Here is a 57671-nt window from a genome sequence, read left to right as displayed (position 1 = left end):
ACCACAGACGAAAAAAGGAAAGATTCGTTTAACGATGGAAAATAAATTGAAAAAAAGTAAAGTACCCTCGTTAATAGTACATTTCCCTGATTTATACGGACCAAATGCAGAGAATACAATACTCTATGAAACATTAAAAAATGTTGTACAAGGTAAAAAAGCTAATTTTGTAGGGAATATGCAAGTGAAAAGGGAATTCCTTTATACAGTTGATGGCGCAAAGGCTATGGTTGAGCTTGCATTACGAGACGACACCTATAATCAGAATTGGAACGTGCCAGCTGTTCATCCAATCGCAGGAGAGGAACTAGTAGAAATTTTACGTGAAATTACTGGCTATCAAAAAGGCGTTCGTACAGTTTCTCAAGGCATGATCCGACTATTTGGAATAGTTAGTCCTTCTATGAAAGAAATAGTTGAAATGTTGTATTTAACAGAAGAACCAGTCATTTTAAGTGGGGAGAAATATGAAAAGGAAATAGGTGCTTTACCACGTACTTCATATAAAGTAGGGCTTGAAGAAACGATTGCATGGATGAAAAAAAGAGCATAGGACTATTAAGCGTAAAAAATCCGCATAAACTTCTGTTGGTAAAATCTTACCTACAGAAAGTATAGCGGATTTTTGTGATTAGTTTTTCTTATAGCTGAAATTTTTGTATAATATTTCGAAGTTGCTGCGCCATCTCAGCTAAATTATTTGAAGAAGCAGTAATCTCTTCAATACTAGCTGATTGCTCTTCGGAAGCGGCAGCCACATTTTGAATGTTTCCAGATGATTGAACGGCTACAACACCAACTTCCTCTACAGAAATTGCAATGCTATTAACGCCATCATTAATACTTGAAATGATGTTATTAACAGAATCCATTTCTTGAGTAAGTGAAGTAATATGCGAATATATTTCTTTAAAGGCTTCACCGGATTCATTAAAAGTAGTTGAGCTTTCTGCAAGGTTACTACTACTAATTTCCATAGATTTCACAGCTTGCACAGATTCTTCTTTAATCGTTTCAATACGTGTCCGAATACTGTTAGTTGCTGCTAATGATTGGTCAGCAAGTTTACGTACTTCTTCGGCTACAACCGCAAAGCCTTTTCCATGCTCACCGGCACGTGCTGCTTCTATAGATGCATTTAAAGCGAGTAAATTTGTTTGATCTGTAATTTCATTAATTAAGGTTACAATGTCGCCAATCTCATTTGAGTAAGTGTTTAAACGTTTCACAACCTCTGATGTCTCTTGAATAGCATTAGATGTGACAACCATCTTTTCTGTAGCACTTTGAATCGTCGTATTACTTTTTTCTGAAATAGAAGATGCACTAAATGCTTTTGTAGTGACATCATTAACGCTTGATACAACTTCAGACATCTTTGTGGAGATTGTCGTAATATTACTTTCTACCTCTTCAATAGAGGAAGTCTGTTTATCTGACCCAGCAGCTACTTCTTGCATGGAAGATGTTATTTGTTGTATAGAGGCACTTGTTTGCTCAGAACTTGCCGATAACTCTTCAGACATCGCAGCTACTTGCTCAGCATTTTCAGCAATTTGCTGAATAAGTGAGCGTAAGTCTTCTGTCATATTTTCAATGCCCTCAGAAAGCTGTGCAATTTCATTGGAACCCTTTATTTGAAGGGATTCAACAGCTAAGTCTCCTTGTGCCACCTTACCAACATAGTTCGTCATATTTTTAATTGGTTTTATGATGCTTTTACTAATGAAGTAAGCCACAATAATACCGAATATCAAAAACATCACGGTCATAATGATACAAGTCCAAAGAGTCTTAGTTTGCAGTTTAGAAATGAAGGAGGCGTCCATATCTAAACCAAAAAGAATATCAGTATCTTTAAATGGTATAAAAATCGATTTATGAATACCGTATTCATCTTTATAAATATCACTAATTTGAGCGCTTCCAGTATTTAACGCTTCATTCATGTCATTACTAAAAACATAATCCTCTTGATAGTCATCTTTCTTACTTAATGCCACAATATGTTCTTTGCCATTTGCACGCGATATAACAAAAGCATTTTGAATATCATACTCTTCAATTGTTTCATTTAATTCATTTAATATTTCTTCATATTTTTTCTTATCACCGTTATCTGCAGCTTTGACATCTTCTTTGTTTAGATCATCAAAAATTGTTTGAGATACAACCTCTAATGAAGACTCAAATTGTTTAATAACAAAATTATCGATAATCTGATAAGAAAAAATAAATAATACGATACTAAATATTACCGAAATAATAGCAATGGGAATAGTAAAACTTGCAATATATTTATAGAGTAAAGAACTTTTAAATTTTTTGGCTATATTCAACTTTAGCAGCCTCCAATACTTTCACCTTTTGTTGTAAGAAATGAATCATATCACTAATATGTTCAGTCTCTGTATAAGGAGAGATTGAAAAGAATTTTGCAGCAGCGACTGGAAGTTGTTGTTTAGTATCGCTAGTGCTGACAGTACAAACACGTGTCGTATCACCGAAAAATACTTCGTCGCGACCTTCTCCTATAATTTCGAATAAAGAAGCGTTAAGACCATTAATATATTCAATCTGGTCTTGTGTATAGCTACCTGATTGTTCAGATTCCCAATTCAAGCCTTCAGGATACAAACGGAATGCTGTAACTGGTCCAATATTAGACTCATTGACTACTTGTAACATTGGTGTTTTCTCAGCTAACTGCGCACGGAACGCTAAATTTACACGCACATAATTTGCTAATATTTGTTGGTAGCCTTCTTTACCAAACGCTTGTAATGCAGCATAAATAGCAATTGAACTACCCATACGAGAGCACTCTAATGTATAACCTGTATGATAAGAACCATAGCCGCGATTACCTACATAAGGTGTGTCGAAGTCATCGATATCTAATAACTGTAAATGCTTGCCTTCTTTTATTAAGAATAAGCTTGTTAAATACGGTGTTTGACCAAGCTTTTGGAAATCGAAGCAAAGACTATCTGCAATAGGGAGGTATTGCATACGTTCTCTAATTTGTTGTAATGCTTGTAAAACATTAGGCTCTAACTGAAGTGAATTTGCCTTGAAGTCGTAATCATTGAAAAAGGCATAAAAACCACCTAAAGCTGAATCGGCATGAATATGTATAGATTTTAAGGAATACTTTTCTTCAAGGTCAGTGGTAACTTTTTTGATTGCTTGTACATCATCAATGGCAAACTGATCGGTAGCGCCTGTTGTAGCAACTACATACACGGGAATGCCACCATTTTCGATAACTTCAGTCATACGTACTCGTAGGTCATCAGTATCCATAGAATGGTCTTTTCCAGCTTTCACACGAATTAAATGCTTGCTACCAATGCCGACTGCTTCAATAGATTTTAATAAGCTGTAATGAGCATTTTCTGAAGCGAAGCAATATAAATTATTCGGTACGCCATCTTCTTTAGCGTTAGGGAATTGTTTAGCGATAGCAAGACGAAGTCCACTGAAGACAGCTCCTTGTCCACCCCAAGTTGTGTAACCAAAGCTTTGTGTATAGTCGTAGCCAACTAACTTCGACATCATTGCGACTACTTTTACTTCACATTCAGCAGCAGCAGGTCCGTATACATCCCATAGATTGTTGCCGTTAAGCAGAGCATTTGTGAATTGTCCTAATATTCCGGGAATGCTAGCCATTGGTAAAACGTTCGTTACAAAGTTGCGTGTATGGTAAGGATGCCCTTGCATCAATTGTGTTAATTCATTCACAACTTGTTCAAGTCCTACACCCGAAGTTGGTACATCATTTTCTTGCATTAACTCTTTATAGAAATTGTCAGAGCGCTCTTTCATTGGTCCGAGAGTTGTTGTTTTTGTGTTTTTTAACGCATCCAATGATGAAACAATTTTCTCCAATAGGGCTAAAAAACTCTCTCTTTGTTCGATATTTCCATCTTCACTTTGGAATAATTGTTGGATTTTTTTCATATACATCTTCCTTTTTAGTTCATTTTTCCTTTATATTTTATTCCTAAAAAATAGGTAGTTTTACCAAAATTATAATAACATATTATAGTAAAAAATGAATTTATATTTTATAGGATAATTAATTTCAGTTAGTTCTAAATAATCTGATTTGTATTAAAGCTAAATATAGGAAGAAATATTGTCATAGATTATATTCGAAAATGTTGATTTCTAAAGGATGTTTATAACTTTTTTTATGAATTGTTGAAAAGAGAATGATGAAGGAGTGTAATGTGGTAGTGAATTTTTAAATATTAATTATTATGAAAATAATAATTTTATTGAACGTGAATATTTTAATGCTTTATGACTATTAGGAATAAAAACTTCTAGTGCTGCAATTTAATTCTATATCATTTTATATAAGATGCAGCAGATAAAAGAGCCTGGTTGAATAATATCTAGATATAAATCAGGTGCTAATTTCCATGCAATCATTCATACGCCTTACAATACTGATAATTTTTACAATGATAATCCATACTACCGTAGAGGTGAAAAAATGTATAAATTGCTATCGCATAATGATTTAGATGGGGTAGGCTGTGGGGTTTTAGCCAAGCTTGCCTTTCAAGACCAAGTAAAAGTAAAGTACAATTCAATTTCATCGCTAGATCGTGAAATTGAGTATTTTTTAGACAATAACCAACAGGATACATTTTTGTTTATTACCGATTTATCTCCAAACGAGGAAAATGAAAAGAGATTAAATGATTATTATTCCGCGACTGGCAATGTTCAACTGATTGATCATCATAAAACAGCTTATCATTTGAACGATTATGAATGGGGTAAAGTAATAATAGAAGGTGAAGATGGCTATTTAACATCAGCAACGTCTTTATTTTATCAGTATCTTGTTGCCCATGGATATTTAGAACAAACGAATGCCATTACAGATTTTGTAGAGTTAGTGAGACAGTATGATACATGGGAATGGGAAAAGAATGATAATCAGCAAGCTCGCCGGCTGAATGCTCTCTTTTTTTTAGTATCCATTGAGGAATTTGAAGAAAAAATGCTTCACCGTTTAAAAACAAGCGAACATTTTGATTTTGATGAATTTGAAAAGAAAATTTTGAGTATGGAAGAAGAGAAAGTAGAACGGTATATCCGTCGAAAAAAAAGAGAGCTAGTGCAAACATCGATAGGCGAATACTTTACAGGTGTGGTTTATGCAGAATCGTATCATTCAGAGCTGGGTAATGAATTAGGAAAAGAAAATGTACACCTTGATTTTATAGCAATATTAAATATGGGTGGCAAAAAAATATCTTTTCGTACAATTCATGATCATATAGATGTTTCGGCAATTGCAGCACAATTCGGAGGGGGAGGGCATCAAAAGGCAGCTGGGTGCTCTTTAACAGATGAAGCTTATGAGCAGTATGTGGCTCAAACATTTCATATAGATCCAATACCAGAGGATGCGAAACGAAATCGCTATAATTTAAGGTTTTCTTCTTTTGGGACAATGTATAAAAACCTTAAGGAAGAATTTTTCCTCCTATATTCAATAAGTGATTTAGATTGGGTAATTGAAAAAAACAAACTGCCATTAGACCAAATCTTTACAAGTTTTTATGAAGCGGAATGGTTTTTAAAAAGAAATTATCAAGCATGGTTGGTTAAAGATGAGTTGTTTGTAGATTATTTAATGGAAGAGGCCAAAAAGGTTCGACACCAAGAGTAAGGGATATAGATCTACGGCAAAACGGGTGGTTGATCTCCGTTCCGACTGGGCGCTTTCCTGGGGGCGTCCAGTCTCCACTACAATCAACCGCTTAACATAGCATATATCTTCAGGCATGTCGCTAGTGATAAAACGAAACTTCAACAAGATGTGTTTTGTGCGAAGGCTCGAGCGACAACAACAACATAAGCGAAGAAAGTGGGTTGAAGTTTGCACTCTGGAAAGCCAGACCTTAGAAACATATATATTCTCACTTCTGTGTTGAAACAATCACCAATATTTTCTTGATCATTTTGTTCTTCGAGTTTTTTAACAATAGTAAAGGAATAGACATTATTCCTTTACATACATAGCGAAATCAGCCAAACCTAGACATCGTTAGAGGTTATATAATGTTCAACTGAAAACTACAATAAATAAAAAGCAATTATCTTCATTCATTACGCCAAGGCGAAATGGATGTAGACATACTTTCTTAAAATGAGGTGTACATGATGTCCAATGATATGCTTCTTAGTGAAAGTCAGCCTAAGGTAAATCGAGGACGGAAAATATGGTTTATTGTAGTATTGCTTTTAATAGTAGCTACTTGTGTACATGTTTTTTATTTTTTATTTAATAAGGATTTGAATTTTGATGCCTACAAAACAGTTGTCGGTAAAACGACTGAAACTAGTCTTGGTCGTTTAACGTTAAATGAAATAATAATTGATGATAACCAAATATTATTGAATGCTACCTTTAAGCCAGTAAAGGACTTGAATTTCGACTATCAAATTTTTTTCTTCCCACAAGTTTTTGTGAATGGAAAAGAGTTCACGGTTAGAAATGGAGGGCAGTCCATTCAACAATTCGATAAAACCTATACAATTTATAGTAGTGTGAAGTTAAGTGAGCTTCCAGAGGAACAAACGTTAAATTTAGATATTCGTTATAACGATTGGAACGGGGAAAAAAAGATTGATGAGCCGTGGGAATTTCAAGTAGAAGCTTCACAAGAGCAATTACAAGAAGATAGAAAGATTTTCCCGGTTGAGAAAAAAGTGAAGCTGTTGGATGGTCAGGAAATAACAATAGAAAAAGTTGTATCTACACCAATATCAACAACGATTTACTTTTCTTCTGAAAATAGCCTGTTAAATGAAGCATTACATTTTAAAATACAATCAGCAACAGGGGAATCTTGGCCTTTTAATTTAGCGTATCCTTTAAATGAAGAGTATACGAAGTGGGGTGTCCGACTCGATGCATTATATTTAACAGGAAAGAGCTATGAACTAATTCCGATTGCCGCAAATGGCAGTGAGCTTGGCTCTGCCATTAAAATTGGAGATTCGTAAAAAATCCCGTTCGATTTTTTGAAAAACTTTACAATATCTTAAACCAAATGGAAACTTCTCTCCTGTAATATGAAAATATATGATAAGGAAAGTAGTTGGAGATATTGAGAAAGTTTTGGGAGATCTTTTTCATTTCGCTTAAATTAGGTTGTACATCTTTTGGAGGTCCTACTGCACATTTAGGGTATTTTCAAAATGAATATGTTCAAAAGCGTAAATGGTTATCTGATGATGACTACAGTCAGCTTGTTGCACTCAGTCAATTTTTACCTGGGCCAGCATCGAGTCAGGTAGGAATGGGCATCGGTTTATTAAGAGGCGGTATATTCGGGAGCATTGTGGCATTTCTTGGTTTTACAATGCCATCAGTTTTGCTGCTGATGGCATTTGCGTATTATTCTTCATACACAGGGCTAGATATGGGCTGGACGCATGGCTTGAAATTGGTAGCTGTTGCAATTGTAGCGCAAGCTATTTTGGATATGTCAAAAAAATTAATCCCTAGCATTCGCCATTTTATAATCGCTTCCTTGGCTTTTGTCATAGTTCTTTTTTGGGTCCATCCACTTGCTCAAGTAACGACTATTATCGTTGCTTCTCTTATAGGCTATCGATTTTTTAAGAAGATCCATCAAAGAGATGACCCAAAAGAAATGGTTAGGCCTATTTCAAAAACGACAGGGGGCTATTTTTTAACGCTGTTTGTTATACTTCTTATCGGTTTACCAATGGCCAGTCCACTTATTCAAAATGAATGGTTTACGATCATTGAAAAGTTTTATCTATCTGGTGCATTAGTGTTTGGCGGAGGCCATGTGGTATTGCCTTTACTAGAGACACAATTTGTCCAAAGTGGATTAATGAGTTCGTCAGATTTTTTAGCAGGGTATGGAATGACGCAGGCAGTCCCAGGTCCGTTATTTACATTTGCTTCCTACATAGGTATGGTCATAGCTGGAGTACCTGGGGCCATGATCGCTACGTTCGCCATTTTTTTACCGGCATTTTTGCTACTAGTAGGGGCAATGCCATTTTGGCTAGCTCTTAATCGTTTTGCTGGATTAAGAGGGGCGATGGCTGGTGCAAATGCAGCAGTTGTTGGATTATTAGCTGCAGCTTTTATACAACCGATTGTCATACAGAGCATTCAAAATGGTCTAGACATAGTAAATGCGGTCTTTTTTTTATGGTACTTGATGCGTTGGAAGATGCCTCCTTATTTACTTGTAATAATAGGTGTTATAGTGGGCATTGTTTTTTATTAAAATCAATCATTGAGTCTCTAATCAAATATCATAACGGGTACTGAGAACTAGTGATTGCAAAGCGTCGTATTCGCTGATGCAAAACTAGTTTCTTTTAATTTTGCATGCAAAAATTATCTGCATAACAGAAAAGCTTACTAGAGCAATATTTAACTAAAACTTACATGACATTAAACATAATGATGCAAAAATTATCTGCGTTTTTTTATCTGCTAACTTGAAAAGCTACACTTGATATAAAACTGATTAATAGCTTATGAAAGCTCTTTTTTAGACAATAATCTTATTATTTTTAATTGATTTTGAAAAGTTGGCATGTAATTTGCACAACTAAAGAATAAAGGGAAAAGGAGGGATGCTTAAACTAGGAATCTTTTTATCTACCGTAGTAAAAATTTGTGTTTATAAAAAGGTGAAGGAAGAGTGGGATTGAACGGGAGAAATAGAAAACGGTAAGGTCGAGGGTTTCGACATAATTTTCTGAATAATCTGTTTCCAGAAGAGAGTTAATCGACTAATTTAGTTTCATTGCACTTTGTGTGAAGTAGTGTGAACAACATTATCATAATAAAAGGGGAGAAATCATATGGCTAACATTTTAACCGTTACTGGAGAAATTGAGCAAATGGTATCGCAAGTTATTGAGTGGAGAAGATATTTACATGAAAATCCTGAATTGTCTTATCAGGAATATGCGACATCTGATTTCGTTTATAATCAATTGAACTCTTTTGAGAATTTAGAGGTTTCTAGACCAACGAAAACAAGTGTCTTAGCTATTTTAAAAGGTAATCTACCTGGAAATTGTTTGGCTTTAAGAGCAGATATGGATGCACTACCTATTCAAGAAGAAACGAATTTGCCATTCACTTCTAAAGTGCCGGATGTAATGCATGCTTGTGGACATGATGGACATACAGCAATGCTACTGGGCGCTGCAAAAATTTTGTCTACTTTGAAAAATAGTATAAAAGGAGAGATTCGCTTTATATTTCAGCATGCCGAGGAAGTATTTCCGGGCGGAGCAAAGGAAATGGTGTCGGTAGGTGTGTTAGAAGGTGTCGATCAAATTATAGGATTACATTTATTCTCAATGCTCCCTACAGGAAAAATAGGTATCTGTTCAGGTCCTTTTACCGCAAATTCTGATACGTTTGAGCTTGAGATTATTGGAAAGGGCGGGCATTCTTCTCAGCCACAGGATTCTGTAAATCCTATTTTAATTGGCGCACAAATAACCAATCTATTGCATCAAATTGTTCCTCAAAAGGTAGATGCGAAAGAACGTGCTGTCTTAGCAGTAACAGAGTTTAATGCGGGAAGCGCTAAAAATATCATTCCTGATCGCTTATTGCTAGGTGGTAGTGTACGAACATACTCGCAGGAAGTTAGAGAGTTAATTGCAGAACAAATAGAACTTCAAGTAAAACATTTAACCGCAGTACATAGTGCTGATTATAAATTCAAATATAATTATGGTTATTCTTCTGTCGTAAACGATGAGCAGTTGACTTTATTGGTGGAAGATATTATTGAAAAAAATATGGGGCCAGATTATATTTTACACATTGATCCGTTCATGGGAGGAGAAGATTTTTCGGCATTTTTAACGCAAGTTCCCGGTGTATTTATAGGAGTCGGTGCAGCTGTGGAGGACGAATCATTAATTTATCCGCATCATCATCCTAAATTTGCTATTAATGAAGAATCTTTAGCAGTTGGCTTGAAAGTGCTAATTAATACAGCTCTAACAATAAATGCTTAAGGGAGGATAAAATGTTTCAAGAACCTATAATTGCAGCAATGATTATTCTAGGGTTAGTCGCACTGGGAGAAATCCTTTCAATTATTAGCAAGGCGAGAGTACCGATGCTTTTTGTAGCAATGATGGGATATTTGGTCTTACTATGGTTGGGAATTTTTCCGAAGGATTTAATTGCTAACTCTACATTTTTAACTGTAGGATCTCTATTAGGTACAGCACTAATCTTAGTCCATATGGGAACTTTAATACCACTAAAAATGATTCGCTTGCAATGGAAGGCTGTTGCTATTGCAATAATGGGTATGCTTTTTGCCTCACTCTTTATCTTAACGATTGTTACCTTCTTTTTTGACTATCAAACAGCAGTTGCTGGAACAGGCCCTTTAAATGGCGGAATTATTGCTGTTTTGATTACTTCGGAAGGATTAAAAGAGTTAGGCTTAGTTAGTTTACTTACAATTCCTGCATTAATAATGGCTTTCCAATCATTTATAGGAATCCCACTAGCCAATCTTTTGTTACGGAAACATGCAATGAAAATCCGTAAGCAAATCCATAGTGGTTCATTTGTAGCATCTGATATTGTCTCGTTCCAAAATGATGAAGAAGAGAAATTAATCATTCCTAAAAAATATCAGACATCGTTAGTACTATTGTTCATGTTATTTATCGGAGGGTCGCTTGCAGTTGCCTTATCCAAAGTGACAGGAATCCCTTATAGTTTATGGGGGTTAGCAATTGGTATGATTGGTCGATTAGTGAAATTTTATCCTGAGCGAGTGATGGAAAAATCAAATAGTTTTACAGTTGGTATGGCTGGGATTATTTTTATTGTTTTAGGAATGATGAATGATATTACGTTCAATATGTTTGTCGAAAATTTGCCTGCGGTTATAACAATTCTTAGTATAGGAATACTAGGAATTATTTTAGGTGGTTTTATAGGATCAAAACTATTTAAGTGGGATTTTTATTTAGGAATACCGGTAGCGTTGACGGCAACATTTGGTTTTCCAGGAGATTACATTGTCTGTGAGGAAGTAAGTCGAAGTATTGGTGAAACAGAAGAAGAACAGAAAAAAATCTTCAATGAAATTTTGACGCCAATGCTTGTTGGAGGATTTACAACTGTAACCTTGGGAAGTGTTGTTATTGCAAGTATATTAATTAAAACAATATAAAGAGAGTAGTAGTCGATAATTTTTCAAATGAACTTTACACTGCATAGATTTTAATGAAGGAATGAGACATAAAATCATAACTAGGCTGCCCAATTTTATGATCAAGCATATAATTTGGACAGCCTTTTTGTTACGAATAGAGTTATCGGTCAATTATTAAATGAGATCTTCTTTACGAATAGCTAGCTTCTTCATATGATACTGCAGAGATTGACGGGAAATATTTAATTGCTTTGCTGCAGCTGAAATATTCCCTCCACACTGTTTTAAAACCTCTCGAATATATTGTTCTTCGTTAGTATGCATGAGTGTTTTGAAGGGCCTTTTATTTGAAGTAGTAGGCTTCATCGATAGTTTATTTTTTAGATAACGCGGTAGCATATCTTCTGTAATACTACTTTCTGAATTTGCATGTATTACAAGATTCTCAATTAAGTGTTCTAGCTCACGGACATTCCCTGGCCAATCGTAATCTACAAGTATTTTGTAGAGCTCGGGTTTTATCGTTAAGTCTGATTTCATATATTTAAGAACATTTTTATGTAAAAAGTGTTGGATAAAAAAAAGAACATCCTCTGGTCTTTCCCGTAATGGAGGGATGTAAACACTTGAATGAGCAATACGATAAAATAAGTCAAGACGCATTCGGTCATTCGCTGTTAGTAGTTCGGGATCCTCATTAGATGCACTAATGACTGTACAATTGATTGGAATTAGGGTATTACTACCGACGCGTCTAACGGCTCTTTCTTGTAAGACACGCATTAATTTAGATTGAAGTCCCATTGGGAGTGAATTAATCTCATCTAGGAAAAGTGTTCCATCTTTTGCATATTCAAAAAGACCTTCTTGAGTAGTAGCACCAGTGAAAGCACCTTTTACAGAGCCGAATAATGTACTCTCTAATAGTGTTGGTGGAATAGCTGCGCAGTTAATCGCTACAAAGGGCTTCGCTACTCGAGGACTTAAATTATGCATACTCTGTGCAAATAATTCTTTACCTGTACCTGTTTCGCCAACGATTAGTGTATCGGTATTGTAAATCGAGATATTTTTGGCCTCAATAATGGTTTGCTGGAGTTCCTGACTGTTGCCTTTAATATCTTGGAATGTATAAATAGTGCCATTGTTCCGTTTCACAACTTCTGGCACTTCCATTGTTTGGTGCCTCGAATCTAGAGTTTGGCGCAATTGATTTCGTAAGCTGGTTTCTGTGTGTGTGATCGAAAATACACCGATTGTTTGGTTATCTTTTTGAATAGGGAAGGAACTATAGCCTACAAATTTAGGTTCATTTTCAGAATAAGCATGAGCACGGTACTTAGTATAAATTGGTTTTGCTGTCTTTAAAATATGATTATGTTCTGATAGCCGGCGATCTTGATAATTATAAGCATCCCAAAGTTTCCTTCCAAGCATATCCTCTTTTTTATGCTCCTCCATTTTAGCAAGTGCCTCATTGTAATATATAATGTCACCCTCTTTATTACTTACGATAATACCTTCATCTAAATGTTCAATAATTTCTTCTAATACAAAGACTTTATTTTGTAATGAATGCTGAAAATCTACGAAGTTCTCAACTAATATGAAATAAAATTGTTCTGTTAAATAGAAGGGTTCTATTGTAAATGATAGATGTTGCTCTTGAATTTGTAACCGTTGCGGTTGGTGAAATAACATTAAATCAATGTCCATTATTGTATCTAAGGGCACATCAACTTTTAAATTTAATGAGATACCATCGTTGAAATGCCACCATATAACTTGGAAAGTACTATCTAATGCAATGATATTTGCGCCAAATATTTTTGAAAAACGTTTTAATTCTTCTCTCATACAAAAACCTTCTTTCTCGCGTTATTTTGCATGCAAAAATTATCTGCGTTTTCATACATCCTACCATATATATTTTCTGAATAGAAACAAAATACAGAAAAAAGAAATGATGCAAAATGTATCTGCGCTTATTTAAAGTAGTATGGGAGCGTTTAGATCTAGATGTTTTAAAAATCTACTCTATAAATAGCATTGTTATCGCTTTTTAAAAGGGTAATTTTAAAGTTGGCACGTTATTTGCTTTATTTAAGTGTGTAAGGAAAAAAGGAGGAGTTTTAAATGACAAAACCAGAAATTTTATATTCAGTAAAGGCTCAGCGTGGAAACACATTACGATGCAAAGGCTGGCGCCAAGAAGTTATTTTAAGAATGTTAGAAAATAATATGGAAAATGCTGAAAAACCTGAAGAATTGGTGATTTACGGGGGTATTGGAAAGGCAGCTCGAAACTGGGAGTCTTATCATGCAATTGTGGATTCCCTGAAAAATTTAGAGGATGACGAAACACTAGTAGTGCAATCAGGTATGCCAGTGGCAGTCTTTAAAACGCATAAATACGCACCTACTGTTGTAATGGCTACTACAAATATTATGAAAGCAGATTGGCCAACATTTTACGATTTACAAGAGAAGAATTTAACTATGTATGCTAATTATACAGCTGCACCTTGGGAATATATTGGCACTCAAGGGGTTATTCAAGGAACATTTGAAACGTTATCCGCAATAGCTAGACTCCATTATAGTGATTCACTTGTAGGGAAAATCCTATTAACAGCTGGTGCAGGGGGGATGGGGGGCAACCAAACACGAGCAATGACAATGCATGGTGGTGTTGCAATTTTGTGTGATTCCAATATTGAAATCATTAATCGTCGTATCGAAAAGGGTTTTATCGATGTAGTTGTTAATTCATTAGAAGAGGCGATTGAACTTGCAAAGAAAAAAGCAGCAGCTGGAGAAGCATTAGGGATTGCTGTAGTAGGAAATGCAGCGGATATTTTTGAGCAAGCATTAAAAATTGATTTCTTACCAGATATAGCAACGTCTATGACCCCTGCACATGATCCAATCGCATACCTCCCGGCAGGTTACACTGTAGAAGAGGCTGAGGCATTGCGAGATCGGGATCGCCTCGAGTATTTAAAAGAAGCAAGAACAACAATGATTCGTGAGTTAAAAGCATTAATTGCTTTCTTAGATCGAGGCGTTCATTCGTTTGAATATGGGACAAGTATTCGTAAAGAATGTATCGATGCAGGATTTGATGAAAAAGAGGCTAAACGATTACCGGGGTTTGTAGCTGAGTATATACGTCCGTTATTCTGTGAAGGGCGAGGACCATTCCGTTGGATTTGTATGTCAGGGGATCCAGAAGATTTACGCAAAATAGATGATATGATTTTAGATAAATTTAATGACGATTTACTTGTCACACGTTGGATTAAGCTAGCGAAGCAGCATATTCCAATAGAAGCTCTACCAGCGCGTATTTGCTATATGGGCTTTGGACAACGTAAAAAATTTGCTTTAGAAGTAAATGATATGATTCGTCGAGGAGAGTTAAGTGGTCCTGTAGCGTTTTCTCGCGATAATTTGGATTCCGGTTCGATTGTGAATCCAACGTTTGAATCAGAAAATATGAAGGATGGAGGCGATTTAATTTCTGATTGGCCGGTGTTAAATGGCTTACTCAATGCAGTAGGCATGTGTGATTTAATTGCACTTCAAGCCAACTATTCAATGGGTGAAGCCGTTCATACAGGTGTAACGATGATTGCGGATGGTACGGATGAATCTGATATGCGTTTGGAAGTAGCGATGACAGTGGATTCAGGAATTGGTGTTGTACGTCATGCTCAGGCGGGTTATGAGACTGCAAAAGATGTAGCGAATGGTAAAGGAAAATTAACTGATGAAAGTATTAAAATCCCATTATGGTGGGAGCCAACTGCAACCTTTGGACCAAAAGATTTAGTCAAAGAACAAGTGTGAAGTAGTGAATCAACAGAGGCCGATGCAATATGTAAAAATGTATCTGGCCTCATTTTATATAAGAAAAGGGTGACAACACATGAAAAAAGCTGAATCAACGCCATTGGATTTTGACAATATGCTAGAAAAAGTACCTCCTATTTATTCGAAATCAGCGGTCTATAAATTTTTTGGCTTTAGCTTATTTGGTATATTTATGTTCTTTATCTCCATAACGTTAAATGGAAAAAAGACAATTCCACTTGATCACTTAGTGACGTTTATCCGTACACAGTTTTCATCAGTGATTGTCTACTACATTTTGATTATCGTTATTGCTGGGGCAATTTATCCTATTTATCAAAAAACATGGAATAAATCGGTAGTAGATATGGTGATTTCGGCGTTAAAAATAATTGGTGCTATTGCTTCTGTCCTTGTTGTTTTTAATATTGGGCCTAGCTGGTTATTGGCTGAAGATATGGGACCCTATTGGTATAATTCACTTCTTACTCCAATTGGCGTTTTAGTCCCTATTGGCGCCATATTTTTAGCAATGCTTGTCGGTTATGGCTTACTAGAATTTGTAGGGATTTTAGTGCAGCCTATTATGCGCCCAATTTGGAAAACACCAGGTAGATCTGCCATTGATGCTGTGGCATCCTTTGTCGGTAGTTATTCAATTGGGTTATTAATTACAAACCGGATCTATAAGGAAGGGAAGTATACCACAAAAGAAGCGGTTATTATTGCTACAGGGTTTTCCACCGTTTCTGTGACTTTTATGATTGTTGTAGCAAAAACTTTAAACCTAATGGATATTTGGAATCTTTATTTTTGGATTACTTTCATAGTGACTTTTTTAGTTACAGCGATTAGTGTCCGTATTTGGCCAATTCGTCATATTAGTAATGAATACTACAACAAAGTGGATGGTGATAAGGAGAAAATCGTAAAAGAAAAACGTATACAGCACGCATGGGGAGAAGCGATGCAGACTGCTGAAAAAGCTCCGAACCTCTGGCAAAGCATTAAGGATAATGTGAAAGATGGCTTAGTGATGGCAATGGGTATTTTGCCGACGATTATGTCGGTAGGTCTTATTGGTTTATGGCTTGTCAATCATACACCCATTTTTGATTATGCAGCTTATTTGTTTGTGCCTGTAACATATTTACTGCAAATTGCTGAGCCATTAATCGTTGCAAAGGCAGCAGTTGTTAATTTAATGGATATGTTTTTACCATCACTCGTAGTCGTTGAGAGCGCTATCGAAACACGTTTTATTGTAGGTACTTTATCTATTTCTGCTATTCTCTTTTTCTCTGCGCTTATTCCATGCATTTTGTCAACGGAAATTCCGATTTCGTTAGGTAAAATGATAGGAATATGGTTTGTACGTAGCGTTTTAACCTTAATTATCGTTACACCAATCGCCTATTTATTACTGTAAAGGAGTGATCGAGTGCTAAAAAGACCGGACTATATTATTAAAAATGCAGCGCAAATATTACCTTGTACGGGAGATAAGATGCAAGATTTCCAAATATTGACTAATACGGCAATTGTTATTGAGGATGAACGAATTATTGATATTTGTTCTTATAAAGAATTAAAGCAACGTTATGAAATAGATGATAGAAATAGTATTGATGCAGCAGGTAAGGTTGTTGCCCCAGGCTATGTTGATGCGCATACACATTTAGTTTTTTATGGCAGTAGGGTTGAAGAATATGCTGCTAAATTGTCTGGAAACATTGAGGATAATCTGAAAAAGCTATCAATGACAATAGGGCCTAATCATACAATTGAGCTTACAAGAGATACTGCTGAAGATGTGCTTTTTGAGCAATCCAAAAAACGTTTGATGACAATGCTTAAACATGGCACAACTACAGTTGAAAGTAAAAGTGGTTATGGGTTAACACCTGAAAGTGAATTGAAAATTTTACGCATAGGTCGTCAATTACACAAAAATACACCACTTGATGTTGTGAATACATTTTTAGGGGCACATGGTATTCCGGATCACTTAACGAAGGAACAATATGTCAACGAAATTATTGACGTTATGATTCCACAGGTAGCACAAAATAACTTAGCTGAATTCTGTGATGTTTGGTGTGATGAAGGCTATTTCACTGAGCAAGAATCCGAGCGTATCTTACAAGCGGGAGTAGCGTACGGATTACTACCTAAAATTCATGCGGATGCCTATTCTTATATTGGTGGTTCAGATTTAGCAGCCCGAATGAAGATGGTTTCGATTGATCATTTGAACTATACACCAGAATCAGTAATGTCACAATTAGCGGAAGCGGGGGTTATTGGTGTATTGATGCCGGCTTTAGATTTTGCTGTTGCACATAAGCGGCCTTTTGCTGCTCGCAAAATGCTAGATAGCGGTATGCAAATAGCTTTAGCGACTGATATGTGCCCGGCATGTTATACAAGTTCTATGTCCTTTGTCATTAATTTAGCTTGTCGACTTTATCAATTTACGGTAGAGGAAGCGATTAAAGCTGCAACAAAAGTAGCGGCTAGGGCATTGAATTTAACAGATCGCGGAACATTAGAAATTGGCAAAGTTGCAGATATTCAAATATGGGATGTACCAAACTATAAGCATGTTGCCTATGAGCTTGGGACGAATATTGTGGATACGGTCATAAAACGTGGTCGAGTAGTAATAAGTGAAGGAACATGGGTAAGAGAAAACATAGTAATTTAGAAGGGAGAGATACAAATGAATGTTGAATTAACGTCAAAGGCCGCCACTCACATAAATGAGGAAAGATTAGTGAAATTATTTTTAGAAATGGCAAAAATTAATGGTCCTAGTAAGAAGGAAAAACTTGTAGCATCTTTTCTGAAGGAAGAGTTACCAAAGCTAGGTTTCAGTTTACAATTTGACGAGGCGCATAAAAGTTTTAATGGAGAAATAGGAAATTTGATTGCTTGGCATAAAGGAATAGATGATACGATTCCGCCTCTATTCTTTTCTACACATATGGATACAGTATTACCAACAGAGCATCTACAGCCAATTATTAAAGATGGTGTTATTTACTCAGATGGCACAACCATTTTAGGGGCTGATGATCGCGCAGCACTTGCAGCTTATATCGAAGCGATGCGTGCCATTATAGAAAGTGGCATACCACATGGCCCAATAGAACTCATATTAACGGTAAATGAGCAAGCAGGCTTAGTCGGTGCAAAACATATGGATTATAAAAAAATAAAAAGTCGAAACGGCTATATTTTTGATAGTAGTGGTGATGTAGGGCAAATCATTTTACAAGGTCCTTATAGTAGTAGAATTTGGTTTACTGTCAATGGGAATGCGGCACATATTGCGCTAAATGCAGATGCTGGAAAAAGTGCTTTTCTGATTGCTTCACAAGGATTGTTAAATATGAAGTTAGGAGAGATTGATAGTGAAACACTTGCGAATATAGGCGTTGTCTACGGTGGAGAGCTAACATCGATTATTCCAGGTTCTGTAACACTTGGCGGAGAAGTAAGAAGTTTCTCTAAAGAGAAATTAGATGCTCAGCTAAAACATATGAAAGAGGTCATGGAAGCGGTAGCGGAGAAAAATCAAGGAACTGTGGAAGTGAAAATTGACAAGAAATATCTAGGATTTAATATTTCAGAGGAGAATGTTCTTGTCAAAACCGTAAAGGAAGCAGCGGAAAACATTCGAGTGACGTCCTATTTAACGAAAACGCTAGGTGGAGCGGATACAAATGTATTAAATGAAAATGGACTGATGTGCATTACGCTCGGGAACGGTTTTCAGAATATTCACTCTTTTAGAGAGAGTATAAGTATCGACAACTTAGTTAACACGGGTAGGTTAACTGCTGCGCTAATAGAACAATGGTATGAACGGCATAGATGCTAATCATATAAAGTAGAGAACTTCGAAAAATATGTAGGAATCTAACAGATAAAGGCTTCGAGTATAACACTAAGAAATGCCTATTAAATATAAAATGGGGGTTATATATTGTTAGATAATCCGGTATTTATCTCTGTGCTTGTTTTGTCTGTTTTAAGTTTATGTAGAATTCATGTCCTTTTCGCTTTAATAATTGCTGCAATGATAGCAGGGCTTGTAGCGGGTTTAACGCCCGCTGAAACGGTATCCATCTTTATTGGTGGCATGGGCGGGCAGGCAGAAACCGCTTTAAGTTATATATTGTTAGGGATATTTGCAGCTTTGATTGCACAGTCAGGTTTAGCTAATATTCTCATAAAAAAACTCCTATCATTTAAAAAGCCAAATAAATATATTTTAATTTTCGCCTTGGCAATAATCGCGTGTTTATCTGGCACACTTATTCCAGTGCATATTGCGTTCATTCCAATATTAGTACCGCCACTATTATTTTTCTTTAATAAATTGAAAATAGATCGTCGTGCCTTGGCATCTGCATTAACATTTGGCTTGAAAATGCCCTACTTATGGATTCCAATTGGGTACGGATTAATATTCCAAGGAATTATCGCGCAAGAGATGACAGCAAATGGTATGGCAATAGTACAGAGTCAAATACCAAAAGCTATGGCAATTCCAGCTATTGGTATGTTTGTAGGATTAGCCATTGCTGTATTCATTTCTTACAAAAAGCCAAGAGAGTATCAACAACTTGAAGAGGATATCTATAATTATGAGAAAACAATGACAAAGAATACAGAGATAAAATTGAATCGTAAAGGTGGGATAGCTCTTCTAGCAATATTTGCAGCACTAGTTATCCAATTATCTTTAAGTTCACTTGTCTTAGGCGCATTATCAGGAATTATTATTATGTTTGTTGGTCGAGTTGTCTTCCTTAAAGACAGTGAAGAAGTTGTAGAGAATGGTGTAAAGCTAATGGGGACTATCGCATTTATTATGTTAATCGCCTCGGGCTATGCAACAATTTTAAAAGAAACAAATGCGATTGCAGAGCTTGTAGAAGCTATGACGGGGATGACAGGACAAAGTAAGCTAATTACCGCTACTTTATTGTTGTTCATTGGCTTACTTGTCACAATGGGGATTGGTACATCATTAGGGACAATACCGATTCTAGCTGTTGTGTTTGTACCGTTATGTACAGCGGTTGGATTTAGTCCGCTCGCTACAGCAGCGCTTATTGGAACTGCTGGTGCTCTTGGCGATGCAGGTTCGCCTGCTTCAGATAGTACACTAGGCCCTACATCAGGTTTGAATGCTGATGGACAACACAGCCACATTTGGGATACGTGTGTACCAACATTTATTCATTATAATATTCCTTTATTTATATTTGGCATTATAGCAGCAATGGTTTTATAGGAACCAATCATTAGTAGGAAGCAAAGGGTGAGATTTGATATTTTATGTATTGAATAAGATAAGAACAGGGTATCGTAAATAAGAAAAAGTATGCTTGAAGGTGCCTTCTAGCATACTTTTTTGCTGCCACTTTGTTTTCGCGCAAAAAACATCTGTTGGCTCCATGAACACCACCAGAAAGCTTTGCTCGAAGCATCTGTTGGAACAGAAATCAACCACATGCTAAAGTGATGAGCCATAATATAGGAAAACCGTTTTTTGTTTTCGTGTGAAAAATTTTTGGAGTGTTGGTGGTTAAAGGTTGATAACGGATTCGCTAACTATTGTTCATATAATAATTCAATAGATTGTTGGGCGTTATTGTCATTGCTTTAAAAACATGCCTATCATGATTCCATGTATTTTACTTTTCATTAACACACCACGAAAGAATGAATTTTCTGAAAGATTAACAGAACTGAATCGTTTTTATTTAGTTTTTTTATTAGTTGGATTCATAGCGTTCCCTGCCTCGATTGTTTATAATGAGGAAATGGAAAAAGACTTATGAGAAAGAAGGGATAGTTATGGCACGAGGTGTTTACATTCATATTCCTTTTTGTCATCAAATTTGTAACTATTGTGATTTCAATAAATTTTATTTTAAAAATCAACCAGTAGATGAGTATATAGAAATGCTTGGCAAGGAGATGGAGCTTGCGACAAAAAAATATCCCGAGAGTTTTAAGCAAATCGAAACGATATTTCTTGGTGGCGGTACACCAACAGCATTATCACCTACACAAATAGAGAGACTTCTTGAGCTTATTCGTACGTATATTCCGATGGACTATGTGACAGAATTTACATCAGAGGCCAATCCGGACGAGCTATCAGAGGCAAAAATGCAAGCATTATTTGCAGGCGGTGTCAATCGCTTAAGTATGGGTGTGCAATCCTTTGATCAGGAGTTGTTAAAGAAAATTGGTCGTACACATAGCAATAATCACGTTTATGAAACAATCGCCTTGGCTAAAAAGGTAGGTTTCAGAAATATTAGTCTGGATTTAATGTACGGTTTGCCGGGTCAGACGATGGCCCAATGGACGGATACTTTAGAAAAAGCGTTCGCTCTTGATCTACCACATTACTCGGCATATTCACTTATCGTGGAGCCAAAAACGATTTTTTATAATCAATACACAAAAGGTAAGCTCCGTTTACCTACTGAAGACCTTGAAGCGGATATGTATGATGTGCTGATGAACCAGATGGAGGCGCATGGACTTCAACAATACGAAATTAGCAACTTTGCTCGATCTGGTTTCAGTTCAAAACATAATAAAATATACTGGGAAAATGATGAATATGCAGGCTTTGGTGCGGGTGCTCATGGGTATCTAGCTGGTGTACGTTATTCAAATCATGGACCATTGAAAAAGTATATGGATGCAGTAAATGCAGGGGAACTACCAATTGTAAATGAACATGTTGTGACAGTGAATGAAAAACGGGAAGAGCAAATGTTTTTAGGTTTGCGTAAAACAGAAGGAATTACACACACTATATATGAAGAAAAATTTAAAGAATCGATGCATAGTGATTACGCACAGGTCATTGAAAGGTTAGTCTCAGAAGGTCTTTTGGAACATGATACTTTGGGAATTCGACTTACGCGACAAGGTCGTTTTGTCGGTAATGAAGTATTTCAACAATTTTTACTAGAAGATTGAGCGATATCGTTGACATAAAATGTAGGATTTGATAACTTAATAATAGTATTAGCACTCCTCTTAGTTGAGTGCTAACAGAGGTGATAATCATGCTAACAAATCGGCAATTACAAATATTGCAAGCTATTGTAGATGACTTTATTATGTTTGCACAGCCGGTAGGTTCTCGCCAAATCTCCAAAAAGCAAGAGATTACATTTAGTCCAGCCACAATTCGAAATGAAATGGCGGATTTAGAGGAATTAGGTTTCTTAGAAAAAACACACACTTCCTCTGGTCGAGTGCCTTCGGAAAAGGGGTATAGATTTTATGTAGATCATTTGTTGAGCCCGCAAGGCATTAATTCGAGGGATATTCAGCAAATCCAATCAATTTTTAACGATCGCTTAGTTGAAGTAGAGCATATTATTCGAAAGTCAGCCAATATTTTATCAGAGCTGACATCGTATACATCGATTCTTTTAGGACCAGATGTTCAAACACATCGAGTAAAACGATTTTCCATTGTGCCTCTTTCTAGCGATTCTGCAGTAGCGATTATCGTAACGAATAACGGGCATGTTGAGAATCGCATGTTTAGTTTACCTCCTAATTTTGCGGCTTCTGATTTAGAGAAAATGGTTAATGTTTTAAATGAACGCCTAGTTGGTGTGTCATTAGAAGATATTCATAAAAAGCTCGAAGCTGAAGTGCTATCAGTATTACAACAGCATGTTCGATCAGCGGATGATTTTATTCACGCTCTCGTGACAGCGACGATGCATAATTCAGAAAGTAAAATTTTCTATGGTGGTAAAACAAATATGTTCAACCAACCGGAGTTCCATGATTTAAATAAAGTCCGTATGATTTTGGACTTAATGGAAACGACTAGCCAAGTGCAGTCGCTCTTCCATCCTAATGAATCGGGCATTCAAATTCGTATTGGCTCAGAAAATAAACAATTAGAAATGGAAAACTGTAGTGTCATTACGACCACTTATTCTATCGGTGAAGATCAGCAAGGGGCTATAGCAATCATTGGCCCAACACGTATGGATTATAAGCGTGTTGTTGCTTTACTAGACGTAATGCGCATGGATTTAACACAAGCCTTTACGAAGAATCGTAGTGATTGATAATGAGGAGGATTCAAGTGACGGAAACAACTGAAAACAAAGACCTTGTACAAGACGATGTACAAGCTGAAAATGTAGTAGAAGAAACAGAAGTAGTAGAAGAACAAAAAGCTGAATTAACAATCGAAGAACAGTACGAAGCAAAGCTAGCTGCGTTACAAGCAAAGCTAGACGACGAAGAAAATCGTCATCTACGCTTGCGCGCTGACTTCGATAATATGCGTCGTCGCAATCAACTTGATCGTGAGGCTGCTGAGAAGTACCGCGCTCAGAGTTTGCTATCAGATTTACTACCAGTAATCGATAATTTCGAGCGTGCCTTACAAGTTGAAGTGACTTCTGAAGAAACCGCTTCTATCGTAAAAGGTATTGAAATGGTGTATCGTTCTCTGATAGAAGCTACGGAGAAGGAAGGCTTAGAGGTCATTAAAGCTGAAGGTGAGCAATTTGATCCGAATGTTCACCAAGCTGTCATGCAGGAGCAAGATAGTGAAAAAGAAACGGGTGTTGTCCTACGCGAGCTTCAAAAAGGCTATATGTTAAAGGACCGAGTATTGCGCCCAACAATGGTATCTGTGAACGAATAGACTTTGTCTATTTAGTTAATTACATTAGTTAGAAAACGCATTATTGCGTTTAAATAATAGGAGGAAATATTTATGAGCAAAATTATTGGTATTGACTTAGGAACAACAAACTCTTGTGTCTCTGTACTTGAAGGTGGAGAACCAAAAGTAATTCCAAATCCAGAAGGAAACCGTACAACACCATCTGTTGTTGCGTTTAAAAATGGCGAACGTCAAGTTGGTGAAGTAGCAAAACGACAATCAGTAACAAACCCTAACACAATTATTTCTATCAAATCTAAAATGGGTACATCTGAAAAAGTAAAAGTGGAAGATAAAGAATATACGCCACAAGAAGTATCTGCAATGATTCTTCAATACTTAAAAGGCTATGCTGAAGACTACTTAGGTGAAAAAGTAACAAAAGCAGTTATTACTGTACCTGCTTACTTCAACGACGCTCAACGTCAAGCTACTAAAGATGCTGGTAAAATTGCAGGTTTAGAAGTAGAGCGTATTATTAACGAACCAACAGCTGCTGCACTTGCTTATGGTTTAGACAAACAAGATACAGATCAAAAAGTATTAGTATTCGACCTTGGTGGCGGTACATTTGACGTTTCTATTCTTGAATTAGGTGACGGTGTATTTGAAGTATTAGCGACAGCTGGTGATAACAAACTAGGTGGAGACAATTTCGACGACGCAATCATCGAATATCTTGTAGCAGAATTCAAAAAAGAAAACGGCATTGACCTTTCTAAAGATAAAATGGCTATGCAACGTCTAAAAGATGCAGCTGAAAAAGCGAAAAAAGATTTATCAGGTGTAACATCTACTCAAATTTCTTTACCATTCATCACTGCTGGTGAAGCGGGTCCATTACACTTAGAAATTTCTTTAACTCGTGCAAAATTTGACGAAATTACATTACCATTAGTAAACCGTACAGTAGGTCCGGTACGTCAAGCATTATCTGATGCAGGTCTTTCAACATCTGAAATTGACCAAGTAATCTTAGTTGGTGGTTCAACTCGTATTCCAGCTGTACAAGAAGCTGTACGTAAAGAAACGAATAAAGAGCCACACCGCGGTGTAAACCCTGACGAAGTTGTAGCAATGGGTGCTGCTGTTCAAGGTGGCGTATTAACTGGTGATGTTAAAGACGTAGTTTTACTTGACGTAACTCCACTTTCTTTAGGTATCGAAACTATGGGTGGCGTATTCACAAAATTAATCGACCGTAACACTACAATTCCAACATCTAAATCACAAGTATTCTCAACTGCAGCTGACAACCAACCAGCAGTAGATATTCACGTTCTACAAGGTGAACGCTCAATGGCAGCAGACAACAAAACATTAGGTCGCTTCCAATTATCAGATATTCCACCGGCACCACGTGGTGTACCACAAATCGAAGTAACATTCGATATTGATAAAAATGGTATAGTATCTGTTAAAGCAAAAGACCTTGGTACAAACAAAGAACAAACAATTGTGATCCAATCTGATTCTGGTTTATCTGAGGAAGAAATCGAACGTATGGTAAAAGATGCTGAGGCAAATGCTGAGGCGGATTCTAAACGTAAAGAAGAAGCAGATCTTCGCAACGAAGCAGACCAATTAGTGTTCCAAGTTGACAAAACAATTGCTGATTTAGGCGAACAAATTACAGAAGACGAGAAAAAATCTGTAGAAGATGCTCGTGATGAGCTGAAAAAAGCGCTTGAAGCAGGCGAATTAGAAGGCATTAAATCTGCTAAAGAAAAACTAGAAGGTGTATTACAACCGCTAGTAATGAAAGTATATGAACAAGCTGCAGCAGCTGCCCAAGCAGCACAAGGTGGCGAAGCAGGTGCAGATGCTGGCGCTGATAAAAAAGATGATATCGTAGATGCTGACTTTGAGGAAGTAAAAGACGATAAATAATAATCATTAACACAGTGAAGTGAAGAAGCCAAAGACCGCTTGCGGCTTTGGCTTTTCTCTTTATTTTTTGCTATATTCTACACATTTGGATGTTGGTCACGAAGGCATTGTCACAGGACGTGACGCACTTAGCCTTTGTTCCGTTATCGGAGGAAGCGGCTCGACGCTCGCTCGCAGGAAGCCTTGCTCTGCGCGAAAACGAGTAGCCCGTAGTGGAATCAGAGCCTTCTAGAGTGGATAAAAATGATTAATCAACACCTTTGGTACAACAATTGTAATGTATATTTAATAATAAAATAGAGGCAGTTTTTTTAACTGCATGATACAATAGATTTTATGCAAAAAGAGCGGAGTGTGAATCATGGAGAAACGCGATTACTACGAGGTGCTTGGTTTAACAAAATCGGCTTCAAAAGATGAAATTAAAAAAGCATACCGTAAATTATCAAAACAATACCATCCTGACCTTAATAAAGAGCCAGGTGCAGATGAAAAATTCAAAGAAATCGCTGAAGCTTATGAAGTATTAAGTGATGATCAGAAAAAAGCACGCTATGATCAATTTGGTCATGAGGATCCAAATGCAGGATTTGGCGGCGGCTTTGGAGGCGGCGGCTTTGGCGGCTTCGAGGATATTTTCAGCTCTTTCTTTGGAGGTGGCGGTCGCCGTCAGGACCCGAATGCACCACGCAAAGGTGATGACCTTCAATATCGTATGAATATTAAGTTTGAGGAAGCGATCTTCGGGAAAGAAACAGAAATCGAAATTCCTAAAGATGAAGTATGTGATACTTGCCACGGTTCAGGTGCAAAGCCAGGTACTAATCCTGAAACATGTTCAACATGTCAAGGTGCCGGTCAAGTAAATCAAGCAGTAGATACACCTTTCGGCCGTATGATGAATCGTCGTACGTGTTCTACATGTCACGGTGCAGGTAAAATCATTAAAGAAAAATGTTCAACTTGTCGTGGCGAAGGAAAAGTTCAACAACGTAAGAAGATCAAAGTAAACATTCCTGCAGGTGTGGATGATGGTCAGCAAATTCGTGTGTCTGGTCAAGGTGAGCCGGGTATAAATGGAGGACCAGCGGGGGATTTATATATTATGTTCCGCGTTCAAGGACATAAAGAGTTTGAACGTGATGGCGATGATATTTATTTCGAATTAAAACTGACATTCCCACAAGCAGCTCTTGGTGATGAAATTGAAGTTCCAACTGTTCATGGTAAAGTTAAACTACGTATTCCAGCGGGAACACAGTCAGGTGCGCAATTCCGTCTAAAAGACAAAGGTGTCAAAAATGTCCATGGCTATGGTACAGGGAATCAATATGTAACAGTAAAAGTGATGACACCAGAGAAATTAACAGAAAGACAAAAGCAATTACTACGTGAATTTGCGGAGATCAGTGGTGATATTCCTGAAGAGCAAGGAAGCTCACTATTCGATAAAATTAAGAAAAAATTCCAAGGTGAATAATTAGAGGAGCTGAAGAGCTACGTGAAGTGGTCAGAATTATCCATTCATACAAAAAATGAAGCGGTAGAAGCAATTTCGAATATTTTGCATGAAGCAGGGGCAAGTGGTGTGGTTATTGAGGATTCTGCAGAATTTGCGAAACCACGAGAAGATCAGTATGGTGAAATTTATGCGCTAAATGAAGCGGATTTTCCGAAAGATGGTGTTATTGTTAAGGCTTACTTATCGGAGTCTAGTTTTTTAAATGAAACAGTCGAAGAAATTAAGGCGGCTATAACAAATCTAACGAACTTCAACATCGATATTGGTGAAAATATTGTATCGATTGTGGAAGTGAACGAGGAAGACTGGGCAACAGCATGGAAGCAATACTATCATCCTGTAAAAATTTCTGAACGCTTTACAATTGTACCAACATGGGAAGAATATGTACCAGTGTCAACAGATGAGCTAATTATTGAATTAGATCCTGGTATGGCTTTTGGTACAGGAACACACCCTACAACTGTTATGTGTTTACAGGGGCTTGAGAAGGTTGTAAAAGAAGGCGATCAGGTTATCGATATTGGAACGGGTTCAGGCGTTCTTTCAATCGGTTCTGCCTTACTAGGAGCTAAAAGCGTTCATGCCCTTGATTTAGACGAAGTAGCTGTACGTTCTGCACAAGAAAATGTTGTGTTAAACAAAGTAGATGATACAGTATCTGTATTCCATGGGAACCTATTGGATACAGTAAAGGAACCAGCTGATGTCGTTGTTGCGAATATTTTAGCAGAAATTATTATGTCCTTTACGGACGATGCATTTTCAATTGTCAAACCGGGTGGATTATATGTCACTTCAGGCATCATTGCCGCTAAACGTGATGATGTAAAAGCAGCACTTGAAGCTTCAGGCTTTGTCATCGAAGAAGTATTACTAATGGAAGACTGGGTAGCGATCATTGCCCGTCGACCACAATAAGTGGACTGAGGGAGCGCCAAATCGTGAGCCGAGTGCTTGCGATTTGGCGTTTTCTCTTCTTGCTATAAAGGAGTATGGTAACATGCAGCGATATTTTATTGAGACGACGATAGAGGAAGCACGTATTAGCGGTGAGGATGCGCGACATATTGAACGAGTAATGCGTATGAAAGAGGGCGATAAAATCGTTGTAGTTGCACAAAATACCGCCCACATTTGTGAAATCGTAGCCTTTGAAGGAGACGAGGTACACGTTCAAACTACAGGTGAGATCATTCCTTCACCAGAGTTACCTGTTCATGTAACAGTGGCATGTGGTTTGCCGAAGGGTGATAAGTTAGAACTTATTACACAAAAGGCCACAGAGCTTGGAATGTTTGCTTTGTTACCGTTTGAAGCGGAGCGTTCCATCGTTAAATGGGATAAAAAGAAGGGTGTCAAAAAGCAAGAGCGGCTACAAAAAATTGCAAAAGAAGCAGCTGAGCAATCCCATCGTACACATATCCCAGCTATTTATGAACCAATTTCATTTAAACAGTTAGTTGAACAAGTAGACCATTTCGACGCCGTTTTTATAGCAGATGAAGAGGATGCAAAAGCAGAAAAACGCACAAAGTTTGCAGAGAAGCTAAAAAACGTGTATGACAAAAAATCAACATCTATTCTTATTATCTTTGGCCCAGAAGGCGGCATTGCACGAAAAGAAGCCGATGCTCTTCTTCAAGCAGGAGCTCAAACGATGTCTTTAGGACCTCGAATTTTACGAGCAGAAACAGCCCCACTCTATGCGCTGTCGGCAATATCTTATGAATTTGAATGAAACAACATGTAAGCGTAAATTGCATGTAAATATATGCGGTTATGGATAGGTTTGGAAGACTTTTAAATGACTGTTTTTATGAGTAATCCTAGAAGTAGAGCTGATTCAATTTTGAATCGGCTCTATTTTATTGCACTCAAAAAACATGTTGAAAAGATTGATCATTAGTAAAACTTCGAATTTGGATAGTGCAGAAAAATGATTCTTGGATATCAAAGCCAATTTGGGGTGTCGCGGAATATGGGATAATCAACGAAAAGGAAGTAAATAAATTAATAAGCTCATTAACTTTTTTGTAATTGCTACTATGATCTAATCTGCTTTTTTAATCGCTACAGGTTTATATACGATTTCATTTCCTAACGTTTATTTGAAGTAGGTAAAATACCAATCACCATTTCAATAGTAGCTTTTGGTACTTGGACTAGATTGAGCATGCTACATTTACGGGGAAATAAAAATGCAAAAGAAAATTTTCTTAAATGATAAATACTATTAGACCAGGCGCCCAAAATGATGGGTACCTGGCATTTTTTTGTTCATTATTATCCCGCAACCCAAAAATCCTTTTTTAAAAATGAGTAAAAAAACTAGTATACACGTCTATTCATAGATTTAACGGCTACATATTCTATATGGAGAGCTCTAAAAAAACTACAAAATGAAACGAGGGAAATTATTTGAGTAATCAATTAGATCCAATTCAATCTTGTCCAGTAACATCAACAGAACAAATACCGTTAAATACTGCTGCTACTCCACTAGTGGTTACACCGGTAACGACTCCAACTATTAAAGTTCCGGTTGTACTTGCAGAACCAACACTTCAAATAGTTGTGGAGGCAGATATTCCTCTTGCTCCTGCAGCAACTGAAATCAAAAGAGTGAAAAAAAATGTATTCCTAAATCAAGTGAAATTAGTACCGGTTAGATTTACACGTATTGCAGGCACTGACTTTTTTATGGTAACAAGGGCTAAATTATTTGTAGCAGGACATATTCGCAAAAATATAGAATATGCTTCAGCAGCATGTAACGGGGCGCTTCAAGATAGAATTGCCGATGTTCCGTTTTCTGGTTTTACAGACCTTACTTTCCCACAAATAACAGGAGGTGCTTTCCCAATCTTAGGAATTTCTGAGTTTGCCGAAGCGAACTTCCTTAATGAAACTACGCAAATGGATGCTCGATTGGATAAGGCTTTCTTCCAAAATCTCGTTAAATACAATGAACAACCATTTGGCGAATTAGTAGCAGCAAACTTCTTTGAACTTGATTTTTCACCAGTTATGACAGATCCAGAAGGCACTTTCGACACATTACGTGAAAAAATCGTACTAGAGCTTACTGTAAAAGTACTGCAAGTTCAACAAGTCCGCCTTGGAGCAGGCACTAGTGTAATAACTCCTAATCTTTTAGGGCTTACTCCTCCAGTTAGTCCATAATAGATCCTCCTACTAGATCTTGTTAACCTCTAATTTTTAGAGGAGGAAATTAGAGATAAAAGGACATTTTAGGGTTTAGCATTTGTTAGTACTACGAGCACACTGAAATAATCTAATATTTGATGTGGCAGTTGATAAATCGTATTTTCAACTGCCATTTTTCTATAATAATCAGTAAAAAAAACTAGTATACACGTCTATTCATAGATTTAATGGCTACATATTCTATATGGAGAGCTCTCAAAAACTACAAAATGAAACGAGGGAAATTATTTGAGTAATCAATTAGATCCAATTCAATCTTGTCCAGTAACATCAACAGAACAAATACCGTTAAATACTGCTGCTACTCCACTAGTGGTTACACCGGTAACGACTCCAACTATTAAAGTTCCGGTTGTACTTGCAGAACCAACACTTCAAATAGTTGTGGAGGCAGATATTCCTCTTGCTCCTGCAGCAACTGAAATCAAAAGAGTGAAAAAAAATGTATTCCTGAATCAAGTGAAACTAGTACCGGTTGCTTTTTTACGTATTGCCGGCACTGACTTTTTTAGGGTAACAAGGGCTAAATTATTTGTAGCAGGACATATTCGCAAAAATATAGAATATGCTTCAGCAGCATGTAACGGGGCGCTTCAAGATAGAATTGCCGATGTTCCGTTTTCTGGTTTTACAGACCTTACTTTCCCACAAATAGTAGGAGGTGCTTTCCCAATCTTAGGAATTTCTGAGTTTGCCGAAGCGAACTTCCTTAATGAAACTACGCAAATGGATGCTCGATTGGATAAGGCTTTCTTCCAAAATCTCGTTAAATACAATGAACAACCATTTGGTGAATTAGTAGCAGCAAACTTCTTTGAACTTGATTTTTCACCAGTTATGACAGATCCAGAAGGCACTTTCGACACATTACGTGAAAAAATCGTACTAGATCTTACTGTAAAAGTACTGCAAGTTCAACAAGTCCGCCTTGGAGCAGGCACTAGTGTAATAACTCCTAATCTTACAGGGCTTACTCCTCCAGTTGGTCCTACTGTAGATCCTCCTGTTATTCATCCTACTGAACCTTGTTAATCTCTAATTTTTAGAGGAGGAAATTAGAGATAAAAGGACATTTGAGGGTACTTAAAAAATCCAAAATTTAAGCTAGCAGTTGAAAAGTCGATTAAATCGAATTTTCAACTGCATTTTTTCTATAATAATATCGATCGTAAATGCACTAATAGATGTTATCAAAATAATTAAGGTGAAGAAAATAATGGAAAGATAAAATTTTAGTTTTTACTAAGCAATCGTCTCTCAAACGCATAAGTATCTCAATTGCTACTGAGATCTTTGAAAGTACTCGGTGACAAAAGTAAAAGTAATGCATAAAATGGATTGTAATTATAAGTGCAACACATAGATCAATAAAAGTAGCTCATAGTTTGAATTTTATTTGGATTTTCACCAAAACGTGTGGTTGATTTCCGTTCCGACTGGGTGCTTTGTAGCTGCCGCTTCGCTTTCGCTACAGATAAAACATTTGTAGCTGCCGCTTCGCTGCAGGATCTCGGGCCAACAGATGTTTTTTGCGCGAAAGCGTAGTGCTAACGTAGCGACAGCAGAGGGTTTTGTCTGTGCGAAAGCGCAGCGACAGCAACAGCACCGATGTTGGTCACGAATGCGTTATCATAGGCTGTGATGGTTTTAGCCTTAGTCCCCTGTCGCTGATCCCCAAGGAGTCGCCCAGTCTACACTCCAATCAACTTATTTACATAGTAGACGTGTTAACAAAAGTCATCCACAACTTTCGGCAGATATTGGAGAAGGGGAAGGAAATCGCTGTTTTTTTACCAATCTAATCATCAAGGTAAGTGGAAGAAATAAAAAATGAAAAACGGGTTACTTCGTGAGTTTTCCCTGAAGAAAACAGACTTTGTATAAGTCTCTCTAGAAGAATTCATAAAATCTTATCACAAAAAATAAATCGATCAAAAAGACTTCTTGACTGGAAAAAAGCGTAAGAATTTTTACGGATTGACTGTTACACTTTTTTGTCAAAACATTATTTGGGAGTGAACGAATGAAAACTCCATGGATTAATTATAGAGAGATGAAAGAAATAAGTTCCAAGCAAAAAGTTTTTGCCTATTGTAATAACCTCCTGACTAAAGAAAAAGAAGATGAAACTACTGCAGCGCATCTAGATCCCAATCGTGAGATACTCTTTTCTTCTGAAGTTGATGCTGAGGATGAAATAAATGAGCTCCTTGATATAGAAGAGGCGGATGAAACCAATTCTGTAGAGGAACAGGAACTTGTAGCGTATCTAGACTCCGATTGTGGGTTACTGATCCCTGCTGAAATGGATGTTGAAGATGAAAAGAATAATCTCTTTGATATAGAAGAGACGGATGAAACCGATCCTGCAGAGGAACAAGAACTTGTATCGCATCTAGGGTCCAATTGTGAGCTACTTATCCCTTCTGAAATTGATGTTGAAGATGAAATGAATGACCTGCTTGATATAAACGAGGTAGAAGGAACCAATCTTGTGGAAGAACAGGATTTTGCATCTCATCTAGACTCTAATCGTGAATTTTTAAGTTCTTCTAAATACAATAGGGATGATAAAATTATGAGTCCTATTGATACAGAAGAGTTTAAGGAAATCACCCCTACAGGTCCGGAAAGTGCATCTACTGGGTCAGTGCAAGGAACAGTATGTTCTAGAACAAATAAAATTCAAATTTCTACTCACGTGGAAATTGATGATTTTCTTCATGCTCCGATATGTGGTGAGATTGTTAAAAATACATTTGATTTTCTTGATCTAGACAATCATCTTACTCCTCAATTTGAAACCAAGCTATTTCATACTACAACAGATTATCCTGAATTGCCTGAATGTCGTTTGGTGAGCTCTAAATTTAATGAAATTATATTTTTAATGAGAACTAATACTTATGATAAGAATAATCGGAAGAGTTATCCATCTAAATTAGTTGGAACTCCCTTACATAACACACGATCAATTAAACAAGGAGAAACGAATAATCACTCTTACAGTTCCGATGACTTTATACACATTAGAGCTCCAGTTGTAGTAGGGGAATATAAAATAGAAATATGCCTTGAAGAGAATATCGAATTTGAAGAAGGAATTGCGGGAGTTAAAGATATCTCAAATGAGGTAGTATTAACCGATTGCAGATTCGTTCCTAATCAGTTTTCTCAATCATTAGGTAATGGGACATGTTCAGCATTGAAGGGGAATTTATCTATTGAAGGTTATATTCATCAGAGTATTGAATATACTGCATCTCACACTGGGGATGTAGTTCCTGCACAAAATGAGTCATTAAATCAAACAAATCAAATGTGCCAAAATATAGTAGTAGAATTAGTCATTCATATGCTACAAGCACAGAAAATTCGAGTGCCAAGGATCTAGAGGATACTTGAAACTTATCTCTCTGCTCAAAAATCTCTTTTTAACTTTTTGTATCGAAAGCGAAGCACGGGTACAGAAGTCTCTCACCTCTAAAGGTGGTGAGATGAATGCGGTGTTTTAGGTTACTTTTCAGTGGGTGTACAAACATCCGTTGAAAAGGAATTCAGTCTAAGAACGCCACGTCCTGTAGCAATTGTGCGAATGCGACAGCAATAAAAACACACGACTGAGTGTCCAACATCATGTTGCTGTCGCTGCGCTTTCGCACAAAAAACATCATGTTGCTGTCGCTACGTTAAAAACTGCGTTTTCGCACAAAAAACATAAAAACCAGTATATACGTCCATGAATAGGTTAAATGGCTACATATTCTAGCGATATGAGATTACTCATAAAAAAAATGAAAAGAGGGATTTTTTTTGAGTGAACAATTAGATAATCAATTAGATACTCATGTCAATCATAAGGAGCCTTGTCCAGTAGCATCAACTGAACAAATACCATTAAATAGTGAGGCTACACCAGTTGTCGTTACACCGGTAACGACTCCAACTATTAAAGTTCCAGTTGTCCTTGCAGAACCAACACTTCAAATAGTTGTAGAGTCAGATATAACTCTTACTCCTGCAGCAACTGAAATCAAAAGAGTGAAAAAAAATGTCTTCCTAAATCAAGTGAAACTGGTACCGGTTGCTTTTGCACGTATTGATGGCACTGACTTTTTTAGAGTAACAAGAGCAAAATTATTTGTAGCGGGACATATTCGCAAAAATATAGAATATGCTTCATCAGCATGTAATGGGGCACTCCGTGATAGAATTGCCGATGTTCCATTTTCTGGTTTTACAGACCTTACTTTCCCACAAACAATTGGAGGTTCTACTCCGATCTTAGGAATTTCCGAGTTTGCCGAAGCGAACTTCCTTAATGAAAAAACGCAAATGGATGCTAGATTGGATAAAGCTTTCTTCCAAAATCTCGTTAAATACAATGAACAACCATTTGGCGAGTTAGTAGCTGCAAATTTCTTTGAACTTGATTTCTCACCAAAAATGGCAGCACCAGAAGGTACTTTCAGCACATTGCGTGAAAAAATCGTGCTAGAGCTTACTGTAAAAGTACTGCAAGTTCAACAAGTCCGCCTTGGAGCTGGCACTAATGTAATAACTCCTAATCTTTTAGGGCTTACTCCTCCTATGAGTACGTAATAACTATAGTTTTAAGAGAAGCAAGACAAATAAAAAGGCATTTTTCTGCAAAAACGAAAATACACATGTAGTATTTAATGGGCACTGATAAAAATCCTATATTTGACTAGGCAGTTGAATCTAATTTTTAACTGCCTTTTTGCAATTTAATAACTAACAGAATAGATTTTTTACAAGGGGTATTGGGAGGAACTAGGGGGAATTAAAAAACGATTCATTCATTAAGATATTCATAGCAATTGACTCTACATATTTTAATATCTCAAATGATTTAACCTTTTTCAGCAATTATTTTGGTAGCGACAGTAACACAGTTTTATATGAGCGAAAGCGAGGCGACAGCAACACGATTTTATCTGTGCGAAAGCGAAGCGACAGCAACAAGGTTTTATCTGTGCGAAAGCGAAGCGACAGCAACAAGGTTTTATCTGTGCGAAAGCGAAGCGACAGCAACAATAATAACAACACGCATGACTGAATGATAAAATGGCCGTTTTTGGTTTTAGTGGAACAGCCTATTAACAAGAAGGTACTCAATATTACGGTACCTATTTTTATACAAAAAAATAAGACTAACCAAAAAGCTAGGCTCATTATCTTTATTTGTGCTATTATTAGACACGTTGATAATTTAATTTATGGTAGTGTACTCTTGAAAGGATGATATATATTATGAGTAACGAGCGACCGAAAATCGTGAGTTTCCATACTCTAGGTTGTAAAGTAAATCATTATGAAACAGAAGCAATTTGGCAACTATTTAAAGAAGAAGGCTATGAACGTACGGAGTTTGATCGTCAAGCAGACGTTTATGTCATTAATACATGTACTGTAACAAATACAGGGGATAAAAAATCACGTCAAGTGATCCGTCGAGCTATTCGTCAAAACCCAGACGCGGTCATTTGTGTTACAGGATGTTACGCTCAAACATCTCCTGCAGAAATTATGGCGATTCCTGGCGTTGACATTGTGGTAGGTACACAGGATCGTACAAAATTACTTGGCTACATAGACCAATATCTTACTGAACGCCAACCAATTAATGCTGTACGCAACATTATGAAAAATCGTGTGTATGAGGAATTGGACGTGCCTGCATTTACAGACCGTACACGCGCATCTTTAAAAATACAAGAAGGCTGTAATAACTTCTGTACGTTTTGTATTATTCCATGGGCACGTGGGTTAATGCGCTCTCGAGATCCCCAAGAAGTATTGAACCAAGCCCAACAACTTGTAGATGCGGGGTATCTTGAAATTGTTCTAACGGGTATTCATACAGGTGGCTATGGACAAGACTTAAAAGATTACAATTTAGCTCAGCTACTACGTGATCTAGAGGCGAATGTAAAAGGCTTAAAACGTCTTCGTATTTCTTCAATTGAGGCAAGTCAATTAACAGATGAAGTGATTGAAGTTTTACGCGAATCCAATATCGTTGTAAACCATTTACACATTCCAATCCAATCTGGCTCTGATACAGTTTTAAAACGTATGCGTCGTAAATATACAATGGAGTTCTTCGGTGAACGCTTAACTAAACTACATGAAGCTTTACCAGACCTGGCTGTCACTTCTGACGTAATCGTCGGTTTCCCAGGAGAAACTGAGGAAGAGTTCATGGAAACATATAACTTTATTCGTGATCACAAGTTTTCTGAATTACACGTATTCCCGTTCTCTCCACGTACAGGAACACCAGCTGCACGCATGGAAGACCAAATTGACGAGGACATTAAAAACGAACGTGTTCACCGATTAATCGCTTTAAATGACCAATTAGCAAAGGAATATGCTTCTCGCTTTGAAGATCAAGTGCTAGAGGTAATTCCTGAAGAATTCGTGCATGATGGAAGCGATGAGGAAGGACTATTAACAGGTTATACAGATAATTACTTAAAAGTAGTCTTTGAAGGTCCTGAAAGTCTTATCGGACAACTTGTGAAGGTGAAAATTACGCAAGCCGGATATCCTCACTCTAAAGGACAATTCGTTCGAGTATTGGAAACTGTAAAATAAAGATAAAGTACCTATGAATAGAAACACCGTTCAAATTTGAGCGGTGTTTTGCTCTATTTTTTTAAAATAATTTGAATTCATCTACTTTCATTCAAAATTAGACGGAAACGTTAAAAAATGTTATGATGCCAAAAGAGGTACGTACAACTTGTTGATAGAAGGAGCGTCTAATAAAATGGAACAAAATTTCGCGCGTATGATTGATCACACATTATTAAAAGCTGAAGCTACAAAAGAGCAAATCGAAAAACTGTGTGCTGAGGCAAAACAATTTAACTTTGCTTCTGTTTGTGTAAATCCAACTTGGGTAAATTATAGTAGTGAGCTTTTACAAGGCACAGAAGTTTTAGTGTGTACTGTAATTGGCTTTCCATTAGGTGCTAACACGCCGGCTGTGAAAGCATTCGAGGCGAAAGATGCGATTGCTAATGGTGCTAAAGAGGTAGACATGGTTATAAATATCGGTGCATTAAAAGATAAAAACTATGACCTTGTGCAAGCAGATATTGCTGCAGTTGTAGAAGCGGCAAAAGGCAGTGCTCTTGTAAAAGTAATTATAGAAACTTGCCTTCTAACTGAAGAAGAAAAAGTAAAAGCATGTGAGCTAGCTGTGGCAGCTGGTGCTGACTATGTGAAAACATCAACTGGCTTTTCTACTGGTGGCGCAACAGCAGAAGATATTGCCTTAATGCGTAAAACAGTAGGCCCAGATCTAGGTGTAAAAGCTTCTGGCGGTGTACGAAGCTTAGAGGATATGAAAATGATGATTGAAGCTGGCGCAACTCGTATTGGCGCAAGCTCTGGTGTAGCTATTATGAATGGATTAATCGCAGATTCTAATTATTAATAGTAATGAAAATCCTTATATAGTAAGTATTACGGGGCTGTTCTTTATGAACAGCCTCATTTTTAGGCCCAAATTCGTTTAAACTTTGACTAAATGCCTCCTCCAATTCCTTCAGAGCATGACCATATATTTCGTAAATCCTTTTATGCGTGTTTCCTAAACGTTCTGCTATGACCTTCACATTCAGTCCACGATACAATAAAATAGTACATTACGTATGTCTTAAATCATGTAAAATTATTTTAGGAAGCCTGGTCCTTTGAATAATCTTATACTTGATTTTAGCTGTATTGTTCGGTGCTTTAGGCTTCCCTGACAAATGTGAGATAAAAACAAATGTATCATCATTTTCGTATTCATCTTCATCCATCAGTTTTAGGCCATACAACAACAATTTTTGCTTACACCATTTTTTATAGGTTTCTAATTGCTTCATAACAGGAGAATTTAGAGTGCTATTAACAGTGGGAAGGTGCAAACGAACTCGAAAGAATCTGATACGGAGAGTTACTATGTATAAAATAATTTTTATGAACAAAACATATAGTTTAGACAAAAGAATCTAATTAGCCTAAATTAGATAAAATAGTCTAATTAGATTATTTCAGAGTGAAATCGGAAATTATAATAAAGACCATATACATGATGGGTGGTCTAAAATGCTATTATTAAATTAATGTCTCAATGCAATGTCCTACCGTTGAAATGCTGAAATTCATTGGGGGAGTAAGCATGAATCTTTTAAATTTGAAACTTAATCAATTATTTTTTGCTCTTAATAATTAATATATAAATAATCAAGCAGCTGCAAAAATGTGGTTGCTTTTTATTATGGTCAAAAGAAAACAGGTCTCTAGTGAGTAGCTGGTTTTTTACTTCGACCTTATACTTTCTCCTTTAACCCTCAATCTTCACTTTTGGAAAATCTTTATCATGAAAAAAGTTATGTTAAATGCTATTCCAATCCATACATGTTCGGCGTTTAAGTTCGTTAGAATCCCAAAATAGCATTTCATTCGAACCCTCATTTATTTTTGCTTCTATGGCTTCTTTAAGGGCTTTATTCACTTTATCAAAAATTTATTTTAGCTATATTGAGCGTTTATTTTAGTTTGATACCTTTATCATATGGAATCCACAATAAACATTATGATTAGGAGGAATTGAATTGAAAGATATGTCAAAAAGTATAATCATAAATAATCTATGTAAAAAACATCAAGGTAAAGATATATTAAAAGGTATTTCATTTGAAGCAAAGCAAGGAAGAATAACAGCTTTTCTTGGTCCGAATGGTGCAGGGAAAAGTTCTACTATGCGGATTCTTCTTGGACTGGACTATCCCTCATCAGGTATCGCAACCTTTGCAAGCAAAGAATATAAAAGTTTTGATAAACCATTACAAACCGTAGGAGCTGTATTTGATGGGGTTGGAGGAGTGCCATCCAGAAAAGTAAAAACTCATCTTCGTATAGTAGCGCAGAGTAATCAAATCGCGCAAAATCGTGTGGAAGAAGTTTTACACGAAACAGGATTATTTGAAAAAAGAGGTTCAAAATTAGGAACACTATCATTGGGCGAAGGACAACGGCTTGGACTAGCAAGTGCACTTTTGGGCGACCCCCAATATCTTGTACTTGATGAACCAACCAATGGACTGGACCCCAGGGGTATGCGCTGGTTTCGTAAGTTTATCCGTAACCAAGCCAATCTAGGGAAAACGATTTTGCTATCTTCTCATTTTCTTGCCGAAATTGAAGAAATTGCAGACGATGTGATTGTCATTCAACATGGACAAATTGTAGCCAGCGGTGACCTGCCCGCTGTCATGAAAAATCTTGCATCATTAGAAGATGTATTTTTATCCCTTACAAGTGACGGTGATGATCATGAATAATTTTGTTTGTATAGTCAAGGTCGAATTTTTTAAAATAGTTGCACGTAAATCATGGTGGATGGTTCTTGGTTTAGTTGTTATTGTACAACCACTTTTGGCGATGATGAGTTCTAGCGAGCTAGTTAAAATAGGATTAGATGCGTCTCCTGCAACACACCCTGACTTAGTACAAGCAATACCACCTTTAGAGTATCTTGGATTTGATGACATTGTGCCCTTTGGATTACTTCCAATGGTTGTTTTAGGAGGTCTTATTGGAGCAAGCGAATATCGCAATCATAATTTACGTGTAACATTATTATGCTGTAGCAATCGTATAAGCGTTTTTTTGGCAAAATTAATCGCTATATTAACGAGCATTACGATTATTTCATTTTTATCTATCTATCTCACTATTATGGTTACTCATGCTAAGCTAGGAGCGCTAGGATTAAATCCATTCACTTTAAGTCCGATCACATGGGCGTTTATTGCTTACTCAATTTTAACTTGGATGTTATTAACACTGCTTGCGTTTTCGATTGGAATGCTAAGTCGCAATGCCATTGTTCCTTTCATTTTCCTCATTCCTCAAATATACGGTTTAGCTCATTATGTAGCTTCAAAATGGAGCCTAGGAGAGTATCTTCCAGTTACTGCGGGTGAATTACTTATGGCATCCCCTACGAACACTTTATCACATGACCCCATTAAAGGTGGCTTCATATTAGGTGCATGGACAATTCTTTTGTTACTTGGTGCTATGTATTCATTTGTTCGCCGAGATGTTGGAGGTGCTTACTAATGTGGAAATCCGCACTTCGTAGTGAATGGGCAAGATTCTTTTCCTATCACTGGTGTATCTGGGGTATGATTGGAGCTATTTTATTACCACCTGTCGCTTTATTAATTAGTGAAAACAATTTTGGTGGGATAAAACTTCAAGAGGAAGATGTCGTGGCTCTCTGTTTGCGATTTCTATATTTAGGGCAAGCAGGGATTGTGGTAGCAATGGCTGGTTTTTTAGGCCAGGAATATACGCATTCTTCTCTTAGAACGACGCTGCTTACCGTTCCCTCACGAATGAGATTGTTTCTGACAAAGAAATTAGTTGTTGTATCCAGTACTATAATCGCCGGCATACTTTCTAGTATATTATGCTTCATCGTGATCATAGCTAAATACCAATATGTATTTGCCAATGATGTACTAACGAAATTTATAACGGCTGTTTCTCTAGCAATCATCAGCTGGATCGTATTAGGGTGTATCTCTGCTAGTTTATCGATTATTACCAAGTCCTTAATTGTACCGATTGCTGTTTTATTCCCTATGATTATCGGAGGAAGTCAAATGTTGTTGGCTGTTACAGAGGTGGCGAAATATCTTCCCGATCTTGCTGGAATGAATCTGTTCTTGATACCGGAGCAAAAAACTTTTTTAGCATTAGGGCTAGGTGTGACAATTCAACTTATATGGGTAATTTCATTGGAATGTACTTCTGCTTATGTATTTCTTAGACGGGATATTCGCTGATGATACATTGATAATAGTCATCTTTTCTGATCATCTTGTGGGTATTTATCAAAAGAAATTGTTAGAGCAATGTATCGTGTAACATGGATTTACTATTATAATGTCATTAATAGCCATTGTTATATTTTACAAGTGAAGGTCAAGCGAAAGGAGATTAGGTATGGGCAAGAAAAAAATATTAATCATTGAAGATGAATATGATTTAGCAAGCATGATTAAAAAATATCTTTTGCTAGAACAGTACGATGTAGAACTTTCATTGAACGGTGGGAAAGCATTAACCGCATTTGATATGTTTAAGCCAGATATGATTTTATTGGATATTATGTTGCCAGAAAAAGATGGATTAGAAATTCTACGTCAAGTGCGGATGAAATCAACATTACCAGTCATTATTATAAGTGCCAAAGAAACAGAGTTAGATCGTATTCTTGGACTTAAAATAGGTGCAGATGATTACATGATAAAACCCTTTTCGATGAAAGAATTAGTTGCACGAATAGAAGCTATATTCAGAAGAATAGACAATTATTCAAGAAGTACTATCGACAAGCAGATTTTAAAATACAACCAATTTCGCATTGATGTAAACTCCAGAGAAATCAGTCATAATAATAGCCAATTGAACTTTACAGCAAAAGAATTTGATTTATTTGTGTTTCTTCTTCAACACCCAAAACAAGTTTTTAGTAAAACCCAGATATATGACAATGTTTGGGGTATTAACGAATACGGGGATATGAACACAGTGACGATTCACGTTCAGAAAATTAGAGAAAAATTAGGACAAGGACATGAGATTACTACGATACGAGGTATTGGGTATCGTTTCGATGGAGTCTTGCTATGAAAAAAACGATTGTTCGTGACTTAATACATATTTGTTGCGTTTTCTTCCTATTCTTGTTGCTTATTTTTTCACTCATCATGGAAGCAAAGGTTTTGTGGATTTATCTTTTAATCATTGCACCCCCTTTTGTGCTACTCTCCATTTATACGATACTGTATGTAAAAAAGAAAATCATCAAACCTATCAAATATTTAAGCAGTGAAGCAAGGTTTATTTCTGCTGGTGATTTATCACGAAAAATAGAACATAGGTCAAATGATGAAATGGGAGATTTTATTTCAGTTTTTGATTCTATGAGAAGTACATTATACGAACAGCAGAAACAGCAAGAGCAATTTGAAATGACTCGCAAAAACTTTATCGATAGTATTTCACATGATTTAAAAACACCGCTTGCTTCTATCTCGGCTTATATAGAAGCATTGCAAGATGGAATTGTTTCTACTCCAGAAGAAGAACAACAATATTTAAAAGTAATCGAAAACAAAGTGGCCGTATTAACCAAACTATCAAATCATTTAAGTATGAGCTATGAAACACCAGATACTTTATCTTTGTCATCGCAAAAAGTGAACTGTTATAGTTGGTCTGTTGATTTTCTAAGCGACATGGAAGTGGAATGTGCGATGAAAGGTGTAGTTTCAGAGTTTGTTAATGCTGTTCCCGATAGTGATAAACATAATATATGGATTGATATTTATCAATTTGATAGAGCCTTACAAAATCTTACGAGCAATGCTTTTCGTTATTATGAAAAATATTTTTCCATTTCTGTAGAAATTAGAAATGATCAATTTGTAATAGTGATTAAAAATGATGGTGCAAAACTAGATAATCACAATTTAAACAATATATTTGAAAGGTTTTATACAGAAGAAGAAGTAAACGAAAAGGGACATCTAGGATTAGGACTGTATATATCAAAAACGATTATTAATGCAATGAATGGTGAGATAAAAGTGAAAAAAGAAGCAGAAATGATTCAGTTTCAAATTGTTTTGCCTATTTTATAAAGATAGATGCATAATCGATTGGAGAAATTTGAAAAATCCAGCGTAAAGACTGTTGTCAATCGGTAATAAAAAACTATCGTTTGAGAGCTCGTTTTTCATATGTGTAAAAGCGGTAGTTAAAAATAAAGCTATCGCTTTTTAGTATGATTTAATTCATAGAAAAGGGAGCACCCATAGTGATCCATCCCTTTTAAATATGTATAGCAAATGTTACGGGGCTGTTCCTTATGGACTAGCCCCATTTTATTTTCACTTTTGTATTTTTTGGAAGTCTATTGATAGAAAATATACATTTCGTGAAATTCATCTTAATTTCACGTTAAAATGAATCCGTATCTTAAATAATCATATTTTAAAGCTGCTTTAATTCCCAAATTTAATATTTGAGCAAGTTGATAAATTTCCTATTGATTTAAATCAATTATGTAACCTAATAATTTATTGTATTTGTTATCGCTCTTTTTAACTCATAGTAGATGATGTATGATGAAGAGTAATTGCAAAAAAGTATTGGGTGGAATATCATAATTTTTATGGTGATAAGTAAAAATCTATACTTTCTAAAAAGTTCTTATGTGATTATTGGACCGATTATTGTTGTCTGTATAAGATTAGTGTATAGATGTGCATCAAATTATTACATAAATTAGTAACATCGATAACATAGATTATTTTAGGATTGAATGGGTAGATGTAACGAATTGATTATTCGTAAACTACTATTTTTAAATCTTAATTTCCTCTTCGTTTATAATAATCATTCCAGTGTTTTTAAGCGAAAAATGGGGGAATATATGATATTTGATGATAAAGGTAACGAATTAACAAAGGAGAAACTTTTCGTGGAATTCATAAGCAGTTTTATTGGTCAGTATGGATATCTTGCTATATTTTTACTCTTGTCTTTAGGGATTATAGGCTTACCCATTCCCGATGAGATCTTGATGACGTTTGTGGGATTTATGTGTCATGAGGGGCATTTGAACTATGTATTGAGTATTTTCTTTAGCTTTCTTGGCTCAACTATTGGAATGATAATTAGCTATGCTATGGGAAATAAATTAGGGAAACCCATAATATTAAAGTATGGAAAATGGATTGGTCTCAATAATAAACGATTTACTAAGGTTGAGCGATGGTTTCATCGTTTTGGGCCATGGACAATAATTATAGGGTATTATGTCCCGGGTATTAGACATGTAACAAGTTACATGTCTGGCATAACTCAGATGAAGTTTAGGACGTATCTTGCTTTCGCTTGTTTTGGATCGTTGACATGGGTCATTATTTTTATTTCTATAGGATATTTTCTTGGGGTAACTTTTTAAAGATAATACGGTTCAAATGAATAGCTACAACACACAGCTCGCGTTTTTAAAAATGCGAGCTACTTTTTTGTGTTCTATAGATTTGCAGCGGAGCCTCTGGTTATGTGACTTCCTCCAGATCGTAACACTGTTCTGAATAAAAAATTTATCTACCTCATATACTCCACTGATGTAATTGATTACAGAAGGGAGGATACAATGTTTACGCAATATAAATATTGGAAGCCTTTTGTTAGCCCATTCGATCCTTGTCCACCAATAAGGGTTAAAAGTTTTGCTACACCGCCCCAATTGTATATGAGTTTTCAACCGCCTGGGCTACCGCAATTTCAAACCCCTCAAGAAGCTCTCAGATCTGGCACATTATGGCCGCAATTATTTAGTCCTTATCCAAATCCCCAAGAAGGAGGGGTGAAGAATGAGTAAAGAAATGCCACCAGAATTTTATAAGCTGCTTGAAGAAATACAAGCCATTGATTTTGTAATAGTGGAATTAAATCTTTATTTAGACACTCATCCTCACGATTATGATGCCATTCAACAATTTAATCAAAACACTGAAATAAGTATGCGACTAAAGGTTGAATTTGAGCAGAAATTTGGACCACTTATGAATTTTGGGAGAAGTTATTCAAATTATCCTTTTAATTGGGTGGATACACCTTGGCCATGGCAAGTCTAACTTAAGTTGCTTTTCAACGGGCGTCAAAATAGCCGCAGAAAGAGGTTTTTTGCCCCGGAACGAAGCCGATTGTGGACGCAATTATGCCTAGGCATAATTGATTATGAGTAACTAGGAGGAATTATTTTTGTGGTATTATGAAAAAAAGCTCCAGTATCCAGTAAGGGTGAGTACATGTAACCCTATGCTTGCTAAGTATTTAATTGAGCAGTATGGTGGTGCAGATGGAGAATTAGCAGCAGCACTTCGGTATATGAATCAGCGCTATACGATTCCCGATAAAGTGGTTGGTTTGTTAACAGATATCGCAACGGAGGAATTTTCTCACTTAGAAATGATTGCTACGATGGTTTATAAACTTACGAAGGATGCCACTCCAGAGATGATCAAAGAGGCAGGCCTTGGAGAACACTATGTCAATCATGACAGGGCATTATTTTATCAGAATGCGGCTGGTGCACCGTTTACAGCAACTTATATTCAGGCTAAAGGGGATCCGATAGCTGATTTGTATGAGGATATTGCAGCTGAAGAAAAAGCACGAGCGACCTATCAGTGGATTATTGATTTATCTGATGACACTGATTTGAATGATAGCCTAAAATTTTTACGTGAACGAGAAATTGTCCATTCTCTACGTTTCAGAGAGGCAGTAGAGATTTTAAAAGACGATAGGGATAGCAAGAAAATCTTTTAAAAAAGAACATCTTAGGTGCAGGCTGTTTCAAGGGGAAAATACCTTTTTGATACAGCCTATTTTCATTTTCTACTCAATATTTGAAAATACAGTAAGATCTTTTCTATGACCAATCATAACTAAAATTTCCTTTTCCTTAATAATCTCATCTGGTGAGGGTAATATGGTAATATTGCCATCTCGAACTATGGCAATAACACTTACATTATAATGAGCTCGAATGTCTAAATCCCTTAGGTTTTGACCAGCCATTTTAGAAGGAATCATAATTTCCTCTATACTGTACTCTTTTGACAATTCAATGTAATTTAGCATATTTGGTGAAAGTAGCTGATTGGCTACACGTTCCCCCATATCTCGTTCAGGGTAAATAACCCACTCTGCGCCGACTTTATCTAAAACTTGTCCATGTCTTTTACCAAGAGCCTTCGCAATTATTTTTTTGATACCTAGCTCCTTTAATAAGGAGACAGTTAAAATACTGGATTGCATGTCTATACCTATAGCGACAATGACACAATCGAAATTTCTTATCCCTATGGAGTTAAGTGCTTTTTCTTCTGTTGTATCAGCGATAACGGCATGTGTAACATAAGGTTCGGCATCTTCGACTCTTTCCTCGTTAATATCGATTCCTAATACCTCGTGTCCAGCTTCATACAATCTGCGGGCTACACTTACTCCAAACCTACCAAGACCTATGACAGCGTATTGCTTGATCGTCATTGTATTCCCCCTCCTTATCGTATTATCCAATCATAATCTTTCCTTTTGGATGTCGGTAAGCCCCTGTTTTCCGACGATTTGTAATGGCAAAAGCAATTGTTAAAGGGCCTAATCTCCCTACAAACATTGTTAAAATGATAAGAATACGGCCGCCAGTTGATAGCTCGGGGGTTAGCCCCATGGAAAGTCCAGCGGTTCCAAATGCGGAAGTAGCCTCGAATAAATACATCATAAAACTATGTCGTTGTTCAATAAAACTTAAGACAATGGTAACTACTACGACAATTATCATCCCGCACATTGTAACTGTTAAAGCTTTTAATATTGTTTCGTGTACAATTCTACGTCTAAAAAGCACAACGTCTTCTTTCCCTTTTAATTGGGACCACATTGTAGCAACTAAAACAGCGAAAGTCGTTATTTTTATACCTCCAGCTGTTGATCCAGAACCTCCTCCGATGAACATTAGCCATATTATTAAAAACAATGTTGAATGTGTTAAATCACTAATGGGGAGGGTATTGGAGCCAGCAGTTCTTGGTGTTACTGCTTGGTATAATGAACCAAGAATTTTGCCCCATTCAGATAGTGGTCCAAGGGTTTTACTATTACCATATTCAAATAAGAATATTAAAAGCGTCGAGCCGACTGTTAAAATAAGCGTTGTAGTTATAACAATTTTTGAGTGCACAGAAAGTCGTTTCGTTCTGCGGTATTCAAATAGTTCATTTATAACAATAAACCCTAAGCCTCCAATCGTAATTAATGCACAAATAGTTAATACGACGAAAGGATCATCTACATATTCTGTTAAGCTCTTAAAACCACCCATTACATCAAAACCCGCATTATTAAAATTTGATATCGCATGGAAAAATCCGAAATAAAAGGCTTTACCTACAGGCATATCGAACGAAAAACGAATAGATAAAATGATGCCACCTATACATTCAATTAGTACCGTAAATAATAATATCCTTTTAACCAATTTAATGAGACCAGCAATTGTAACATTATTAAATGCTTCTTTTAACAAAAGTCTTTCTTTTAAAGAAATCTTTTTACCTAATAGTAAAAATAAAAACGTTGCAAACGTCATAAAGCCTAATCCGCCAATTTGGATAAGAAAAAGAATAACTAACTCTCCAAATATCGAAAATGTATCACCGGTGTCTACAACAACCAGTCCTGTTACACAGGTGGCGGAGGTAGCAGTAAATAAAGCATTTAAAAATGAAAGACCTTTACCATCGACTGTTGCAACGGGGAGCGTTAAGAAAAATGTTCCGATTAATATGATCACGGCAAAGCCCAGAACAAGTATTTTGGGAGGGTTTAATTTATTTTTAAATGTTTTCATTTTATTCTCCTATTGAGCCTTTTCTTTTTAACTTATTTCGGCAGGAGTCCAACAACCCGCTGCAAAGAACGTCACGTCCTGTGGCCATTCAGCTGTGCGAAAGCAAAGCGGCAGTAACGTTGGTGCAAAGCCTCTAGAGGGTGTTTCAAAGCCATTTTGGACGAAATGATGTTTATTTATTGTTGTCCAAAAGCAAGCTGAAAATTCTTAAGTCATGAAAGTTAAAAATTCATCAGATTAAATCGCATACTTTCTATTGACCATTTTTAGACAATACGTTATAATTCTTTAGTACACAACAGTTGGTTATTTGCCTACTTGTGTATTGACGTGTGTTCGGAGGGAGGGAAAGAGAGATGTCAAAAACTGTCGTTCGCAAAAACGAATCGCTTGAAGATGCTCTTCGCCGCTTCAAACGTACTGTATCAAAAAGTGGTACAATTCAAGAAGTTAGAAAGCGCGAGTTCTACGAAAAACCTAGCGTAAAACGTAAAAAGAAATCAGAAGCTGCACGTAAACGTAAGTGGTAATTTAATTTCCCATTAAAAATCCCTACGTTCATAACACGCAATTGTATGATTCACTGAGCAGACAAAGATATACCTGGAATTAATCATGTCGATTAATTTCAGGTATTTTACTTTAAGCTCATATTTACGTACATATTGGAGAAGCCGAATGTGATCCCTGAGATGCATTCGGCTTTTATGTTATATAATAATTGTACAAACTATATTTTAAAGCCACACACATTAAAAATTCACTAATAATAAAATTATTAGGATTTATGAAACTTTTTGCATAGTCAGTCGTATATACAGGAGAGAAGCATGTTAGAAGGGAGGGAAAAAGATGCGAAGATGGAGAATCCTCAGCTATTTATTAGTTATTTGGATGACATTTTTGTTAGCGTTTCCATTAACGTCAGCTTATGCGAGTAGTAAGGTTTACCACATTCCTATTCATAATGAAGTAGAACGAGGACTTCACGCATTTTTAGAACGAGCTTTTAAAGAGGCGGAAGAAAACTATGCAGAGGCGATTATTTTAGACATTCATACGCCTGGCGGTTTCGTGAATGCAGCTGGTGATATTGCTATGCTGATGGATGCAACGGATATACGTACGATTGCGTATATTAACAAAGATGCGCATTCTGCAGGTGCTTTTTTAGCCTTACATGCGGATGAAATCTATATGGTGCCAAGTGGAACGATTGGGGCGGCTGCAGTTATTGATTCAGCAGGAAATGCAGCAGACTTAAAGGCTCATAGTGCGTGGGTTGCGCAAATGGAAGCAGCTGCAGAATCGAAGGAAAAACGCGACCCGAAATATGCACGAGCCATGGCTGATGCATCTGAAGATTTACCAGAATTTCGAGCAGGAAAAGGGAAATTATTAACTTTATCTGCTTCGGAGGCAGAAGAGGTAGGTTATTCTAATGGGACTGTTTCGAATTTCCAAGAACTTTTACAAGCAACGCAATTAAATGGCAGTGATATCGTTCCAGTTGAACCTACTTTTGCTGAAAAACTTGCTCGTTTTATTACGAATCCGATTATCGTTCCGATTTTATTGTCGATTGCAAGTTTGGGCCTTATAGTTGAGCTTTATTCGCCAGGTTTTGGTGTTCCAGGTATAATGGGGTTGTCAGCACTTGGATTATTTTTCTTCGGTCATATGGTAGCAGGCTTAGCAGGTTATGAAACATTACTTTTATTTATTGTAGGCTTAGCGCTTGTGATTGCGGAATTTTTTGTCCCCGGAGGTATTGTTGGTATTTTGGGTGGTGTGCTAATATTACTAAGTCTGATACTGGCAGGTGCGAACATGATGCAAATGATAATAGCGATTTTCATTGCGCTTGTTGTAGCGATAATAGGAATGGTGATCCTGATGAAATTTTTCGGTAAAAAATTGCATGTTTTAAACAAGCTAGTCTTGATGGATGCGACAACGACGGACGAGGGCTATGTCTCCAACGTGAATCGTACAGAGCTGCTTGGGAAAGTGGGTACAACGATTACACCACTTCGTCCAGCCGGTACAATGCTATTAGGTAATGAACGCATTGATGTAGTATCGGAAGGTGGTTATGTTGACGCTGAGAAACATGTAGAGATTATTAAAGTAGAGGGCTCACGTATTGTTGTGAGACAAACAGAAAAAGAGATGGAGGAATAGTCAATGGGATTTGATTTAGCTTTAATAGGTCCAATTGCAGGGCTTGTCTTATTATTCATTGTAGTCGCTGTATTCTTTACCTTTGTACCAGTGGCGCTGTGGATTTCTGCACTTGCTGCAGGTGTCCGCGTTAGTATTTTCACATTAATCGGTATGCGTTTACGTCGTGTAGTGCCATCACGAATTGTTAACCCATTAATCAAGGCACATAAAGCAGGTTTACCTGTTACGATCAATCAACTAGAAAGTCACTATTTAGCAGGTGGTAATGTGGACCGTGTTGTCAATGCGTTAATCGCAGCCCACCGTGCAAACATTGAGTTAACATTTGAACGTTGTGCAGCAATTGACTTAGCTGGTCGTGATGTATTAGAAGCAGTACAAATGTCTGTTAACCCGAAAGTTATTGAAACACCATTTATTGCTGGTGTTGCTATGAACGGGATTGAAGTTAAAGCGAAGGCACGTATTACTGTGCGTGCAAACATTGAGCGTCTAGTCGGCGGTGCTGGTGAAGAAACAGTTATTGCCCGTGTAGGTGAGGGGATTGTCTCTACAATTGGTAGCGCTTCTAGTCATACAGAAGTTCTTGAAAATCCTGATATGATTTCTCAAACTGTCCTAGCAAAAGGCTTAGATTCTGGTACAGCATTTGAAATCTTATCGATCGATATTGCAGACGTTGATATCGGCAAAAACATCGGTGCTGAATTACAAATTGAACAAGCGCAGGCTGATAAAAACATTGCCCAAGCGAAGGCTGAAGAACGTCGTGCAATGGCTGTAGCGAACGAACAAGAAATGATTGCACGCGTACAAGAGATGAAGGCAAAAGTAGTGGAAGCAGAGGCTGAAGTTCCACAGGCGATGGCAGAAGCTCTACGTTCTGGAAATCTTGGTATTATGGATTACATGAACTACCGCAACATTCAAGCAGATACAGCGATGCGAGACTCCATTTCTAAAGTAGGCTCAGATAAATCAGAAACTAATGAATCTAACCAATAAAAAACTGAAAGGAGCGGTACTAATAAATGGAACAATTAATTATATTTGTGATAATTGCCATAGTCAGCTCTATTTTCGGTAAATCAAAAAAGAAAGAACAAAAACCGATGCCTCCTTTTAACAAGGATTCACAAGTGGAGCCTCCTGTTATAAAAAAAGCGGAGGTGACGCAACAGCAACAATCTAAACCACAGAGTTTTGAGGATTTTGCACGTGGATTTTTAGGTGAATGGGAAAATGAACAGCCCCAATTCGAAGAGCCGAAAAAAAATGTCGAAAAAACAGTAATTGAAAAAACACCGAGCTATGTAGCTCCCTCTTTAGTACCGACTGAGAAGATGGGTCGTACTTCGAATAGAGAAAGTATTGGCCGTTTGGCAGCTGGGAAAAAAGTTGCGGAAGTGGCTGAATCGCAATCGGCTTTTCAATTACCAAAATCAAAAAAATCAATCATGCAAGCTGTTGTAATGGCAGAAGTTTTGGGTCCTCCAAAAGCAAAAAGAAAATAACTAGCATGTCCTCCTTTTTCGATGCATATATTGCCGAAGAAGGAGGCATTTTTTATGAGAAAACTATTTCAATTAACGCCACTACTTGAATTATTACAATATGAAACATTAAAAATCATTGGCCCATATCGTTTTCTACATGCTGATGCTTCATCATGCTCTTTTATATATGCGGATTATCATATTACTGTGCGTGGAAAATCAGTGGAAATTAATGCGCTAAAAGATGAAATGCTTCATCTTTCTGTGGAAGATTTACAGGAGATTCATATGAAAATCACAAAGGATATGGGTGTGAGCGATAATGTGGAATAATCGGCCAATTATCATACGTATAAAGCGTCATGAAAATGTTCATCCTTTTATTCAAGCATTGCATGCACAACATGTGCCATTAAAGCGGATTGTTTTTCGTGAGCAAGAGGTTGCTTTTGAAACAACGATGCATTATCTACCAAAGATTCGCCGTGTACGTAGTCGTTACCGACTTAAAATGGCTGTCTATTATGCAGATGAGCTTCAAGTTTTTCGAGCGCAGCTTTGGACTGTGCTTGGTTTAGCGTTGATGATATTAATACCAATGCTTTGTGCACAGATTATTTGGCGTATTGATATTGAAGCGGCAACGCCAGAATTAGAGGAACGTGTTGGCAAGACATTTGAAGATACATTTCAATTAGAAACACCCATTTCTAAAAAGGACCTACCCTCAGATGCTGTCATTCGTCAGAAATTATTAGAAGGACATCGAGATCTTTCGTGGGTGCATATTGAAAAGTATGGTGGACGTGTAACTTTACGGCCTCAGGAGTCTCCGAAACAAACTAAACAAACGAGTGAAAAACTAGCGACGCATTTAGTAGCAACCAAAAGTGGTGTAATTACTCACTTTAATATTCAAAATGGAGAACGGAAAATTTCAGTCAACGATACGGCTTACGAGGGTGATGTTCTGGTAAGTGGCGTAATTGAAAGTGGTGAAGATCAAGTCTTTGTTGGGGCAAAGGGAGAGGTCTACGCTGATTATTGGCTCGAATGCTCGTTTAAAATTCCAACAAAACTAACGATGGAAACGCTACAACAGAAGCAATGGCGTGTATTAGTGAAAGGCATTCATCAAGACAAAGACAAAGAAAAAGTTGACTATGTGCAAAAGAAAGATTTACCTAGCTGGCTCGACCCATATGTTTCAATTGTTGAGGAGCAGTACACTAAAAAAATGCAAGTAGAGCTAGATGAATCTAAAATAGATTCATTGCTCATACCATTACTTCATGAAAAGGTATTACGTTCATTACCTGCGAAAACGGTTATTAAAAAAGAAAACCTTTTACAGGTAAAGTGGGGGAATGGTACAGTTGAAGGGAAAGTTCTATTTTTAGTCAATGAAAACATTGCCAGTCCAATACAAGGCCTACAAGGAGAATGATTATGTCAGAACATTTAACTGTATTACAAGTGGATAATCCCAACGAAGCGGTTATGCTACTCGGAATTTCCGATGCAAATATGAAATTAATCGAAGAAGCTCTAAAAGTCCATATTATTACACGTGGTGAACAGATTCAGCTTGCTGGTGAAGAGGATGCAAAGGAACAAGCAACATTCCTTTTACAAGCTCTTTTAAAGGTCATTCGTAAAGGAATTAATATTGATCAGCGTGATGTAGCAACTGCTATTGAAATGACACAAAAAGGAACAATTGAATATTTTGCAGAACTTTATGATGAAGAAATAGCACGCACGACAAAAGGGAAGCCTATTCGTGCAAAAACAATTGGTCAACGAGAATACATACAAGCAATCCGTCATAAAGACGTTGTTTTTGGTATCGGTCCAGCTGGTACTGGGAAAACGTATTTAGCGGTAGTCATGGCAACACAGGCGCTAAAAAATGGGCACGTTAAGCGTATTATTTTAACACGCCCTGCAGTAGAAGCAGGGGAGTCTCTAGGCTTTCTTCCGGGGGATTTGAAGGAAAAGGTAGACCCTTATTTACGCCCTCTTTATGACGCTTTAAACGATATTTACGGGACAGAACAAACGCAAAGACTAATTGAACGAGGAACAATCGAAATTGCACCATTGGCATATATGCGCGGTCGTACATTAGACGACGCCTTTGTTATTTTAGATGAGGCTCAAAATACGACGCATCAGCAAATGAAGATGTTTTTAACGCGACTAGGTTTTGGCTCAAAGATGGTCATTACAGGCGACAAAACACAAATCGACCTACCTAAAAATACGGAATCTGGGTTAATCGTAGCAGAACGTACACTAAAGTATGTAAAATCAATACACTTCCAAATTTTAGAGCAAGGCGATGTAGTACGTCACCCAATCGTAGCAAAAATCATCAAAGCCTACGAAGAACAGCAACTTTAGAATTGCGCAGAGCGCAATTCTAAAGTCTGCACCGAAAGCGCAGTGAAACGTAGCGACAGGTGCAACGGGTTTTAAAGTTTGCACCGAAAGCGTAGTGAAACGTAGTGGCAGGTGCAACGGGTTTCGAAGTCTGCACCGAAAGCGAAGCGGCAGGTGCAACGGTTTTTCAAATTCTGCACCGAAAGTGAAGCGGCAGGTGCAACTGGCTTTGAAGTTTGCACCAACAGATGCAAGCAATATAAAATTTAACAAACGTGAAAATGCTTGGAAAATGGAAAAATTTGTGACAGCTGTACGATTTGTATAGCTGTTTTTTTGCTTTCTTATACATTTATCGAGAAAAATGTATGTTGAATTGGTATGATAGTAGGTAGATAGAGGAGGTGCCAGATGGAGAAACAATTAAAAAAATTTACAGAACTTATTGGCTTCCGCTACTTTTTAATTGTCGTTCTCATCTTAACAGGAGCTCTACAATTTGCTTTTATGTATGGCAATGTTAAAGGTGTTACATATGATTTTAAACCATTACAACTAGCTCCTGAAACAGTACGATCTACGAAAACTGTAGAAGATACTTATAAAACGCAACAGGAACGAGAAAAAGCAGTAAGTGCGGTCGCGCCAGTTTATCAATTTTCTGCGGATGTTGCTAAACAGCGAGCTGCGATTGTCACTTCTTTATTTGACTATGTTCTTGAAGTAAAGGCAGATGTTGAGGGCAGTAAAGAACCTATTCCGATTGCCGACCAAGTAGGGCAGCTCCGCAAAAAGTTTGAATCCATAGATTCAGAGCAAATGCCAATTATTTTTACTGATTCGCAGCTAGAAGGTTTATTACTACAAAGTGAAGCAGATTTAAAAAGAACAAGTACGCAACTATCAAAATCTGTTCAGGATTATTTACAAAAATCCATTCGGTCAGAAAATGTATTTGCGGATCAAAATGAATTTGAGACAAAAATTCGTGGACAACGAGGCTATCCAGATAAAATATTTAATACGATAGTTTTAATAGGACGGACGAGTATTATTGAAAATGAGACCGTAAACGAAGAACAAACGAAAATTCGAAAAGCACAAGCGAAGGAATCGGTCGAACCAACTCGAATTCTTCAAGGGCAAGTCATCGTACAGGAAGGTCAAATTATTGATAATGAGGCGTTTCGTCAATTAGAGCTTCTTGGTATGGTGAGTAATAAGGCATCGATGAAACCGATTGCAGGGCTGATTATTTTAATCCTTCTGGAAATGACGTTCATGTTTGTTTTATTTGAACGTTGGGATATAGATGAGCATAAAAAACGAAATGCCTTATTGGTAACAGTAATTGTTTATTGTTTATCCATCCTGTTGATGAAATTTATAAGCTTAGTTTCAGGTGGTTTCGATGTTACGGTTGCCTTCCTTTTCCCAACAGCTTTGGCTACACTGCTTACACGGCTATTAGCGGATGATCGTGTTGCAGTACTAATTACGGTTATGACAGCGGCATCTGCAGGTGTTATTTTTCAAGAGGGTTACTCCTCTGTCATGCAGATGGAAATTACACTGTATATAATTTTTGGCGGCTTTGCGAGCTTATTCTTCTTGCGTAGTATGGAAAAACGTTCGCATATTTTACAGGCTGTAGGGGTTATAGGATTAGTAAATATGGCGTTTATCGCATTTTATTTACTCATGACACAATCTTTCTATGGCATGCAAGAGCTAGTGTTTTACTTTATAGCGGCAATGATATCGGCTTTATTATCAGGGGCTCTTACTATGGGGCTATTACCATTCTTTGAATCAGCATTTAGTATATTGTCTTCGGTGCGTTTAATTGAATTATCGAATCCAAACCATCCATTACTAAAAAAATTACTAGTGGAGGCTCCTGGAACATATCATCATAGTGTAATGGTGGCAAATTTAGCGGAGGCAGCGTGTGAGGAAATTGGAGCGGATGGATTACTGGCGCGTGTAGGATGCTATTATCATGATATTGGCAAAACGAAGCGGCCTGCCTTTTTCATCGAGAATCAAATGTCTGGTATTAATCCACATGATTCATTGCCTCCAGAAAAAAGCGCGGAAATTATAATCGCACATACAACTGATGGGGCTGAAATGCTAAAACGCTATAAGATGCCACAGGAAATTATCGATATTGCCTTGCAGCATCACGGATCTAGTCTATTAAAATACTTCTACTTTAAAGCGAAGGAAGAAGGAAAATGTTTAGATGATACAACGTATAGATATCCAGGTCCGAAACCACAGACGAAGGAAGCAGCAGTTATTAGTGTTGCAGATAGCGTTGAGGCAGCGGTTCGATCGATGAAGGAACCGAATGCAGAAAAAATTCAAAAGTTGGTACGAGCAATTATTGATGATCGAGTACAAGACAATCAGTTTGATGAATGCGATATTTCAATAAAAGAGTTAAAATGTATAGAGCGAGTACTTTGTGAAACGTTGAATGGAATTTTCCACTCACGAATTGAATATCCAAAGGCAGATAAGTAGGAGGATCGATCTATGATTTTAACAATTGATTTTACAGATGAAACAAATGAAGTGGCTGCTGAGCATATGGAGCTTGTTGAAAAGCTTTTACAGCATGCTGCGCAACAGGAGAAGATTGAGCCGGAAACAGAAGTGTCAGTGACGTTTGTTACAAATGAAACGATTCAAGAAATAAACCGAGAATATCGTGACAAGGATCAACCAACAGATGTTATCTCGTTTGCTCTCGAGGAATTAGGTGAGGGAGAAATGGAAGTAACATTTGAGGGGATGCCTCGTGTGTTAGGAGATATTATTATTTCAACAGATCGTACAAAAGAACAGGCACAGGAATATGGACATACGTTTGAGCGAGAATTAGGCTTTTTAGCGGTCCACGGTTTCTTACACCTACTTGGCTATGATCATATGGTGCCAGAAGATGAAAAGGTCATGTTCGGTAAGCAGGATGAGATTTTACAATCTTTCGGCTTAGGACGAGAATAAATGAATGGTCGCAAATTTGTACGCTCTTTTGGGTATGCCTTTAAAGGAATTTTTACAGCCTGTACTGAGCAAAATTTTATATCCCACTTGCTAAGTGCGGGAATAGTTTTGATTGCTGGCTATTTTTCGGATTTATCACGTTTAGAGTGGTATATTGTGTTGTTATTAATAGCACTAATGTTTGTATTTGAAATGATAAATACAGCAATTGAACGAGTAGTAGATTTAGCTTCACCAACTATCCATCCTCTGGCAAAGCAGGCTAAAGATCTTGCAGCAGGCGCAGTACTTGTATTTGCGATATTCAGTGCTATAATCGGATTACTCATATTTATACCGAAATGGTTTTAATATTACTAAAATGATTAATTCGGTTATGAAGTAAGTAGCAATTGTACTGGAGAATTTATGAATTTATTAGACTCATCACCAAAAGTTTGGGATGCCATTTGTTAAAATGTAGTATAAAGTTGATTGGAGCGCAGCGGATGTTTTCTGTGCGAAAGCGAAGCGACAGCAACAAATGTTTTATCTGTGCGAAAGCGAAGCGACAGCAACAAATGTTTTATCT

The 57671-nt window shown here is 36.9% G+C and carries 48 protein-coding genes (1 of these 48 running past the window's edge); 43 read left to right on the top strand and 5 right to left on the bottom strand.

Translation table 11 applies throughout. The features are described from left to right. Positions 1 to 553 carry the 3' portion of an SDR family NAD(P)-dependent oxidoreductase gene (locus MOK21_RS03530; protein ID WP_249072601.1) on the top strand. It extends 383 nt beyond the left edge of the window, so the window shows 553 of its 936 coding nt (coding positions 384-936); its start codon lies off the left edge, out of view; its stop codon occupies positions 551 to 553. A gap of 88 nt (positions 554 to 641) precedes the next feature. On the opposite strand, the gene MOK21_RS03525 is transcribed toward MOK21_RS03530, so the two are convergent. Together MOK21_RS03525 and MOK21_RS03520 are read right to left on the bottom strand one after the other, a co-directional pair. Then, the gene (locus tag MOK21_RS03525; protein ID WP_249072600.1) at positions 642 to 2339 is read right to left on the bottom strand and encodes a methyl-accepting chemotaxis protein; all 1698 of its coding nucleotides are present in this window, start codon (positions 2337 to 2339) and stop codon (positions 642 to 644) included. Further along, complete coding sequence (locus MOK21_RS03520; protein ID WP_249072599.1) at positions 2317 to 3966, bottom strand: pyridoxal phosphate-dependent decarboxylase family protein; 1650 nt, start codon at positions 3964 to 3966, stop codon at positions 2317 to 2319. Before MOK21_RS03520 ends, MOK21_RS03525 begins: the two co-directional genes overlap by 23 nt. 541 nt (positions 3967 to 4507) lie before the next feature. Here MOK21_RS03520 and MOK21_RS03515 point away from each other — a divergent pair. From MOK21_RS03515 to MOK21_RS03495, 5 genes are all read left to right on the top strand, one after another. Further along, positions 4508 to 5698, top strand: coding sequence for a DHH family phosphoesterase (locus MOK21_RS03515; RefSeq protein WP_249072598.1), 1191 nt, complete (start codon positions 4508 to 4510; stop codon positions 5696 to 5698). 494 nt (positions 5699 to 6192) lie between these two features. Further along, positions 6193 to 7038, top strand: a complete 846-nt coding sequence (locus tag MOK21_RS03510; RefSeq protein ID WP_249072597.1) for a DUF4179 domain-containing protein — start codon at positions 6193 to 6195, stop codon at positions 7036 to 7038. Positions 7039 to 7142: 104 nt separating this feature from the next. After that, positions 7143 to 8303: a chromate efflux transporter gene (gene chrA, locus MOK21_RS03505; protein WP_249072596.1), complete on the top strand. Its 1161-nt coding sequence runs from the start codon at positions 7143 to 7145 to the stop codon at positions 8301 to 8303. 586 nt (positions 8304 to 8889) lie between these two features. Further along, positions 8890 to 10068, top strand: coding sequence for an amidohydrolase (locus MOK21_RS03500; protein WP_249072595.1), 1179 nt, complete (start codon positions 8890 to 8892; stop codon positions 10066 to 10068). A gap of 11 nt (positions 10069 to 10079) precedes the next feature. Further along, positions 10080 to 11249 carry a hypothetical protein gene (locus tag MOK21_RS03495; RefSeq protein WP_249072594.1) on the top strand — a complete coding sequence of 390 codons (1170 nt, stop codon included), beginning with the start codon at positions 10080 to 10082 and terminating at the stop codon, positions 11247 to 11249. 156 nt (positions 11250 to 11405) lie between these two features. Here the strand turns inward: MOK21_RS03495 and MOK21_RS03490 are convergent, their stop codons facing one another. Then, positions 11406 to 13088, bottom strand: coding sequence for a sigma-54 interaction domain-containing protein (locus MOK21_RS03490; protein ID WP_249072593.1), 1683 nt, complete (start codon positions 13086 to 13088; stop codon positions 11406 to 11408). Between the two features lie 279 nt (positions 13089 to 13367). Between MOK21_RS03490 and hutU the strand changes: the two genes are divergently transcribed. The 27 genes from hutU to MOK21_RS03355 all read left to right on the top strand — a co-directional run bounded on the left by hutU (position 13368) and on the right by MOK21_RS03355 (position 45928). Further along, on the top strand, positions 13368 to 15083 hold the full coding sequence (hutU, locus tag MOK21_RS03485; protein ID WP_249072592.1) for a urocanate hydratase: 1716 nt from the start codon (positions 13368 to 13370) through the stop codon (positions 15081 to 15083). 79 nt (positions 15084 to 15162) lie between these two features. After that, positions 15163 to 16515: a YjiH family protein gene (locus MOK21_RS03480; RefSeq protein WP_374110097.1), complete on the top strand. Its 1353-nt coding sequence runs from the start codon at positions 15163 to 15165 to the stop codon at positions 16513 to 16515. Between the two features lie 12 nt (positions 16516 to 16527). Next, entirely contained in the window at positions 16528 to 17793 is a 1266-nt protein-coding gene (gene hutI / locus MOK21_RS03475; RefSeq protein ID WP_249072591.1) for an imidazolonepropionase, read from the top strand. A gap of 15 nt (positions 17794 to 17808) precedes the next feature. Continuing rightward, on the top strand, positions 17809 to 18972 hold the full coding sequence (locus MOK21_RS03470; protein ID WP_249072590.1) for a M20/M25/M40 family metallo-hydrolase: 1164 nt from the start codon (positions 17809 to 17811) through the stop codon (positions 18970 to 18972). 102 nt (positions 18973 to 19074) lie between these two features. Continuing rightward, positions 19075 to 20394, top strand: a complete 1320-nt coding sequence (locus MOK21_RS03465; RefSeq protein WP_249073024.1) for a Na+/H+ antiporter family protein — start codon at positions 19075 to 19077, stop codon at positions 20392 to 20394. A 566-nt stretch (positions 20395 to 20960) separates the two neighbouring features. After that, entirely contained in the window at positions 20961 to 22106 is a 1146-nt protein-coding gene (gene hemW, locus MOK21_RS03460) for a radical SAM family heme chaperone HemW (protein WP_249072589.1), read from the top strand. Between the two features lie 89 nt (positions 22107 to 22195). Then, on the top strand, positions 22196 to 23224 hold the full coding sequence (gene hrcA / locus MOK21_RS03455; RefSeq protein ID WP_249072588.1) for a heat-inducible transcriptional repressor HrcA: 1029 nt from the start codon (positions 22196 to 22198) through the stop codon (positions 23222 to 23224). 17 nt (positions 23225 to 23241) lie between these two features. Further along, the gene (gene grpE, locus MOK21_RS03450) at positions 23242 to 23811 is read left to right on the top strand and encodes a nucleotide exchange factor GrpE (protein WP_249072587.1); all 570 of its coding nucleotides are present in this window, start codon (positions 23242 to 23244) and stop codon (positions 23809 to 23811) included. Positions 23812 to 23883: 72 nt separating this feature from the next. Then, positions 23884 to 25722, top strand: coding sequence for a molecular chaperone DnaK (gene dnaK / locus MOK21_RS03445; RefSeq protein ID WP_249072586.1), 1839 nt, complete (start codon positions 23884 to 23886; stop codon positions 25720 to 25722). A 361-nt stretch (positions 25723 to 26083) separates the two neighbouring features. Continuing rightward, entirely contained in the window at positions 26084 to 27202 is a 1119-nt protein-coding gene (dnaJ, locus tag MOK21_RS03440; RefSeq protein ID WP_249072585.1) for a molecular chaperone DnaJ, read from the top strand. Between the two features lie 21 nt (positions 27203 to 27223). Continuing rightward, positions 27224 to 28165, top strand: a complete 942-nt coding sequence (gene prmA, locus MOK21_RS03435; RefSeq protein ID WP_249072584.1) for a 50S ribosomal protein L11 methyltransferase — start codon at positions 27224 to 27226, stop codon at positions 28163 to 28165. An 82-nt stretch (positions 28166 to 28247) separates the two neighbouring features. Next, a complete protein-coding gene (locus tag MOK21_RS03430) occupies positions 28248 to 28985 on the top strand; it encodes a 16S rRNA (uracil(1498)-N(3))-methyltransferase (protein WP_249072583.1) in 738 nt (245 codons plus the stop codon). 680 nt (positions 28986 to 29665) lie between these two features. After that, positions 29666 to 30430 carry a CsxC family protein gene (locus MOK21_RS03425; RefSeq protein WP_249072582.1) on the top strand — a complete coding sequence of 255 codons (765 nt, stop codon included), beginning with the start codon at positions 29666 to 29668 and terminating at the stop codon, positions 30428 to 30430. Between the two features lie 273 nt (positions 30431 to 30703). Continuing rightward, positions 30704 to 31507 carry a CsxC family protein gene (locus tag MOK21_RS03420; protein WP_249072581.1) on the top strand — a complete coding sequence of 268 codons (804 nt, stop codon included), beginning with the start codon at positions 30704 to 30706 and terminating at the stop codon, positions 31505 to 31507. Positions 31508 to 32498: 991 nt separating this feature from the next. Continuing rightward, entirely contained in the window at positions 32499 to 33869 is a 1371-nt protein-coding gene (locus MOK21_RS03415; RefSeq protein WP_249072580.1) for a BC_2427 family protein, read from the top strand. Between the two features lie 419 nt (positions 33870 to 34288). Continuing rightward, positions 34289 to 35077: a CsxC family protein gene (locus MOK21_RS03410; RefSeq protein WP_249072579.1), complete on the top strand. Its 789-nt coding sequence runs from the start codon at positions 34289 to 34291 to the stop codon at positions 35075 to 35077. 672 nt (positions 35078 to 35749) lie between these two features. Then, the gene (gene mtaB, locus MOK21_RS03405) at positions 35750 to 37099 is read left to right on the top strand and encodes a tRNA (N(6)-L-threonylcarbamoyladenosine(37)-C(2))-methylthiotransferase MtaB (protein WP_249072578.1); all 1350 of its coding nucleotides are present in this window, start codon (positions 35750 to 35752) and stop codon (positions 37097 to 37099) included. A gap of 175 nt (positions 37100 to 37274) precedes the next feature. Then, on the top strand, positions 37275 to 37946 hold the full coding sequence (gene deoC, locus MOK21_RS03400; RefSeq protein ID WP_249072577.1) for a deoxyribose-phosphate aldolase: 672 nt from the start codon (positions 37275 to 37277) through the stop codon (positions 37944 to 37946). Positions 37947 to 39123: 1177 nt separating this feature from the next. Continuing rightward, positions 39124 to 39843: an ABC transporter ATP-binding protein gene (locus MOK21_RS03395; protein WP_249073023.1), complete on the top strand. Its 720-nt coding sequence runs from the start codon at positions 39124 to 39126 to the stop codon at positions 39841 to 39843. After that, positions 39836 to 40627 (top strand): ABC transporter permease, encoded by a 792-nt coding sequence (locus MOK21_RS03390; protein WP_249072576.1) that lies wholly within the window; start codon positions 39836 to 39838, stop codon positions 40625 to 40627. Before MOK21_RS03395 ends, MOK21_RS03390 begins: the two co-directional genes overlap by 8 nt. Continuing rightward, positions 40627 to 41358: an ABC transporter permease gene (locus MOK21_RS03385; protein ID WP_249072575.1), complete on the top strand. Its 732-nt coding sequence runs from the start codon at positions 40627 to 40629 to the stop codon at positions 41356 to 41358. The genes MOK21_RS03390 and MOK21_RS03385 overlap by 1 nt, the downstream gene beginning before the upstream one ends. 160 nt (positions 41359 to 41518) lie before the next feature. Beyond that, positions 41519 to 42208: a response regulator transcription factor gene (locus MOK21_RS03380; RefSeq protein ID WP_249072574.1), complete on the top strand. Its 690-nt coding sequence runs from the start codon at positions 41519 to 41521 to the stop codon at positions 42206 to 42208. Further along, positions 42205 to 43221: a HAMP domain-containing sensor histidine kinase gene (locus MOK21_RS03375; RefSeq protein WP_249072573.1), complete on the top strand. Its 1017-nt coding sequence runs from the start codon at positions 42205 to 42207 to the stop codon at positions 43219 to 43221. The genes MOK21_RS03380 and MOK21_RS03375 overlap by 4 nt, the downstream gene beginning before the upstream one ends. An 842-nt stretch (positions 43222 to 44063) precedes the next feature. Continuing rightward, on the top strand, positions 44064 to 44549 hold the full coding sequence (locus MOK21_RS03370; protein ID WP_249073022.1) for a DedA family protein: 486 nt from the start codon (positions 44064 to 44066) through the stop codon (positions 44547 to 44549). A gap of 198 nt (positions 44550 to 44747) precedes the next feature. Continuing rightward, the gene (locus MOK21_RS03365) at positions 44748 to 44975 is read left to right on the top strand and encodes a spore coat associated protein CotJA (RefSeq protein ID WP_249072572.1); all 228 of its coding nucleotides are present in this window, start codon (positions 44748 to 44750) and stop codon (positions 44973 to 44975) included. Next, complete coding sequence (locus tag MOK21_RS03360) at positions 44968 to 45231, top strand: spore coat protein CotJB (RefSeq protein WP_249072571.1); 264 nt, start codon at positions 44968 to 44970, stop codon at positions 45229 to 45231. Before MOK21_RS03365 ends, MOK21_RS03360 begins: the two co-directional genes overlap by 8 nt. Positions 45232 to 45358: 127 nt before the next feature. Further along, positions 45359 to 45928 (top strand): manganese catalase family protein, encoded by a 570-nt coding sequence (locus MOK21_RS03355; protein ID WP_249072570.1) that lies wholly within the window; start codon positions 45359 to 45361, stop codon positions 45926 to 45928. Positions 45929 to 45997: 69 nt separating this feature from the next. On the opposite strand, the gene MOK21_RS03350 is transcribed toward MOK21_RS03355, so the two are convergent. Beyond that, positions 45998 to 46654, bottom strand: coding sequence for a potassium channel family protein (locus MOK21_RS03350; RefSeq protein WP_249072569.1), 657 nt, complete (start codon positions 46652 to 46654; stop codon positions 45998 to 46000). 22 nt (positions 46655 to 46676) lie between these two features. Further along, positions 46677 to 48014 (bottom strand): TrkH family potassium uptake protein, encoded by a 1338-nt coding sequence (locus tag MOK21_RS03345; RefSeq protein WP_249072568.1) that lies wholly within the window; start codon positions 48012 to 48014, stop codon positions 46677 to 46679. A 356-nt stretch (positions 48015 to 48370) separates the two neighbouring features. On the opposite strand from MOK21_RS03345, the gene rpsU reads away from it, so the two are divergent. The 10 genes from rpsU (at position 48371) to MOK21_RS03295 (ending at position 57451) form a co-directional block, all read left to right on the top strand. Next, positions 48371 to 48544, top strand: a complete 174-nt coding sequence (gene rpsU / locus MOK21_RS03340) for a 30S ribosomal protein S21 (protein WP_004227078.1) — start codon at positions 48371 to 48373, stop codon at positions 48542 to 48544. A gap of 322 nt (positions 48545 to 48866) precedes the next feature. Continuing rightward, entirely contained in the window at positions 48867 to 50198 is a 1332-nt protein-coding gene (locus MOK21_RS03335) for an NfeD family protein (protein ID WP_249072567.1), read from the top strand. 3 nt (positions 50199 to 50201) lie between these two features. Further along, a complete protein-coding gene (floA, locus tag MOK21_RS03330) occupies positions 50202 to 51206 on the top strand; it encodes a flotillin-like protein FloA (protein ID WP_249072566.1) in 1005 nt (334 codons plus the stop codon). A 26-nt stretch (positions 51207 to 51232) separates the two neighbouring features. Further along, entirely contained in the window at positions 51233 to 51715 is a 483-nt protein-coding gene (locus tag MOK21_RS03325) for a hypothetical protein (protein WP_249072565.1), read from the top strand. Between the two features lie 54 nt (positions 51716 to 51769). Next, entirely contained in the window at positions 51770 to 52030 is a 261-nt protein-coding gene (locus tag MOK21_RS03320; RefSeq protein ID WP_249072564.1) for a hypothetical protein, read from the top strand. Next, a complete protein-coding gene (locus MOK21_RS03315; protein ID WP_249072563.1) occupies positions 52020 to 53144 on the top strand; it encodes a sporulation protein YqfD in 1125 nt (374 codons plus the stop codon). Before MOK21_RS03320 ends, MOK21_RS03315 begins: the two co-directional genes overlap by 11 nt. Before the next feature lie 2 nt (positions 53145 to 53146). After that, entirely contained in the window at positions 53147 to 54103 is a 957-nt protein-coding gene (locus MOK21_RS03310) for a PhoH family protein (RefSeq protein WP_249072562.1), read from the top strand. 390 nt (positions 54104 to 54493) lie between these two features. Further along, the gene (locus MOK21_RS03305; RefSeq protein ID WP_249072561.1) at positions 54494 to 56614 is read left to right on the top strand and encodes an HD family phosphohydrolase; all 2121 of its coding nucleotides are present in this window, start codon (positions 54494 to 54496) and stop codon (positions 56612 to 56614) included. 12 nt (positions 56615 to 56626) lie between these two features. Next, positions 56627 to 57100 (top strand): rRNA maturation RNase YbeY, encoded by a 474-nt coding sequence (gene ybeY / locus MOK21_RS03300; protein WP_249072560.1) that lies wholly within the window; start codon positions 56627 to 56629, stop codon positions 57098 to 57100. After that, entirely contained in the window at positions 57101 to 57451 is a 351-nt protein-coding gene (locus MOK21_RS03295; RefSeq protein ID WP_249072559.1) for a diacylglycerol kinase family protein, read from the top strand. It begins immediately after the preceding gene. Positions 57452 to 57671 lie beyond the last annotated feature (220 nt).

This window comes from Lysinibacillus sp. BPa_S21 (assembly GCF_023337795.1).
GTDB lineage: Bacteria > Bacillota > Bacilli > Bacillales_A > Planococcaceae > Lysinibacillus.
The sequence above is the reverse complement of the archived record's forward strand: the minus strand, read 5'-3'. Positions and strand labels throughout refer to the sequence as shown.

Bases quoted from the DNA above. Each gene is read 5' to 3' on its own strand.
- MOK21_RS03520 (WP_249072599.1), bottom strand. From the start codon at position 3,966: ATGAAAAAAATCCAACAATTATTCCAAAGTGAAGATGGAAATATCGAA.
- MOK21_RS03515 (WP_249072598.1), top strand. From the start codon at position 4,508: ATGTATAAATTGCTATCGCATAATGATTTAGATGGGGTAGGCTGTGGG.
- MOK21_RS03510 (WP_249072597.1), top strand. From the start codon at position 6,193: ATGTCCAATGATATGCTTCTTAGTGAAAGTCAGCCTAAGGTAAATCGA.
- MOK21_RS03500 (WP_249072595.1), top strand. From the start codon at position 8,890: ATGGCTAACATTTTAACCGTTACTGGAGAAATTGAGCAAATGGTATCG.
- MOK21_RS03495 (WP_249072594.1), top strand. From the start codon at position 10,080: ATGTTTCAAGAACCTATAATTGCAGCAATGATTATTCTAGGGTTAGTC.
- MOK21_RS03490 (WP_249072593.1), bottom strand. From the start codon at position 13,088: ATGAGAGAAGAATTAAAACGTTTTTCAAAAATATTTGGCGCAAATATC.
- hutU (WP_249072592.1), top strand. From the start codon at position 13,368: ATGACAAAACCAGAAATTTTATATTCAGTAAAGGCTCAGCGTGGAAAC.
- MOK21_RS03480 (WP_374110097.1), top strand. From the start codon at position 15,163: ATGAAAAAAGCTGAATCAACGCCATTGGATTTTGACAATATGCTAGAA.
- MOK21_RS03470 (WP_249072590.1), top strand. From the start codon at position 17,809: ATGAATGTTGAATTAACGTCAAAGGCCGCCACTCACATAAATGAGGAA.
- hemW (WP_249072589.1), top strand. From the start codon at position 20,961: ATGGCACGAGGTGTTTACATTCATATTCCTTTTTGTCATCAAATTTGT.
- hrcA (WP_249072588.1), top strand. From the start codon at position 22,196: ATGCTAACAAATCGGCAATTACAAATATTGCAAGCTATTGTAGATGAC.
- dnaK (WP_249072586.1), top strand. From the start codon at position 23,884: ATGAGCAAAATTATTGGTATTGACTTAGGAACAACAAACTCTTGTGTC.
- dnaJ (WP_249072585.1), top strand. From the start codon at position 26,084: ATGGAGAAACGCGATTACTACGAGGTGCTTGGTTTAACAAAATCGGCT.
- MOK21_RS03430 (WP_249072583.1), top strand. From the start codon at position 28,248: ATGCAGCGATATTTTATTGAGACGACGATAGAGGAAGCACGTATTAGC.
- MOK21_RS03415 (WP_249072580.1), top strand. From the start codon at position 32,499: ATGAAAACTCCATGGATTAATTATAGAGAGATGAAAGAAATAAGTTCC.
- mtaB (WP_249072578.1), top strand. From the start codon at position 35,750: ATGAGTAACGAGCGACCGAAAATCGTGAGTTTCCATACTCTAGGTTGT.
- deoC (WP_249072577.1), top strand. From the start codon at position 37,275: ATGGAACAAAATTTCGCGCGTATGATTGATCACACATTATTAAAAGCT.
- MOK21_RS03395 (WP_249073023.1), top strand. From the start codon at position 39,124: ATGTCAAAAAGTATAATCATAAATAATCTATGTAAAAAACATCAAGGT.
- MOK21_RS03390 (WP_249072576.1), top strand. From the start codon at position 39,836: ATGAATAATTTTGTTTGTATAGTCAAGGTCGAATTTTTTAAAATAGTT.
- MOK21_RS03385 (WP_249072575.1), top strand. From the start codon at position 40,627: ATGTGGAAATCCGCACTTCGTAGTGAATGGGCAAGATTCTTTTCCTAT.
- MOK21_RS03380 (WP_249072574.1), top strand. From the start codon at position 41,519: ATGGGCAAGAAAAAAATATTAATCATTGAAGATGAATATGATTTAGCA.
- MOK21_RS03375 (WP_249072573.1), top strand. From the start codon at position 42,205: ATGAAAAAAACGATTGTTCGTGACTTAATACATATTTGTTGCGTTTTC.
- MOK21_RS03365 (WP_249072572.1), top strand. From the start codon at position 44,748: ATGTTTACGCAATATAAATATTGGAAGCCTTTTGTTAGCCCATTCGAT.
- MOK21_RS03360 (WP_249072571.1), top strand. From the start codon at position 44,968: ATGAGTAAAGAAATGCCACCAGAATTTTATAAGCTGCTTGAAGAAATA.
- MOK21_RS03350 (WP_249072569.1), bottom strand. From the start codon at position 46,654: ATGACGATCAAGCAATACGCTGTCATAGGTCTTGGTAGGTTTGGAGTA.
- MOK21_RS03345 (WP_249072568.1), bottom strand. From the start codon at position 48,014: ATGAAAACATTTAAAAATAAATTAAACCCTCCCAAAATACTTGTTCTG.
- rpsU (WP_004227078.1), top strand. From the start codon at position 48,371: ATGTCAAAAACTGTCGTTCGCAAAAACGAATCGCTTGAAGATGCTCTT.
- MOK21_RS03335 (WP_249072567.1), top strand. From the start codon at position 48,867: ATGCGAAGATGGAGAATCCTCAGCTATTTATTAGTTATTTGGATGACA.
- floA (WP_249072566.1), top strand. From the start codon at position 50,202: ATGGGATTTGATTTAGCTTTAATAGGTCCAATTGCAGGGCTTGTCTTA.
- MOK21_RS03325 (WP_249072565.1), top strand. From the start codon at position 51,233: ATGGAACAATTAATTATATTTGTGATAATTGCCATAGTCAGCTCTATT.
- MOK21_RS03320 (WP_249072564.1), top strand. From the start codon at position 51,770: ATGAGAAAACTATTTCAATTAACGCCACTACTTGAATTATTACAATAT.
- MOK21_RS03315 (WP_249072563.1), top strand. From the start codon at position 52,020: ATGTGGAATAATCGGCCAATTATCATACGTATAAAGCGTCATGAAAAT.
- MOK21_RS03310 (WP_249072562.1), top strand. From the start codon at position 53,147: ATGTCAGAACATTTAACTGTATTACAAGTGGATAATCCCAACGAAGCG.
- MOK21_RS03305 (WP_249072561.1), top strand. From the start codon at position 54,494: ATGGAGAAACAATTAAAAAAATTTACAGAACTTATTGGCTTCCGCTAC.
- ybeY (WP_249072560.1), top strand. From the start codon at position 56,627: ATGATTTTAACAATTGATTTTACAGATGAAACAAATGAAGTGGCTGCT.
- MOK21_RS03295 (WP_249072559.1), top strand. From the start codon at position 57,101: ATGAATGGTCGCAAATTTGTACGCTCTTTTGGGTATGCCTTTAAAGGA.